At 71.4% G+C, this 57,671-nt stretch carries 45 protein-coding genes (1 of these 45 running past the window's edge); 12 read left to right on the forward strand and 33 right to left on the reverse strand.

The window, feature by feature from the left end:
• Positions 1-98: 98 nt before the first annotated feature.
• Together ACWFR1_RS24040 and fdxA are read right to left on the reverse strand one after the other, a co-directional pair.
• Entirely contained in the window at positions 99-1,193 is a 1,095-nt protein-coding gene (locus tag ACWFR1_RS24040; protein ID WP_453554364.1) for a bifunctional succinyldiaminopimelate transaminase/glutamate-prephenate aminotransferase, read from the reverse strand.
• Between the two features lie 85 nt (positions 1,194-1,278).
• Positions 1,279-1,599 (reverse strand): ferredoxin, encoded by a 321-nt coding sequence (gene fdxA, locus ACWFR1_RS24045; RefSeq protein WP_015035968.1) that lies wholly within the window; start codon positions 1,597-1,599, stop codon positions 1,279-1,281.
• Between the two features lie 112 nt (positions 1,600-1,711).
• On the opposite strand from fdxA, the gene ACWFR1_RS24050 reads away from it, so the two are divergent.
• Both ACWFR1_RS24050 and ACWFR1_RS24055 read left to right on the forward strand, forming a co-directional pair.
• Positions 1,712-2,713, forward strand: coding sequence for a GNAT family N-acetyltransferase (locus ACWFR1_RS24050; protein WP_453554366.1), 1,002 nt, complete (start codon positions 1,712-1,714; stop codon positions 2,711-2,713).
• Between the two features lie 316 nt (positions 2,714-3,029).
• The gene (locus tag ACWFR1_RS24055) at positions 3,030-3,872 is read left to right on the forward strand and encodes a transglutaminase-like domain-containing protein (protein WP_453554487.1); all 843 of its coding nucleotides are present in this window, start codon (positions 3,030-3,032) and stop codon (positions 3,870-3,872) included.
• A 269-nt stretch (positions 3,873-4,141) separates the two neighbouring features.
• Here the strand turns inward: ACWFR1_RS24055 and ACWFR1_RS24060 are convergent, their stop codons facing one another.
• The 5 genes from ACWFR1_RS24060 to ACWFR1_RS24080 all read right to left on the reverse strand — a co-directional run bounded on the left by ACWFR1_RS24060 (position 4,142) and on the right by ACWFR1_RS24080 (position 8,645).
• Complete coding sequence (locus ACWFR1_RS24060) at positions 4,142-4,387, reverse strand: hypothetical protein (RefSeq protein ID WP_453554368.1); 246 nt, start codon at positions 4,385-4,387, stop codon at positions 4,142-4,144.
• A gap of 245 nt (positions 4,388-4,632) precedes the next feature.
• Positions 4,633-6,855 (reverse strand): peptidoglycan binding domain-containing protein, encoded by a 2,223-nt coding sequence (locus tag ACWFR1_RS24065; protein WP_453554370.1) that lies wholly within the window; start codon positions 6,853-6,855, stop codon positions 4,633-4,635.
• Between the two features lie 175 nt (positions 6,856-7,030).
• Entirely contained in the window at positions 7,031-7,456 is a 426-nt protein-coding gene (locus ACWFR1_RS24070) for a DUF6113 family protein (RefSeq protein WP_453554372.1), read from the reverse strand.
• Positions 7,453-8,343 carry an N-acetyl-1-D-myo-inositol-2-amino-2-deoxy-alpha-D-glucopyranoside deacetylase gene (gene mshB / locus ACWFR1_RS24075; protein ID WP_453554374.1) on the reverse strand — a complete coding sequence of 297 codons (891 nt, stop codon included), beginning with the start codon at positions 8,341-8,343 and terminating at the stop codon, positions 7,453-7,455. The genes ACWFR1_RS24070 and mshB overlap by 4 nt, the downstream gene beginning before the upstream one ends.
• A gap of 107 nt (positions 8,344-8,450) precedes the next feature.
• The gene (locus ACWFR1_RS24080; RefSeq protein ID WP_453554376.1) at positions 8,451-8,645 is read right to left on the reverse strand and encodes a hypothetical protein; all 195 of its coding nucleotides are present in this window, start codon (positions 8,643-8,645) and stop codon (positions 8,451-8,453) included.
• 183 nt (positions 8,646-8,828) lie between these two features.
• Here ACWFR1_RS24080 and ACWFR1_RS24085 point away from each other — a divergent pair, with 183 nt between their 5' ends.
• Entirely contained in the window at positions 8,829-11,018 is a 2,190-nt protein-coding gene (locus tag ACWFR1_RS24085) for a prolyl oligopeptidase family serine peptidase (protein ID WP_453554378.1), read from the forward strand.
• A 62-nt stretch (positions 11,019-11,080) separates the two neighbouring features.
• Here the strand turns inward: ACWFR1_RS24085 and ACWFR1_RS24090 are convergent, their stop codons facing one another.
• From ACWFR1_RS24090 to ACWFR1_RS24115, 6 genes are all read right to left on the reverse strand, one after another.
• Positions 11,081-12,043, reverse strand: coding sequence for a hypothetical protein (locus ACWFR1_RS24090; RefSeq protein ID WP_453554380.1), 963 nt, complete (start codon positions 12,041-12,043; stop codon positions 11,081-11,083).
• 220 nt (positions 12,044-12,263) lie between these two features.
• The gene (locus ACWFR1_RS24095) at positions 12,264-13,622 is read right to left on the reverse strand and encodes a dipeptide ABC transporter ATP-binding protein (RefSeq protein WP_453554382.1); all 1,359 of its coding nucleotides are present in this window, start codon (positions 13,620-13,622) and stop codon (positions 12,264-12,266) included.
• Positions 13,615-14,598, reverse strand: a complete 984-nt coding sequence (locus tag ACWFR1_RS24100; protein ID WP_453554384.1) for an ABC transporter ATP-binding protein — start codon at positions 14,596-14,598, stop codon at positions 13,615-13,617. Before ACWFR1_RS24100 ends, ACWFR1_RS24095 begins: the two co-directional genes overlap by 8 nt.
• Before the next feature lie 6 nt (positions 14,599-14,604).
• On the reverse strand, positions 14,605-15,591 hold the full coding sequence (locus ACWFR1_RS24105) for an ABC transporter permease (RefSeq protein ID WP_453554386.1): 987 nt from the start codon (positions 15,589-15,591) through the stop codon (positions 14,605-14,607).
• Positions 15,584-16,507 carry an ABC transporter permease gene (locus ACWFR1_RS24110; RefSeq protein WP_453554388.1) on the reverse strand — a complete coding sequence of 308 codons (924 nt, stop codon included), beginning with the start codon at positions 16,505-16,507 and terminating at the stop codon, positions 15,584-15,586. Before ACWFR1_RS24110 ends, ACWFR1_RS24105 begins: the two co-directional genes overlap by 8 nt.
• Positions 16,508-16,647: 140 nt before the next feature.
• Positions 16,648-18,273 (reverse strand): peptide ABC transporter substrate-binding protein, encoded by a 1,626-nt coding sequence (locus tag ACWFR1_RS24115; RefSeq protein ID WP_453554390.1) that lies wholly within the window; start codon positions 18,271-18,273, stop codon positions 16,648-16,650.
• A gap of 315 nt (positions 18,274-18,588) precedes the next feature.
• Between ACWFR1_RS24115 and ACWFR1_RS24120 the strand changes: the two genes are divergently transcribed.
• Positions 18,589-18,975, forward strand: coding sequence for a peptidoglycan-binding domain-containing protein (locus ACWFR1_RS24120; protein ID WP_453554392.1), 387 nt, complete (start codon positions 18,589-18,591; stop codon positions 18,973-18,975).
• Between the two features lie 107 nt (positions 18,976-19,082).
• On the opposite strand, the gene ACWFR1_RS24125 is transcribed toward ACWFR1_RS24120, so the two are convergent.
• From ACWFR1_RS24125 to ACWFR1_RS24155, 7 genes are all read right to left on the reverse strand, one after another.
• Complete coding sequence (locus ACWFR1_RS24125) at positions 19,083-20,171, reverse strand: ABC transporter ATP-binding protein (RefSeq protein WP_453554394.1); 1,089 nt, start codon at positions 20,169-20,171, stop codon at positions 19,083-19,085.
• Positions 20,164-21,222 (reverse strand): ABC transporter ATP-binding protein, encoded by a 1,059-nt coding sequence (locus tag ACWFR1_RS24130; protein WP_453554396.1) that lies wholly within the window; start codon positions 21,220-21,222, stop codon positions 20,164-20,166. The genes ACWFR1_RS24125 and ACWFR1_RS24130 overlap by 8 nt, the downstream gene beginning before the upstream one ends.
• 14 nt (positions 21,223-21,236) lie before the next feature.
• Positions 21,237-22,190: an ABC transporter permease gene (locus ACWFR1_RS24135; protein WP_453554398.1), complete on the reverse strand. Its 954-nt coding sequence runs from the start codon at positions 22,188-22,190 to the stop codon at positions 21,237-21,239.
• The gene (locus ACWFR1_RS24140) at positions 22,183-23,115 is read right to left on the reverse strand and encodes an ABC transporter permease (RefSeq protein WP_453554489.1); all 933 of its coding nucleotides are present in this window, start codon (positions 23,113-23,115) and stop codon (positions 22,183-22,185) included. Before ACWFR1_RS24140 ends, ACWFR1_RS24135 begins: the two co-directional genes overlap by 8 nt.
• Positions 23,116-23,291: 176 nt before the next feature.
• Positions 23,292-24,932: a peptide ABC transporter substrate-binding protein gene (locus ACWFR1_RS24145; RefSeq protein WP_453554400.1), complete on the reverse strand. Its 1,641-nt coding sequence runs from the start codon at positions 24,930-24,932 to the stop codon at positions 23,292-23,294.
• A gap of 480 nt (positions 24,933-25,412) precedes the next feature.
• Positions 25,413-27,314: a translational GTPase TypA gene (typA, locus tag ACWFR1_RS24150; RefSeq protein WP_453554402.1), complete on the reverse strand. Its 1,902-nt coding sequence runs from the start codon at positions 27,312-27,314 to the stop codon at positions 25,413-25,415.
• A 377-nt stretch (positions 27,315-27,691) separates the two neighbouring features.
• A complete protein-coding gene (locus ACWFR1_RS24155) occupies positions 27,692-30,169 on the reverse strand; it encodes an ABC transporter family substrate-binding protein (RefSeq protein WP_453554404.1) in 2,478 nt (825 codons plus the stop codon).
• A gap of 248 nt (positions 30,170-30,417) precedes the next feature.
• Between ACWFR1_RS24155 and ACWFR1_RS24160 the strand changes: the two genes are divergently transcribed.
• Genes ACWFR1_RS24160 through ACWFR1_RS24175 form a run of 4 tightly spaced genes read left to right on the forward strand, consistent with a single transcriptional unit; the run spans position 30,418 to position 34,224 of the window.
• On the forward strand, positions 30,418-30,645 hold the full coding sequence (locus ACWFR1_RS24160; RefSeq protein WP_453554406.1) for a hypothetical protein: 228 nt from the start codon (positions 30,418-30,420) through the stop codon (positions 30,643-30,645).
• Between the two features lie 16 nt (positions 30,646-30,661).
• Positions 30,662-31,492: a hypothetical protein gene (locus ACWFR1_RS24165; RefSeq protein ID WP_453554408.1), complete on the forward strand. Its 831-nt coding sequence runs from the start codon at positions 30,662-30,664 to the stop codon at positions 31,490-31,492.
• Between the two features lie 57 nt (positions 31,493-31,549).
• On the forward strand, positions 31,550-33,457 hold the full coding sequence (locus tag ACWFR1_RS24170) for a fumarate reductase/succinate dehydrogenase flavoprotein subunit (RefSeq protein ID WP_453554410.1): 1,908 nt from the start codon (positions 31,550-31,552) through the stop codon (positions 33,455-33,457).
• Positions 33,454-34,224: a succinate dehydrogenase/fumarate reductase iron-sulfur subunit gene (locus ACWFR1_RS24175; protein ID WP_453554412.1), complete on the forward strand. Its 771-nt coding sequence runs from the start codon at positions 33,454-33,456 to the stop codon at positions 34,222-34,224. The genes ACWFR1_RS24170 and ACWFR1_RS24175 overlap by 4 nt, the downstream gene beginning before the upstream one ends.
• On the opposite strand, the gene ACWFR1_RS24180 is transcribed toward ACWFR1_RS24175, so the two are convergent.
• Complete coding sequence (locus ACWFR1_RS24180) at positions 34,205-35,188, reverse strand: transglutaminase domain-containing protein (protein WP_453554414.1); 984 nt, start codon at positions 35,186-35,188, stop codon at positions 34,205-34,207. The genes ACWFR1_RS24175 and ACWFR1_RS24180 overlap by 20 nt on opposite strands.
• Before the next feature lie 185 nt (positions 35,189-35,373).
• On the opposite strand from ACWFR1_RS24180, the gene ACWFR1_RS24185 reads away from it, so the two are divergent.
• Positions 35,374-36,423 carry a LacI family DNA-binding transcriptional regulator gene (locus ACWFR1_RS24185; RefSeq protein ID WP_453554416.1) on the forward strand — a complete coding sequence of 350 codons (1,050 nt, stop codon included), beginning with the start codon at positions 35,374-35,376 and terminating at the stop codon, positions 36,421-36,423.
• A 170-nt stretch (positions 36,424-36,593) separates the two neighbouring features.
• On the opposite strand, the gene ACWFR1_RS24190 is transcribed toward ACWFR1_RS24185, so the two are convergent.
• The gene (locus ACWFR1_RS24190) at positions 36,594-37,592 is read right to left on the reverse strand and encodes a hypothetical protein (protein ID WP_453554418.1); all 999 of its coding nucleotides are present in this window, start codon (positions 37,590-37,592) and stop codon (positions 36,594-36,596) included.
• Between the two features lie 160 nt (positions 37,593-37,752).
• Here ACWFR1_RS24190 and ACWFR1_RS24195 point away from each other — a divergent pair, with 160 nt between their 5' ends.
• Together ACWFR1_RS24195 and ACWFR1_RS24200 are read left to right on the forward strand one after the other, a co-directional pair.
• Positions 37,753-39,861, forward strand: a complete 2,109-nt coding sequence (locus tag ACWFR1_RS24195; protein WP_453554420.1) for a TPM domain-containing protein — start codon at positions 37,753-37,755, stop codon at positions 39,859-39,861.
• A 59-nt stretch (positions 39,862-39,920) separates the two neighbouring features.
• On the forward strand, positions 39,921-40,628 hold the full coding sequence (locus ACWFR1_RS24200; protein ID WP_453554422.1) for a PspA/IM30 family protein: 708 nt from the start codon (positions 39,921-39,923) through the stop codon (positions 40,626-40,628).
• A gap of 56 nt (positions 40,629-40,684) precedes the next feature.
• Here ACWFR1_RS24200 and ACWFR1_RS24205 read toward each other — a convergent pair whose 3' ends face one another.
• The 6 genes from ACWFR1_RS24205 to ACWFR1_RS24230 all read right to left on the reverse strand — a co-directional run bounded on the left by ACWFR1_RS24205 (position 40,685) and on the right by ACWFR1_RS24230 (position 47,613).
• Complete coding sequence (locus ACWFR1_RS24205; RefSeq protein ID WP_453554424.1) at positions 40,685-43,252, reverse strand: SpoIIE family protein phosphatase; 2,568 nt, start codon at positions 43,250-43,252, stop codon at positions 40,685-40,687.
• 144 nt (positions 43,253-43,396) lie between these two features.
• Complete coding sequence (locus ACWFR1_RS24210; RefSeq protein ID WP_453554426.1) at positions 43,397-43,819, reverse strand: ATP-binding protein; 423 nt, start codon at positions 43,817-43,819, stop codon at positions 43,397-43,399.
• A 143-nt stretch (positions 43,820-43,962) separates the two neighbouring features.
• Positions 43,963-44,436, reverse strand: a complete 474-nt coding sequence (locus tag ACWFR1_RS24215) for a (deoxy)nucleoside triphosphate pyrophosphohydrolase (RefSeq protein ID WP_453554428.1) — start codon at positions 44,434-44,436, stop codon at positions 43,963-43,965.
• Positions 44,437-44,476: 40 nt separating this feature from the next.
• On the reverse strand, positions 44,477-44,656 hold the full coding sequence (locus ACWFR1_RS24220) for an SPOR domain-containing protein (RefSeq protein ID WP_453554430.1): 180 nt from the start codon (positions 44,654-44,656) through the stop codon (positions 44,477-44,479).
• A gap of 155 nt (positions 44,657-44,811) precedes the next feature.
• Entirely contained in the window at positions 44,812-46,569 is a 1,758-nt protein-coding gene (locus ACWFR1_RS24225; RefSeq protein WP_453554432.1) for a purine-cytosine permease family protein, read from the reverse strand.
• Positions 46,570-46,860: 291 nt separating this feature from the next.
• Positions 46,861-47,613: a GntR family transcriptional regulator gene (locus ACWFR1_RS24230; RefSeq protein ID WP_453554434.1), complete on the reverse strand. Its 753-nt coding sequence runs from the start codon at positions 47,611-47,613 to the stop codon at positions 46,861-46,863.
• Between the two features lie 324 nt (positions 47,614-47,937).
• Between ACWFR1_RS24230 and ACWFR1_RS24235 the strand changes: the two genes are divergently transcribed.
• Positions 47,938-49,269 carry a glycoside hydrolase family 18 protein gene (locus ACWFR1_RS24235; RefSeq protein WP_453554436.1) on the forward strand — a complete coding sequence of 444 codons (1,332 nt, stop codon included), beginning with the start codon at positions 47,938-47,940 and terminating at the stop codon, positions 49,267-49,269.
• Between the two features lie 142 nt (positions 49,270-49,411).
• Here the strand turns inward: ACWFR1_RS24235 and ACWFR1_RS24240 are convergent, their stop codons facing one another.
• The 5 genes from ACWFR1_RS24240 to ACWFR1_RS24260 all read right to left on the reverse strand — a co-directional run.
• The gene (locus ACWFR1_RS24240; protein ID WP_453554437.1) at positions 49,412-50,611 is read right to left on the reverse strand and encodes a DUF4190 domain-containing protein; all 1,200 of its coding nucleotides are present in this window, start codon (positions 50,609-50,611) and stop codon (positions 49,412-49,414) included.
• Positions 50,612-50,852: 241 nt separating this feature from the next.
• Positions 50,853-52,430, reverse strand: a complete 1,578-nt coding sequence (locus ACWFR1_RS24245) for a S8 family peptidase (protein WP_453554439.1) — start codon at positions 52,428-52,430, stop codon at positions 50,853-50,855.
• A gap of 470 nt (positions 52,431-52,900) precedes the next feature.
• The gene (locus ACWFR1_RS24250) at positions 52,901-53,728 is read right to left on the reverse strand and encodes a DUF4232 domain-containing protein (protein WP_453554441.1); all 828 of its coding nucleotides are present in this window, start codon (positions 53,726-53,728) and stop codon (positions 52,901-52,903) included.
• A 104-nt stretch (positions 53,729-53,832) separates the two neighbouring features.
• Positions 53,833-56,493, reverse strand: a complete 2,661-nt coding sequence (locus ACWFR1_RS24255; protein ID WP_453554443.1) for a BTAD domain-containing putative transcriptional regulator — start codon at positions 56,491-56,493, stop codon at positions 53,833-53,835.
• A gap of 326 nt (positions 56,494-56,819) precedes the next feature.
• Positions 56,820-57,671: the 3' portion of a tyrosine-type recombinase/integrase gene (locus tag ACWFR1_RS24260; RefSeq protein WP_453554445.1), read on the reverse strand. It continues 27 nt past the right edge of the window; the window shows 852 of its 879 coding nt (coding positions 28-879); its start codon lies off the right edge, out of view; its stop codon occupies positions 56,820-56,822.

A 57,671-nucleotide genomic window follows, 5' to 3' on the forward strand; every position in this document is an offset into this window, starting at 1 on the left:
GAGCGTCACCCGCTCCCCGGGCCCTTCCGCGTGACGTCCGGCCGCCCGGCCGACTGCCCGGCCGACTGCCCGTCCGGCTAGGCCGACTGCCCGTCCGGCTAGCCGAGCCGCTTGACCGCCGCGGCGACGCGCTCGTCCGTCGCCGTGAACGCCACCCGCACGAACCGCTCCCCGGCCTCGCCGTAGAAGTCGCCGGGCGCCACCAGGACGCCCTTGTCCGCGAGGTACGCCACGGTCTCCCAGCACGGCTCGTCCCGGGTGGCCCACAGGTACAGGCTCGCCTCGCTGTGCTCGATCCGGAAGCCGTGCGCCTCCAGGGCCGCCCGCAGCGCCGCCCGGCGGGCCGCGTACCGCTCGCGCTGCTCGGCCACGTGCGTGTCGTCGCCGAGCGCGGCGACCGTCGCCGCCTGCACCGGGGCCGCGGTCATCATGCCGCCGTGCTTGCGGATCAGGAGCAGCTCGCCGAGCACGGCCGCGTCGCCCGCGACGAACGCGGCGCGGTAGCCGGCCAGGTTGGAGCGCTTGGAGAGCGAGTGGACGGCGACGATCCCCTCGTACGAACCGCCGCAGACGTCCGGGTGCAGGACGGAGACCGGGTCGGCCTCCCAGCCCAGCTCCAGGTAGCACTCGTCGGAGAAGACGAGGACGCCGTGCTCACGCGCCCAGGCCACGATCCGGGTCAGCTCGCCCTTGCCCAGGACCGCGCCGGTCGGGTTGGACGGGGAGTTGAGCCAGAGGAGCTTGAGCCCGGCCGGGTCCAGTTCCGTCGGGTCGTCGTAGACGACGGGCGTGGCCCCGCAGAGCCGCGCCCCGACCTCGTACGTCGGGTAGGCGAGGCGGGGGTACGCGACCCGGTCGCCGGCGCCGAGGCCCAGCTGCGTCGGGAGCCAGGCGACGAGCTCCTTGGAGCCGACCACCGGCAGTACGTTCTCGTGGGCGAAGTCCACGGCGCCGAGACGGCGTTCGCACCAGCCCGTGAGCGCGTCCCGCAGCTCTTTCGTCCCCCACACCGTGGGATAGCCCGGCGAGTCCGCCGCCGCGACCAGGGCCTCCTGGATCAGCGCGGGGACCGGGTCGACGGGCGTGCCGACCGAGAGGTCCACGATTCCGTCCGGGTGCGCCAGGGCCGTCTTCTTGTACGGCTCCAGCTTGTCCCAGGGGAAGACGGGCAGGCGCGAGGAGACTGCGCTCACGGGTTGGCTCTCACTTCCTGTACGTACGGGAAAACGCCTCGGCCCCGTACAGCGACCGACGCCGTACGGGACCGGATGCGGTCGATCAGCCGTTCTGCGGCGGCAGGGCGGCGATGAAGGGGTGGTCGCGCTCGATCTCGCCGAGCTTGGAGGCACCACCGGGCGAACCGAGCTCGTCGAAGAACTCGACGTTCGCCTTGTAGTAGTCCTTCCACTCCTCCGGGGTGTCGTCCTCGTAGAAGATCGCCTCAACCGGGCAGACCGGCTCACAGGCCCCACAGTCGACGCATTCGTCCGGGTGGATGTACAAGGACCGCTTGCCCTCGTAGATGCAGTCGACGGGGCACTCCTCGATGCACGCCTTGTCCTTGACGTCGACACAAGGCTGCGCGATGACGTAGGTCACGCTGTCGTTCCTCCTCGATAGGGCTGGTCTGCGCGGGAGCGCGGCGTCGTCGATGCCCGCACCTAGTATCTCCGTTCTTGGGGGCGATCCGAACAGGAGGGGCGGAGAAGCTGTGGAATTGACCGGCGGAGGACTCCTTGAGGTCCGTATTACTAGCGCTGACGTGGGAAAACGTGTCTCCGTTCGGTACGTGACGGAGCGGCCCGCAGCAGGGGGGAAGTTCACGGACTCGGTCGGAGTTCTCACATCGTGGGACTCTGGTGTGCTCCTGATCACACGAAAGAGCGGTGAAACCGTCCGGATCGCGGAAGCGTCCCTGGTCGCGGGCAAGGTCGTGCCGCCCGCGCCGGCCCGCCGCAAGGGCCCTTCGGCGACCTTCCCCGAGCTGGCCCGGGCCACCGCTCGCGCCTGGCGACCGGTCGAGAGCGAGCCGCTCGGCGAGTGGACCCTGCGGGCCGCCGACGGTTTCACCCGCCGCGCCAACTCCGCGCTGCCGCTCGGCGATCCGGGCCTCCCGGTCGCGGAGGCGCTGACGCTCGTACGGGAGTGGTACGCGGCCCGGAAGCTTCCCGCGTACGTCCAGACGGCGACCGGCGCCGAGGGCACCCAGGAGCTGCTCTGCGCGGCGCTCGACCGGCACGGCTGGCGACGCGAGGTCTCCGCCGAGGTCCGGATCGGGGCGCTCGCCCCGATCGGCGACCTGGACGCCGACGTCTCCGCCGTACGCCTCTCGCGCACGCTCGACGAGACGTGGCTGCGCCGCTACCAGCGCTTCGGGGAGCCCAGCCCGGCGGTGCGGCCGGTCCTCACCTCCGGTCCGAGTGTGTGGTTCGCGTCCGTGGCGGGCACGGGAGAGGTACCGGCGGCGATCGGGCGCCTCGTCGTCGACGGCCGCTGGGCGGGCTTCATGGCCGTCGAGGTCGACCCCGCCCTCCGGCGACGGGGTCTGGCGACGTCCGTCATGACGGCGCTCGCCCGGCAGGCGCTCGACGAGGGCGCGTCGGCGGCCTGGCTCCAGGTGGAGGCGGACAACGACGGCGCCCGGGCGTTGTACGAGGGGATGGGCTTCGCGGTCCACCACCACTACCACCACTACCGATGGGCGGAGGCGTGACGGAGGCGTGACCGAGCACGGAGCCGGGTCCGACGGACCGGACGAACGGGCGGGCGACGAACCGGCGGGAGTCCCGGCGGACGAGGGTCCGGCGGAGGACGAGGGGCCACCGGCGGAGGACGGACCGGCACCGGCGGGCGAGCGGCCGGCGGCGGAGGACGGACCCGGGCCGGAGGACGAGGGGCTGGCGGCGGCGGACGGACCGGCACCGGAGGACGGACCGGGGCCCGTGGAGGACGCACCGGCGGGGCCGGTCGACGGACCGGAGCCGGCACCGGCACCGGCACCGGCATCGGCGGAGGGCCGGCGAGCGCCCGTGGAGGACCGTCCCGTGGAGGACGCGCCCGACTGGCGGCGGGAGTTCGCGGAGGAGGCCCGGTCCGAGCGGCCCGACCTCGCCCGGCTCTGCCTGCTCGTCGGGGCGGTGGCCGACCCGACCGTCACCCGGCACGCCATCGACGAGGCCGAGATCGAACTCGACCGCCTCGCCGGGCTCGTCCCGTACGCGACCCGCACCACCGGTGACTGGGCCGGCGAGCTCGCCGCGCTCCTCGGCGACCGCGAGGGCTTCGAGGGCGTGCCCGCCGACTACCAGCGGCTGGAGTCCTCGCTCCTGCACGAGGTGCTGCGCCGCCGCCGTGGCCTGCCGATCCTGCTCTCCGTCGTGTGGATGGAGGTCGCCCGCCGGGCCGGTGCGCCCGTGTACGGGCTCGGCCTCCCCGGGCACTTCGTCGTCGGCTTCGGCGACCCCGCCGACCTGAACCTCGCCGACCCCTTCGCCGGCGGCCGGGCCATGACCGGCGCGGACGCCGAGCTGCTCGTGGCGAGCGCGACGGGCGAGGCCCTCGACCGTTCCATGCTCAGGCCGGCCGAGCCCGGCGCGATCGTGCTGCGCGTCCTCAACAACATCCGCGCCTGGGCGGCCCCCCGCCCCGAACGCTCCGACGTGGGCCTGTGGGCCGTGGAGCTCGCGCTGCTGCTCCCCTCCCACCCGGCGCGGCTGCGCTACGAGCGCGCGGAGCTGCTGGTCCAGCGCGGCGAGTTCCTGGCGGGCGCGGCCGAGATGGAGGCGTACGCGCGGGTGATGGACGCGGTGGACCCGGAGTCGGCGACCACCATCCGCCGCCGGGCCCAGGCGGCGAGGGCCCGGCTGAACTGACCCCGCCCGTCGATGACTTCGGGGTGCTTCCGAAGTGATCGGAGCCCACCCCTCCCCTCGCCGCAGGGCCTGCTCGCCCCGATCGGGCCGGTGGCGCGGCCGGGGCGGGAGGCCGTGCACCGGCGGATCGCGGAGCAGTCGGCGGAGGACTCCCGGCTGGGGCGCGCGGCGCCGCCACCCGTACGTGCTTCGCCTCGCCGCTCCCGGTACGGAGCCGGGGCCGCCGGCCACTGGACGGGGTCAGTCGGCCGGGGCTCCCGGAAGGGGCGTCAGCCGCCGCTCCCGTCCCCGACGACCCGAACCCGCGCGCTCCAGGACGTGCCGTCCTCACTCGGCTCCCAGACCACGTCGACCTCGGCCCCGTGAAGGTCGCGGGCCAGTTCCCGCACACAGAGCGCGGCGGCGGCCCGTGCGTCGCGGGGGTCGACGTCGGCGGGCACACCGCCGGGGCTGCCCCCGCAGATGACACCGTCCTCGACGGTCAGCACGCTGTAACGCCAACCGGTGGGCGTCATGCTCAGACAGATCCCCTTCGGCAGGCCGAAGGGAGGCCGCCACTTCTTCGGCCGCCGTCGCCTCGCGCGTCCGTCTCCTCCCCCGCCTGCGGCGGGACGGGACTGTGGGTCGGCAGGAGTCATGGCCCTGATGGAAGCGGAGGGCCGGCGGACGGGGGCGCTCGGGGTGGGCTCGGGAGGAAGGGTCCGGACGTGCGGCACCCCCGCTCGACGGGTGTCGGGCGGGGGTGCCGGGGTGGCGTGTGTCAGCCGTTGCCGGTCAGGTCGATGACCTTCGTGCGCTCGGCCTTCGTCTTGCCCTTCAGGGCGTCGCGCATCACGAAGGCCACGTCGTCGGCGGAGACCTGGTGCCTGGTGCCGTCGCCCTTGGTGATCATGATGCCGTCGAAGGCGCCGTCGAGGAGCCGCTCGATCGCCTTCTTGTCGTAGACCTCGACCAGGCGGCCGTCGATGGCCTTCATGGAGAGGATCTGCGGCAGCGACCGCGCGGGGCCGAACTGGATCTCCTTGCCGCCCGCGACGATCGTGATCCGGTCGGACATGGCGGGCCGGGCGAACTCCTTCATCGCCCGGTCCAGCTCCGCCTTCGTGACCGACGGGCGGAGCGTGGTGACCGGGAGTACGACGAGCTTGTTCTGGCCCGTCTCCACCTGGGCGCGGAAAGCGTCCCGGACGGAGATCATCGAGCGCTGGACGTCCAGGCCGTTGCCGGGCTTGCCCTCGATGGCGGTGACCTTGTTCGGCGAGAAGCGGATCGTGGCCTCGGTCGCGGCGGCGGAGGAGCCCGCCAGGTCCCGCAGGGCTACGGCGAGCTTCTCCTCGTCGACCGGGAAGACCGGCTTGGCGATCCGCTCGCCGCCGAAGAGGGAGCCGATGACGGAGACCGGGTTGTAGTCGCTGCCGGCGGCCGCGCGGACGGTCTCCTGGCTGTCGAGGGCCAGGCCCGCCTTCTCGGGCGGCATCTGGACCTTCTGGTCGCCGATGCCGAGCTGGAGCGGCGTGTGGGCGCGCTTGCCGAGGGCCGCCTCCAGCTTGTTGACGGCCTCCTCCTTCGTACCGCCGCCGATGTCCACGCCGAGCACCGTGGTGCCCTTGGGGACGTCGGAGTGGTTGAGGAGCAGTCCCGCGCCGTAGGCGACGCCCGCGAGGCCGACGACGCCGGCGGCGACGAGGACCAGCTTGGAGCGGCCCTTCTTCACCTGCGCGCGGCTCGGCGACGGGGCCGGTGCCGGGGCGGGGCGGGGAGCGGCGGGCGCGGGCGTCGCGGCCGTGGGCTCCTCGATGCGCGGCGCGAGGTTCGGGCGGGCCGCCGACGGCGGGACGACCGGGATGCCGCTCGTGAGGGTGTCGCCGGAGACGTGGCCGCCACCGCCGTCGGCCGCCATGCCCTGGCCGGGGGCGGGGGTGGGCGTGGGCGGGCGCATCGGGCCCGGGGTCTGACCCTGGCCCTGGCCCGGTCCGCGTCGGCGTCCCTGACCCGGCCCCTGTCCCGGGCCCTGGGCGGGCTTCGGGGCGGGCGGCTGCGGGGTCAGGATCGCCGTGTCGTCGGACATGCGCGGGGCGCCGCCGGGGAACGGCGCGGTCGGCGCCGGGCCGCCGAGGGAGGCGGTGCCGGTGACCGGGCCGGTGGTGGGGCCGGTCGGGCCCCCGACCGGGCCGCGGTACGCGGGCGTGCCGCCCGAGGGCGTGCCGTCGTACAGGGGCGTACCGGCGGCCGGAGTGCCGTCGTACGCGGGCGTGCCGTCGTACATCGGGGTTCCGCCGGACGGCGTGCCCTCGTACATCGGCGTGGCGTCGTAGCCCGGCGTTCCCTCGTACCGGGGCGTGCCCGCCGCCGGTGTGCCGCTCTCGTACAGCGGGTTGCCGGCGCCCGGGTTCGCCGCCACCGGTCGGCTCGACGGGGTCGTGCCGACCGTCGGGACGCCGGACGTCGCGGAGCCCGCGAAGCCGGTGCCGGGGGCGTCCGGCGCGGCGGCGAGCGGGCCGGGCGTCGCCGGGGCGGACGGCGGGGCCGGGGTCGGCGTCGTGGCGGGGGCCGGCGACGCCTTGCGCGGGGCGAACCAGTCGCTCGGCTCCTTCGTCTTCGGCGCCTCGGCGACGACGGGCTCCGGAGCCGCTATCGGCTCGGGCACCGGCGCCGGCTCGGCGACAGGCGCGGGCGGCGGCGTCGGCTCCGGTTCCTTCTCCGCCGCGGGCGCCTCGGCGACCGTCTGGCGGACCACGACCGGCGGGATCGGACGCGAACCCGGGATGTTGATCCGGATCCGGGTCGTCAGCGTCGTCTCGGTCTTGGGCTCCTCCGGCGGCGCGGGCGCGACGGGGGTCTCCTCCGGCGCGTCCTGCGAGGGGTGGAGCGACGGATACTGGCGGGATCCGTACGGCGGTGTACCCGAGGGGTACGCGGCTCCACCGCGCCCCTGGGCGCCGGAGGACGAACTGTCAGTCTCTCGACCAGTTTCACGACTCAAAGCAGGATCTCCCGGTTGGCTCCACCGCCCGCTCTTGCTGATGCTCGTGTAACCCGGGCGGTTCGGCGGCGCGCACCACCATACTGGGCAGCGCCGCCGCATACCCGACCCGTGGGTGACGGACGACGGGCAATCCGGCCGAAGTCAGGGCGTCCGGGGTCTCAAGTCGTCCTGTTCACGGGGTCGGACGCGGGAGCCGGGACAGCGTGGCGCAGATCACAGCGACCGCCATGCCGCCGAAGAGGAACAGCAGCTCTCCGCCGCCTCCGCCGAACACCCCGTCGCCCTCGGGGCGTCCGAAGCTGAGCAGGACGACGGCGAGGAGCCAGCCGCAGCCGGCGACGACGACGCCGGCCTGGGTGCCGGTGGCGCGGAGCCCTCCGTAGAAGACGGCGGCGGTGGCGAGGAGCGCGAGCAGCAAGCCGCCGGGGAACCAGGCGGCTTGGACGAGGGCTCCGGCGGTTCCGACGAGGGCGCCGAGGACGACCAGGGCGCCGTACCAGGCGTAACGGGCGGCGCGGGAGGTCGGGAGGGGGGCCGCGGCCGGAGCGGCGGCGGGGCGGGGCGAGGCTCCCGAGGAGGCCCGCGAGGCGGCGCTCACGCGGTCACCCCCGCGAAGAGGTCCGTCTCGCGGACGCCCGCGGGGGCGCCGGGGACGCCCTGGACCAACTCGTAGTACTCGGTGGTGAAGATCGGCTGGCCCAGGTCGTTGGAGAGGGCGAAGAAGGGGCCGTCGACGGCGACTTGGGTGACGTGCGCGGCCATCGCGGCGGTCTTGCGGGCCACGTGCTCCGGGCCGGCGTCGATCGCGGTGGTGATCCGGTCCTCGTCGACGACTCCGGGAACGTCGTCGATCGCGGCGACGGCGGGGAAGGCGGAGCCTTCGGCGCGCAGCCGGGCGAAGCCGGCCTCGGCGACCGGGCGGGGGACGCGGTTCCAGTAGATCTTGGCGATCGTGTGGGCGGGTCCGAGGTCGGGGCGGTAGGCCGGGTCGGCGGCGAGTTCGGCGGCGCGCATGGCGACCCGGTGGGCCTGGATGTGGTCGGGGTGACCGTAGCCGCCGTCGGGGTCGTAGGTGATCAGGACCTGCGGGCGGGTCTCGCGGACGACCTCGACGAGGTGGGGGGCGGCGGTGTCGACGTCCGTGTTCCAGAACGCGTTCTCGCGCTTGTTCTGCTCGGCGCCCATCATTCCGGAGTCGCGGAAGCGGCCGGGGCCGCCGAGGAAGCGGTGGTCGGTGACGCCCAGCTCGGTCATGGCGGCGGCGAGTTCGCCGACGCGGTGCGGGCCGAGCCGGTCCTCCCGGTCGGGGGCCAGGTGGGCGAGCCCGGGCGGGATGACCTCACCCTCCTCGCCGAGCGTGCAGGTGACCAGGGTGACAAGGGCGCCCTCGGCCGCGTACCTGGCCATGGTGGCGCCGTTGTTGATCGACTCGTCGTCCGGGTGCGCGTGCACGAGGAGCAGACGACGGGCGGGGAGATCGGTCATGTCCCCACCCTACGAGACCCCTCCTACGAGACCCCTCCCACGAGAGCTTTCCCGCGAGAGCTTTCCCGCGAGCACTTTGCCGCGAGAGCCTTCCCGCTACGGCGGGGTCAGAACTTGAGGCCGCCGATCATGCTCGCCACGTTCGTGGTGAGGGTGCTGATGGACGGGGCGATGGACGAGCTCGCCAGGTAGAAGCCCAGGAGCGCGCAGATCGCCGCGTGTCCTGCCCTCAGTCCGGATTTCCGGACCAGCAGGAAGACGACGATCGCCAGCAGCACCACCACCGAAATCGAGAGTGCCACGGCGGTCCACCTCCATACTTCTTCGGTCGGATATTCGAGCGGTTCGGGCAGGGAGCATGTGCCAGTCGCCCGCACACAACGGAGTGCATACCCACCCAGCGCTACGGATCATAACTATCCGTGCCATCGCATTGATCGGCGGACGGGGGCACGAGGGGGGCGCACGGCACTAGTTTCAGCCGCATGACCTCGTCTCGACAGCCGTCCACACCGGCGTCCCCACAGCCGTCGGCCGCACCGCGGGCCGCGCTCTCCTTCCCCCGTCAGTACGCCAGGACCCAGCGGTTCACGCTGGGAGTTCCGCGCGGTTTCTCGGTCTCCCCCGACGGGGAGCGCGTCGTGTTCGTCAGATCGGCCTCCGGGACGGACCGTTCGCACCTGCTGTGGGTCCTCGACCTGCCGGCCGGGGGCGCGCCGGTGGAGCGGGTGGCCGCCGATCCGGAGGTGCTGCTCGCGGGCGCGGCGGAGGAGCTGTCGCCGGAGGAGCGGGCGCGCCGGGAGCGGAGCCGGGAGGGCTCCGGCGGGATCGTGGCGTACGCGGTGGACTCGGCCGTGGAGCTGGCGGCGTTCGCCCTGTCGGGGCGGCTGTTCGCGGCGGAGCTGCGGGCGGGGACGGCGCGGGAGCTCGCGGTGCCGGGGCCGGTGATCGACCCACGTCCCTCGCCGGACGGGCGGCTCGTCGCGTATGTGGCGGAGGGGGCGCTGCGGGTGGTCGGAGCGGACGGTTCCGGAGATCGGGAGCTCGCCGTTCCCGAGGACGGGCACGTCTCCTACGGATTGGCCGAATTCATCGCCTCGGAGGAGATGGGCCGGGACCGCGGTTTCTGGTGGTCCCCCGACTCGGACCGGCTGCTCGTCGCCCGCGCGGACGACCGGGCCGTGCGCCGCTGGTGGATCGCCGATCCGGCGCGTCCGGGGCGGGCGCCGCAGGAGGTCGGCTACCCGGCGGCGGGGACGGACAACGCGGAGACGCGGCTCTTCCTCGTGGGCCTCGACGGGGCGCGTACGGAGGTGGTGTGGGACCGGGAGCGGTATCCGTACCTCGCGCGGGTGCACTGGTCGGCGGCCGGGGCGCCGCTGCTCCTCGTGCAGGCGCGGGACCAGCGGAGCCAGCTGAACCTGGCCGTGGACACGGGGACCGGGACGACCTCGACCGTGCGGGCGGAGGAGGATCCGGCGTGGCTGGAGCTGCTGCCGGGGGTGCCGGCGTGGGCCCCGGACGGGCGGCTCGTGCGCGTCACGGACGAGAGCGGGGCCCGGGCCCTCGCCGTCGGGGAGCGGCTCCTGACGGACGGGACGCTGCACGTCCGGGCGGTGCTCGGCCTCGGCGAGGACGAGATCCTCGTATCGGCTTCGGCGGGTGCGGCGGCGACGGAGCCGGAGACCGGTGAGATCCATGTGTACCGGGTGACCGACCGGGGCGCGGAGCGGCTCTCGGAGGGCGCCGGGGTGCACGGGGCCGTGCGCTCGGGGTCGGTGACGGTCCTGGTCTCGGCACGGCCCGGCGCGCCGGGGAGCGTGGCGCGGGTGCTGCGGGACGGCGAGCAGGTCGCGGTGGTCGGCTCGTACGCGCAGGAACCGGTGATCTCCGCCGCGGTGCGGCTCACGGAGGCGGGCGTCCGGCGCATCCCGTGCGCGGTGCTGCTGCCCTCGGGGTACGCGGAGGAGGACGGGCCGCTGCCGGTGCTGATGGATCCGTACGGCGGTCCGCACGGGCAGCGCGTGCTCGCCGCGCACAACCCGTATCTGACGGCCCAGTGGTTCGCGGACCAGGGCTTCGCGGTGGTCGTCGCGGACGGGCGCGGCATGCCGGGCCGCTCCCCCGCCTGGGAGAAGGCGATCCTGCGTGATCTGTCGCCGACGCTCGACGACCAGGTCGAGGCGCTGCGGGCGCTGGCCGGGAGCTTTCCGCTGGACCTGGGGCGGGTGGCGATCCGCGGCTGGTCCTACGGCGGCTACCTCGCCGCCCGGGCGGTGCTCCAGCGGCCTGACGTCTTCCACGCGGCCGTCGTCGGGGCGCCGGTGACGGACTGGCGGCTGTACGACACGCACTACACCGAGCGGTACCTCGGCACCCCGCAGGACGATCCGGAGGTGTACGCGGCGCAGTCGCTGCTCACCGACGACGGTCTGACGGCGCCGGAGGAGCCGGCGCGGCCGATGATGGTCGTGCACGGTCTCGCGGACGACAACGTGGTGTTCGCGCACGCGCTGCGGCTCTCCTCGGCCCTGCTCGCGGCGGGCCGGCCGCACGAGGTGCTGCCGCTCTCCGGGGTCACGCACATGACTCCGCAGGAGCAGGTGGCGGAGAACCTGCTCCTGCTCCAGGTGGACTTCCTGAGGAGGTCGCTCGGGATCACCGTGCCGGAGTAGGGCCTGTGCGGCGGATCAGGGTCGCCGCGGCCCCGGCCCTGATCCGCCGGACAGGCACCTGGTCACCAGTTGGGGGGCGGCGGGTAGGGCGGGGCCGGGGGCGGTCCGTACGCGCTGTACGCGCCGTACGCGCCGTACGGGCCGGGGGGTTCGGGCGCGGCGGGCGGGGCGCCGCGCCCGGCGAGGAGGACGAGGACCGTGATCCCGCCGAGCAGCCCGAAGGCGGAGCTGAGTACGTGCGCCTGCTCGGCGGTGGCGGCGTCCGCGAGATGCGGGAGCAGCTCGGACCGGATCACCCGGACGAACTCGGTGAGGCCGTCGGCCGCCAGGACCACCCCGGCGAGCAGCCCGAAGGCCCGGGTGTGGGGGGCGCGGGCGAAGGCCGAGACGGCGGCGGTCCCGTACAGCGCGACGAGGATCAGCGACAGCCAGCCGGGCGGGGGCGCGAGCGCCGCGGTGAGGACGGACCGGCCGCCGAGGAACCGGTCGACGGTGATCTCCAGGGGCAGTTCGACGGCCCAGTACGCCTCCCACAGGACGACGGTGAGGGCGGCGAGGGTGAGGAGGACCCCTGTGGTGACGGCGGGGCCGGTGCGGGGGCGGGTGGGGAGCTGTTCGTGCGGGACGTCGGCCCGGCGGCGGCCCGCGGCGGCGGTGGCGACGAGGCCGGTGGCGAGGGCCAGTTCGAGGAGGGCGGTGACGAGAGCGCCGCTCTCGGGCGCCCAGAGGCCGGGCAGGCGCAGGGCGAGGGTGACGGCTCCGGTGGCGACGAGCGCGGAGGCCGCGTGGCGGGAGCGCAGGGCGGCGACGGCGGTGGCCACGGAGACGGCGAGGAGCAGGGGGTCGAGGAACGACGTGGCGGTCCGCCCCCTCGCCAGGAAGAGGTGGTCCCCGGTCCAGGCCTGGGCGAGGTCGGCGGGTGAGCCGACCACGGCGAGGTCCTTGAGGATCCACACGGCGGCTATGAGGGCGAGCGCGGCGCAGAGCGCGGCGCCCATGAGACGTGCCGGGCGTGTCACAGTCACGGACCCGATACTCACGGTCGCGACCGAGCGAAACAAGCGGTTCCGCATGGGCGGGGGTGACGAAGGGGGTGTGAGGGGGCGTGGGAGGCATGGGGGGCGTGCAAAGCCGGCCGGGGCGACATGGCGCGCCTCCGGCCGGCTCACGGCACCCGCACGGCCGTACGTCGACGATCCTGACGTGTCCGTATATCGGAGCCGAGTCGGTCGAGTTGCCTGCGGGTTAAAGCGACTTGGGCCCGCTCCCGGGGGTCGGGCCGGTCGGGCCCGTCGAGCCGGTCGGGCCCGTCGAGCCGGTCGAGCCGGTCGCGCCGGTCGAGCCGGTCGCGCCCGTCGGACCGGTCATCCCGGTCGGGCCCGTCGAGCCGGTCGCGTCCGTCGGACCGGTCATCCCGGGCGAGCCCGTCGGGCCGGTCATCCCCGTCGGACCGGTCGAGCCCGTCGGACCCGCCGTCCCGGTCGGGCCGGTCGCCTGCTTGCCCATCCCGCCGTTCCCACCAGTGACGCCGTTCCCACCCGTCCCGCCGCTCCCACCGGTGACGCCGTTCTCGACGCTCTCCGGGGGGACCACCTGCTTCTCCTCCGCGAAGTGGCAGGCCGAGTCGTGCTTCGCCGGGCTGTCCGTGAGGCGGAAGACCGCCGGGACGGCCAGGAGGGGGACCTCCAGGGCGCAGCGCTCCTGCGCCTTCCAGCAGCGGGTGCGGAAGCGGCAACCGGACGGGATGTTGGCCGGGGAGGGGACGTCGCCGGTGAGGATGATGCGCTCGCGGTGGGCGCGCGCCTCCGGGTCCGGGACCGGGACCGCCGAGAGCAGCGCCTGGGTGTACGGGTGGGTCGGGTGGTCGTAGATCTGGGCGTCGCTGCCGATCTCGACGATCCGGCCGAGGTACATGACGCCGACCCGGTCGGAGATGTGCCGCACGATCGACAGGTCGTGGGCGATGAACACGTACGACAGGGAGAACTCGGACTGGAGGCTGTCGAGGAGGTTGATCACCTGCGCCTGGACGGAGACGTCGAGGGCGGAGACGGGTTCGTCGGCCACGATGATCTCGGGCTGGAGGGCGAGGCCGCGGGCGATGCCGATGCGCTGGCGCTGGCCGCCGGAGAACTGGTGCGGGTACCGGTTGATGTACTCGGGGTTGAGGCCGACGACGTCCAGGAGGTCCTGGACCTTCTGGCGGCGGGAGCCCTTCGGGGCGACCTCGGGGTGGATCTCGTACGGCTCGCCGATGATGTCGCCGACCGTCATCCGCGGGTTGAGCGAGGTGTACGGGTCCTGGAACACCATCTGGATGTTGCGGCGGACGGCCTTGAGGGCGCGGGGCGACAGCTTGGTGATGTCGTCGCCCTTGTAGCGGATCGAGCCGGACGTCGGCCGCTCCAGGTTGACCAGCATCTTCGCGACGGTCGACTTGCCGCAGCCGGACTCGCCGACGATGCCGAGGGTCTCGCCGGCGGCGAGGTCGAAGTCGACGCCGTCGACGGCCTTGACCGCGCCGACCTGCTTCTTGAAGAGGATGCCCTGGGTCAGCGGGTAGTGCTTGTGGAGGTCCCGGACTTCGAGAATCGCCTCAGCCATGGAGGCACTCCTTCCAGAAGTGGCAGGCGCTGGCGCGGGGCACCGGGGACTCGGTCACGTCGTACAGCGGGGGTACGTCGGTCCGGCAGACGTCCTGGGCCATGGGGCAGCGGGGGTTGAAGGCGCAGCCGGGCGGGATGTGCAGGAGGTTGGGCGGCAGGCCCTTGATCGCGTACAGCTCCTGGCCCTTCTGGTCCAGGCGCGGGATCGATTCGAGGAGGCCCTTGGTGTAGGGGTGGGCGGGGGCCTTGTAGATCTCGTGGACGGGGGCCTGTTCGACGATCCGGCCCGCGTACATGACCGCGATCTTGTCGGCGACGTCGGCGACGACGCCGAGGTCGTGGGTGATGAGGATGAGCCCCATGTTGAGCTCGCGCTGGAGCTCGGCGAGGAGGTCCATGACCTGGGCCTGGACGGTGACGTCGAGGGCGGTGGTCGGCTCGTCGGCGATGATCAGTTCGGGTTCGAGGGCGAGCGCCATCGCGATCATGATGCGCTGGCGCATGCCGCCGGAGAACTGGTGGGGGTACTGGCCGACGCGTTCCCTGGCGGCGGGGATGCGGACGCGGTCCATCAGTTCGATGGCCTTGGCCTTGGAGTCCTTCCGCGACATGCCCCTGTGGACCTGGAACATCTCGCCGAGCTGGTCGCCGACGCTGACGACGGGGTTGAGGGAGGACAGCGCGTCCTGGAAGACCATCGCCATCTTGGCGCCGCGGATCTTGCGCCGTTCGGACTCCGGAAGCTTCAGGAGGTCCTGACCCTGGAAGCGGATCTCGCCCTGGGTGATCTTTCCCGGGGGGATGTCGAGGATGCCCATGACGGCCTGGGCGGTGACGGACTTGCCGGAGCCGGACTCGCCGAGCACGGCGAGGGTCTCCCCCGCGTCGACGGAGTAGTCGACGCCGTTGACGGCCTTGGCCACCCCTTCGCGGGTGTGGAACTCCACGTGCAGGTCGCGCACTTCGAGCAGCATGGGTCCCTACCTCAGCTTCGGGTCGAGGGCGTCGCGGACGGCGTCGCCGAGCATGATGAACGCGAGCACCGTGACGGCGAGCGCGCCGGAGGGCCAGAGCAGCATGTGCGGGGCGTTGCGCACGTAGGCGGCGGCCGAGGAGATGTCGATGCCCCACGAGACGGTGGGGGGCTTGAGGCCGACTCCGAGGAAGGAGAGCGTCGCCTCCAGGGAGATGTACGTGCCGAGGGCGATGGTCGCGACGACGATGACGGGCGCGAGCGCGTTGGGCGCGATGTGCCGGAGCAGCATCCGGTTGTTGGAGGCGCCGAGCGCGCGGGCGGCCTGGACGTAGTCGTTCTGTTTGGCGGTGATCACGGAGCCGCGGGCGATACGGGAGAGCTGCGGCCAGCCGAGGAGCACCATGAAGCCGATGACGGGCCAGACGCTGTTGCTGCTGACGACGGAGAGCAGGACGAGGCCGCCGAGGACGACGGGGATCGCGAAGAAGACGTCGGTGACGCGGGAGAGGAAGCCGTCCCAGGCGCCGCCGTAGAAGCCGGCGAGGCCGCCGAGGACGGAGCCGAGGAGGGTCACGCCGAGGGTGGCGAAGAGGCCGACCTGGACGGAGGCCCTCGCTCCGTACACCGTACGGGTGTAGACGTCGCAGCCCTGGCCGTTGAAGCCGAAGGGGTGGCCGGGCTGGGAGCCCTCCTGCGCCTTGGAGAGGTCGCAGTCGAGGGGGTTGCCGCTGGCGATGAGCTGCGGCCAGATCGCGATGACGATCAGGAAGACGATGACCAGGCCGGAGATGATGAAGATCGGGTTCCGGCGGAGGTCGAGCCAGGCGTCGGACCAGAGGGAGCGGGGTTTCTTGTCGGGGCCGGTGCCTTCCGGGCCGCCCGGGGTCTTCTCCAGGCTCTCGCCCTCGTCCATCGCGAGGTCGGTCCCTCCCCCGGCACCGGTGTGGTTGATCGCGCGGCCGTCGTCGAACGGCTGAGGCTGCTCAGGCATAGCGAATCCTCGGGTCAAGGACGGCGTACAGGAGGTCGACGAGCAGGTTCGCCACCAGGAAGACCAGGACGAGGACGGTCACGAAGCCGACCACGGTCTGGGTGTTCTGGCGGAGGATGCCCTGGTAGAGCTGGTAGCCGACACCGTGGATGTTGAAGATCCGCTCGGTGACGATGGCTCCGCCCATGAGTGCGCCGACGTCGGTGCCGATGAAGGTCACCACGGGGATGAGGCTGTTGCGCAGCAGGTGGCGGGTGATGACCCGGTGGCGGGGCAGTCCCTTGGCGACGGCGGTGCGGACGTAGTCGGCGCGCTTGTTCTCGGCGATCGAGGTCCGGGTGAGCCGGGTGACGTACGCGAGGGAGACCGAGGCGAGGACGAGGCCCGGGACGATCAGCTCGTTCAGCGGGGCGTCGCTGGAGACGGCCGGCTTGATCCAGCCCCACTTCACGCCCAGGAGGAGCTGGAGGAGGAGGCCGGTGACGAAGGTCGGGATGGAGATGACGACCAGGGTCAGCAGCAGCACGGTGGTGTCGACGGGGCGGCCGCGCTTGAGGCCGGTGAGGACGCCGAGGCTGATGCCGATGACGATTTCGAAGAAGATGGCGACGAGGGTGAGGCGGATGGTGACCGGGAAGGCGGTGGCCATCAGCTCGGTGACTTCCTGGCCGTTGAACGCGGTGCCGAAGTCGCCGGTGAAGACGTTGCCCATGTAGGTCAGGTATTGCTGCCAGACGGGCTTGTCGAGTCCGAACTCCTTCTTGAGCTGCGCCGCGGTCGCCGGGTCGCACTGGCGGTCGCCGCACAGACCGGCGATGGGGTCGCCCATCACGTTCACCATCAGGAAGATCAGCAGCGTGGCGCCGAAGAAGACCGGGATCATCTGCAGCAGTCGCCGGATCACATAACGACCCATGGGGGGCTCCGGGGGTTGGCTCCGGGTAGGGGGTTGGCTCCGGGGAGGGGTCGGCTCCCGCGCCCGGGGGGCGGGGAAGGCGTACGGCCCGGCGCGGTGTCTCCGCGGGCCGGGCCGTACGCCGCCGACCTCCTACGACGTCAGTTGACCTTGATCTGGCCGTAGACCGGGACGCTGAACGGGTTCAGCGACACGTTGGACACCTTGTCCGAGTAGCCGGCGCTGCCGTTCTGGTACCAGAGCGGGACGGCGCCCATGTCGTCGCGGAGGACTTCCTCGGCCTGCTGGAAGAGTTCGACGGCCTTCTTGGTGTCGGTCTCGGCGTTGGCCTGGTTGACCAGCTTGTCGAACTCGGGGTCGGTGTACTTGCCGTCGTTGGACGAGGCGTTGGTGTAGTACAGCGGCTGGAGGAAGTTCTGGATGAGCGGGTAGTCCATCTGCCAGCCGGCGCGGAAGGGGCCGTCGAGCTTCTGGGTGGTGACCTGGTTGCGGTAGTCGGCGAAGGTGCCGACGGGGTTGCCGACGCAGGCCTTGTCGTTGCCGAGGGCCCGGTTGATGGAGTTGCAGACGGCGTCGACCCACTCCTTGTGGGAGCCGGTGTCGGCGTTGTACGAGATCTTCATCGTGCCGCCGGGGATTCCGCCGCCCTCGGCGACCAGCTTCTTCGCCTCGGTGGGGTTGTACTCGCAGGCGTCGCCGCACAGTTCCTTGTAGCCGCCGTCCTCGCCGAGCACCGGGGAGGTCCAGTCCTTGGCGGGGGTGCGGGTCTTCTGGAAGATCGTCTCGGTGATCTGGGCGCGGTCGATCGCCATCGAGATGCCCGTGCGGAGCTTCTCCTGGCCGGGCTTGTTCCAGGCGGCGTCGTAGAACGGGAACGACAGGGTCTGGATGATGCCGGCGGGGACGTTGATGTACCGGTCGCCGAGGTCGGCGGAGACGTTCTTGAGCTGGGCGGCGGGGACGTCGTCGACGAGGTCGAGGTTTCCGGCCGTCAGGTCGGTGTAGGCGGTGTTGTTGTCGGTGTAGACCTTGAGGGTCACGCCGCCGTTCTGGGCCTTGTCGGCGCCGGGGTAGCCGTCCCACCGCTTGAGGGCCATCTCGGAGCCCTTGGCGTAGGAGTCCACGGTGTACGGGCCGTTGCCGACGGGCTTCGAGAGCCAGCCGGCGTGGTCGTCGTAGAAGGCCTTGGGGAGCGGCGCGAAGGCCGCGTAGCCGAGGGTGACGGGCCAGGTGGAGAACTTCTGGGTGAGCTTGACCGTGAAGGTCCGGTCGCCGGTGACCTTGAGGCCGGACATGGTCTCGGCGGTGGGCTCGCCCTTCTCGGGGTGGACCTTGTCGTACCCCTCGATCTGGCCGAAGAAGTAGGCGTTCTTCTGGTTGTTCTTCAGGTGGGCGCCGTAGTTCCAGGCGTCGACGAAGGACTTGGCGGTGACCTTCTCGCCGTTGGAGAAGGTCCAGCCGTCCTTGACCGTGATGGCGAAGTTCGTCGAGTCGGTGGTCTCGATCTTCTCGGCGAGCATGTCCTTGGCCTCGCCGGTCTTCGGGTCGTACTCCTTGAGCCCCCGGAAGATCATGGAGAGGACCTTGCCGCCCTGCACCTCGTTGGTGTTGGCGGGCTCCAGTGGGTTCTGCGGGTCTCCCCACGAGGAGGTCACGATGCCGTCGGCCCCTCCGCCGCCGCCGCTGTCGTCGCCGCCACAGGCGGTCGCCGCGAGGGCGACTGCGGTGGCCATAGCGGCCCACTTGGCGTGCGTGGCTCCGCGCATGGAGTGCCTCCCATATGTCCCTAAGTGTGACTTAGGGCTCAATATGACCCGAAATCGAGAGGCATGCATGTTGTCGGCACCCATCGGGGCGTACGCCATCCGGGCCCAGGCGTACACGCTGCCGTTGGCCGTGCCCGAGCGCACCACGATCGTGAGGCCGCCGCCGTTGCCACCGTCCCACCACGCCCAGGCGTCCCAGGGACGCACGGGACGACCCGACGCGCCTCCTCGTCCCTAGAGTTCGGATCATCGAAGGGCAGGAGCACGTCACATCGACTGCCCACCGGAACTCCCCCATGGAAGGCGTGAACCGCCATGCTCCAGAAACTCGCCACCCGCGTCGGCGTCGTCGCCGCGACGACGGCCATGGCGGCGCTCGCCCTGTCCGGATCCGCCCAGGCGCAGCCGGGCGCCGGGTACATCGGCTACGGCTACGGCAACAGCCCGGCCGCCGTGAAGTGCGTGCAGCGCGGCCTGAACATGATCATCTCGGACCACTACGCCTCGGAGCACGACCTGATCAGCGTCGACAGCGCGTTCGGCCCCGAGACCGACGAGGCGATCCGCTTCGTGCAGTACCGCCAGCTGGGCGCCGCCGAGGCCGACGGCGTCGTCGGTCCGAAGACGGGCGACCTGCTCATGCGGTACCTGGCGGCCTGGTACTACGGCGAGTGCTACCCGGTCCTCCCCACCAGCCGCTGACGGCCCGGTCGCCGACTGCCCACCGGTACGCCGAAGGGCGCCCCCGTCCAGTACGGACCGGGGCGCCCTTCGGCGTGCTGTGCTCAGTGCGTCAGTACGTCACTGCGTCAGTGCACCGGGACGACCTGCTTCTCCTCGGCGAAGTGGCACGCCGAGGAGTGGGCCGCCGGGGTGTTCACACCCTGGAAGACCTCCGGGATCGCGAGGACCGGAGTCTCCTGGGAGCACTTCTCCTGCGCCTTCCAGCAACGGGTGCGGAAGCTGCAGCCCGACGGCGGGTTGGCCGGCGAGGGGACGTCACCGGTGAGGATGATCCGCTCGCGGTGCGCGCGGGCCTCCGGGTCCGGCACCGGCACCGCGGAGAGCAGCGCCTGCGTGTACGGGTGCGTCGGGTGCTCGTAGATCTGCTCGTCCGTACCGATCTCGGCCATCTTGCCGAGGTACATGACACCGACGCGGTCCGAGATGTGCCGGACGATCGACAGGTCGTGCGCGATGAAGAGGTAGGAGAGGTTGAACTCCTCCTGCAGCTTCCCCATCAGGTTGATGACCTGCGCCTGGACGGAGACGTCCAGGGCCGAGACCGGCTCGTCGCAGATGATGATCTCCGGGTTGAGCGCGAGGCCGCGGGCGATGCCGATGCGCTGGCGCTGGCCGCCGGAGAACTGGTGCGGGTACCGGTTGATGTACTCCGGGTTGAGACCGACGACGTCGAGGAGCTCCTGCACCTTGCGGCGCCGGTCGCCCTTCGGGGCCACCTCGGGGTGGATGTCGAAGGGCTCGCCGATGATGTCGCCGACCGTCATCCGCGGGTTGAGCGAGGTGTACGGGTCCTGGAACACCATCTGGATGTTGCGGCGGACGGCCTTCAGCGCGCGCCCGGACAGCTTGGTGATGTCCTGGCCCTTGAAGAAGACCTCGCCGGCGGTGGCCCGCTCCAGGTTCATCAGGAGCTTGGCGACCGTGGACTTGCCACAGCCGGACTCGCCCACGATGCCGAGGGTCTCGCCCTGGTAGAGGTCGAAGGAGACCCCGTCCACGGCCTTGACCGCACCGACCTGCTTCTTGAACAGGATGCCCTGCGTCAGCGGGAAGTGCTTCTTCAGGCCTCGCACCTGGAGGATCGGCTCGCCGCGGCCCACGGGAGCCTCGATGGCGGCGGCCACGGCCTCGTCGTTCTTGCTGAGGTCAGCCATGGATCGTCTCCTTCCAGAAGTGGCAGGCGCTCTTACGGCCCGGAAGATCCGCGCCGTTCTGCTCGGTGACCGGCGCCAGGGCCGGGATCTCCGTACGGCAGATGTCGTCGGCCTTGGGGCAGCGCGGGTTGAAGGCGCAGCCGGTGGGAACCTTGAGCAGGTTGGGCGGCAGGCCCTTGATCGCGTAGAGCTCCTGGCCCTTCTGGTCCAGGCGCGGGATCGAGTCCAGGAGGCCGCGGGTGTACGGGTGCGCGGGGCGCCCGTACAGCTCGTGCACCGGTGCCTGCTCGACGATCCGGCCCGCGTACATGACCGCGATCTTGTCCGCGACGTCGGCGACGACGCCGAGGTCGTGGGTGATCAGGATCAGACCCATGTTGTACTCGCTCTGGAGCTCCGAGAGGAGGTCCATGACCTGGGCCTGGACGGTCACGTCGAGAGCCGTGGTGGGCTCGTCGGCGATGATCAGGTCCGGCTCCAGGGCGAGCGCCATGGCGATCATGATGCGCTGGCGCATACCGCCGGAGAACTGGTGGGGGTAGTCGGAGACCCGCGCCTTGGCGGCGGGGATCTTGACCTTGTCCATCAGCTCGATGGCCTTGACCTTGGCGTCCTTCTTGGACATGCCGTGGTGCACGCGGAACATCTCGCCGAGCTGGTAGCCGACGGAGAGGACCGGGTTGAGGGAGGACAGCGCGTCCTGGAAGATCATGGCGATCTTCCGGCCGCGGACCTTGCGGCGCTCCTCCTCGGACATCTTCAGCATGTCCTCGCCGCGGAACAGGATCTCGCCCTGCGGGATCTTGCCCGGCGGCATGTCGAGGATGCCCATGATGGCCTGGGCGGTGACGGACTTGCCGGAGCCGGACTCGCCGAGGACGGCGAGGGTCTCGCCGGCGTTCACCGAGTAGTTGACACCGTTGACCGCCTTGGCCACACCGTCACGGGTGTGGAACTCGACGTGCAGGTCGCGGACTTCGAGCAGCGGGCCGTTGTTGTCGGCTCCCGCGCGCGGCGCGGGGACGGCCGCGGTCTTGTCGATGATGCTCATCTTTTACGCCCTCCTCAGCGCAGCTTGGGGTCGAGGGCGTTGCGGACGGCTTCGCCGAGCATGATGAACGCCAGAACGGTGAGGCTCAGCATGATCGAGGGCCAGAGCAGGACGTGCGGGGCCACTCGGATCTGGGCGACACCCGCGGAGATGTCGACACCCCACGAGACGGTCGGGGCCGCGAGGCCCAGGCCGAGGAAGGACAGGGTGGCCTCGGCCGAGATGTAGCCGCCGAGCGCGATGGTCGCGACGACGATCACGGGCGCCATGGCGTTCGGCAGGATGTGCCGGAAGAGGATCCGGCTCGTGCCGGCGCCGAGGGCCTTCGCCGCGTGGACGTAGTCGGCCTGCTTGACCGTGATCACGGCACCGCGCATGACGCGGGTGATCTGGGTCCAGCCGAGGAACGCGAGGGCGAAGACGACGACCCAGACGGTCCGCTCGACGAACGACTGCAGGACGACCATGGCGCCGAGCAGGAACGGGATGCCGAAGAAGACGTCGGTGATGCGGGACAGGATCGCGTCGACGATGCCGCCGAAGTAGCCCGAGATCATGCCCATGATGCCGCCGATGACGGTGACGATCGCGGTGACGCAGACGCCGACGATGATCGAGGCACGGGTGCCGTGGATCAGTCGGGCGTAGACGGAGCGGCCCTGCTGGTCGTAGCCCAGCCATTCCGGCGAGCCGACGCTGCCCAGCTCCGGCTTGCTCAGGAAGTGGTGGACCAGGTCACCGGCGGTCGGGGACGCGCTGGTGAAGAGGGTCGGCCACACCGAGACCAGCAGCAGCAGCGCGATCAGCGCCGACGAGATGATGAAGTACGGGTTGCGGCGCAGGTCGGTCCAGGCGTCGCCCCAGAGGCTGCGGGGCTTCTCCTGCTTCGCCACCGGAGCGGACACGTCCACCGAGGGGGTGGCGACGGTGTCCTTGGCTGCGGTAGCGGTCTTGGTCACGTCAGGCATACCGGATCCTCGGGTCCAGGACCGCGTACAGCAGGTCGATGAGCAGGCTGGTGACGAGGTAGACGAGCACCAGGACGGTGACGAGGCCCACCAGGGTCTCGCCTTCACGCCGGGAGATCGACTCGGCGATGACGCCGCCGATGCCCTTGATGTTGAAGATGAACTCGGTGATGACCGCACCGCCCATCAGGGCGCCGATGTCGGTGCCGAGGAAGGTGACCACGGGGATCATCGAGTTGCGCATCAGGTGGACGCCGATGACCCGGCGCCGCGGCAGGCCCTTGGCGACTGCCGTACGCATGTAGTCGGCGCGCAGGTTCTCCGCCATGGAGGTACGGGTGAGCCGCGCCACATAGGCAAGGGAGAGACCGCCGAGCACGACGGCCGGAGCGATCATTTCGCTCAGCTGGGGCTCGGTGCTGACGTTCGGGTCGATCCAGCCCAGGTTGAAGGCGAACACCATCTTGATGATGTAACCGAGGACGAAGACCGGGATCGAGATGATCAGCAGGGTGAAGATCAGGATCGCGTTGTCGGCCAGCCGGCCGGCGCGCAGACCGCCGATGATGCCCAGGCCGATGCCGAAGATCAGCTCGATGGCGAACGCCAGGGCGCCCAGCTGAAGGGTGATGGGGAACGCGTCGCCGAGCACCTCGGTGACCGGGCGTCCGTTACGGATCTGGGTACCGAAGTCCTGGTGCCAGATCATGTCCCACATATAAGTGACGTACTGCAGCCAAGCCGGCCGGTCGAGACCCAGCTCGTGGCGCTTCGCGGCGAGTGTCGCCGGGTCGGCGCCCTTGTCGCCGAACATCGCCAGCACGGGGTCACCGGGCAGGCTGCGCACCATGAGGAAGATCAGCAGGGTCGTCCCGAGGAAAACCGGGATCATCTGGAGCAGTCGTCGTGCGACATAACGCCCCATCATGCCTCCGTTGAGATGTGACAGCGGCAACCGACGGGCCCTCCCATGGCACAGCTATGCCCGGTTCCGGGCACGGCTATGTCGTGGAAGGGCCCCCCAGCCACTGCGTAAGGCACCGAGACGGGACTTGACGGTCCGTCAAGTCCCGTGACGGCGTGCGGACTACGCTTGGGTGATTACTTCTTGACCTCGACGCCGGTCAGGATCGGGTCGCCGTCCTGACCGTAGGCCACGCCCGAAACCTTCTCGGAGAAGCCCGCGTTGACCTTGTAGTACCAGAGCGGGATGGACGGCATGTAGTTCTTGAGGTCCTTCTCGATCGCCTGGTAGGCCTTGACGGACTCGTCAAGGGTGGCGGCCGAGTCGGCCTTCGCGATCTTGGCGTCCAGCTCCTTGTTGGAGAAGTCGCCCTGGTTGCCGCCCGCACCCGTGCGGAACAGGTCCGAGATGAAGTTGGCGTTCACCGGGTAGTCGAGCACCCAGCCGGAGCGGTAGATCGACTTGACCTGCTTGGTCTTGCGAGCGGTCAGGTCGGCCTGGAAGTCCGGCTTGCCGTCGCCGACACACTGGACGGTCGTGGCCTGGGTGATGGAGTTGCAGACAGCGTCCACCCACTCCTTGTGGCCACCGTCGGCGTTGTACTGGATGGAGATCTTGTTGTTCGGAACGCCACCGCCGGCCTTGATGAGGTCCTTGGCCGCGGCGGGGTCGAACTTGGTGACGCCGGCGCCGCCGTCCTCCTGGAAGCCCAGGACGCCCTTGGCCACCCAGCCGGTCGCGGGCTCACGCGTGCCGTTCAGCACCGTCTTGGTGATGGTGGCACGGTCGATCGCCATGGACAGACCCTGGATGACCCGGGGGTCGACCAGCTTCGGCTTCTTCCACTGGTCGGCGTAGAAGGCGATGGCGATGGTCTGGATCGCGGAGTACGGCTGGTCCACGGCACGGTCGCCGAGGTCCTGGCGGTAGACCGGGAGGTCCTTCGGCGCGATCTGACGCAGGACGTCGACGTTGCCGGACTTCAGGTCCTCGTACGCGGCCTCGAGGGTGGTGTAGTTCTTGAAGACCACACCGCCGTTCTTCGCCTTGTTCGGGCCCTTGTAGTCGTCGTACCGCGTGATCTCGATCTTCTTCTTGTGGTCCCAGCTCTTGAACTTGTAGGGACCGTTGCCGACCGGCTTCTGGCCGCCCGCGGCCGGGTCCTTGTAGAAGGACTCGGCCATCGGCGCGAAGACGATGTAGGCGAGCTTGTGACCGAAGTACGGGACGGCCTTCGTGAGCTCGATCTTGAAGGTGGTCTCGTCGACGACGGACAGGCCCTCGAGCTTGTCGGCGGTCTGCTTCGCACCCTCGGCGTCCGGGTGGACCTTGTCGTAGCCCTTGATGTCCGCGAACCAGGACGCGAGGCCCTGGGCGTTCTTCAGGCTGGCGTTCCAGTTCCACGCGTCCACGTAGGACTTGGAGGTCACCGGGGTGCCGTCGTGGAAGGTCCAGCCCGGCTTGAGCTTGACGGTCCAGGTCTTCGAGTCCGTCGTGGTGACCGACTCGGCGTTGATCATCTCCAGCGAGCCGTCGGCCTTGTAGTCGACCAGGGTCGAGAACAGGCCGGCCATCACGGCGGAGCCGTTGGACTCCATCGTGTCGCCGGTGAGCAGGGGCTTCTCAGGCTCGCCCAGCTCGATGGAGAAAATTCCGTTCGGGTCAACAGCGCCCTTGCCGTCGCCGGCGTCGTTGCCCTTACCCCCGCCACAGGCGGTCGCAGCCAGGGCGACGATGATCGCGCCCGTTACCCACTTGGCGCTCTTGGCACCGCGCATGGGTTCCTCCTCATGAGTCCACTTTTGTCACTACAAGAGGGGCACTTCGAGTTCGCCGACACCCCTGACGGCGTTGCACTCAAGTGCCCCGAGTGTGCTCGTGAGTCGGCACTCCCCACAGTGCGTGACCCATTGACCCGAGCTCAATGGAGCCAACTATTAAGTACGCCCGGGCTGTAAACCACACTTAAGTGGTCTCGTTTTGACAACATCACCAAGGGCCCAGATACCGAAATCCGGACAAACTGAGCACAGACAGACACCCCCGAAACGGACCGTTAACACACGTACCGGAGAGCGATGGCCGATATGCGGACACTCGGCCCTCGAAATGGGGTTGACGGAACTTGACGAAAAGCCCGGGCCCCCACAGGTATCTGTGGGGGCCCGGGCTCCGGCGCTGACGCTATGTCAGTCGAGAGCGGCGAAGATCACAGGTCGATGACCTACCCCGCCGCGCTCGGCCGTATGCGACCTTACTCAGGCGTTCTTGGCGCGGGAAGACGCACGACCACGCGCGTTCTGGTCCAGGATGACCTTGCGGATACGCACGGCCTCCGGGGTGACCTCGACGCACTCGTCGTCGCGGCAGAACTCCAGGGACTGCTCCAGGGAGAGCTTCCGCGGCGGGACGATCGCCTCGAAGGAGTCGGCGGAGGCGGAGCGCATGTTGGTGAGCTTCTTCTCCTTGGTGATGTTCACGTCCATGTCGTCGGAGCGGGAGTTCTCGCCGACGATCATGCCCTCGTACACCTCGGTGCCGGGGTCGGTGAACAGGACGCCGCGCTCCTGGAGGTTCGTCATCGCGAAGGCGGTGACGGCGCCGGCGCGGTCGGCGACCAGCGAACCGTTGTTACGGGTCGTCAGCGTGCCGAACCACGGCTCGTGGCCCTCGTGGATCGAGTGGGCGATGCCCGTACCGCGGGTGTTGGTGAGGAACTCCGTACGGAAGCCGATGAGGCCACGGGACGGAACGACGAACTCCATGCGGACCCAGCCGGAGCCGTGGTTCGACATGTTGTCCATGCGGCCCTTGCGGACACCCATGAGCTGCGTGACCGCGCCCATGTGCTCCTCGGGGACGTCGACCGTCAGACGCTCGACGGGCTCGTGCACCTTGCCGTCGACGAGCTTCGTGACGACCTGCGGCTTGCCGATGGTGAGCTCGAAGCCCTCGCGGCGCATCTGCTCGACCAGGATGGCGAGCGCGAGCTCACCACGGCCCTGGACCTCCCAGGCGTCGGGACGCTCGGTGTCGAGGACGCGGAGCGAGACGTTACCGATCAGCTCGCGGTCCAGACGGTCCTTGACCTGGCGGGCGGTGACCTTGCGCTGCTTGACCGCGGACTTGGCGTCCGCGCCCTTGCCGGTGCCACCGCGACCGACGAGCGGCGAGGTGTTCGTACCGATGGTCATGGAGATCGCCGGCTGGTCGACCGTGATCAGCGGCAGCGCGATCGGGTTCTCCGGGTCGGCCAGGGTCTCGCCGATCATGATGTCGGGGATACCGGCGACGGCGCAGATGTCACCGGGGCCGGCGACCTCCGCGGGCTTGCGGGTGAGCGCCTCGGTCATCATCAGCTCGGTGATGCGGACGTTGGCGATCGTGCCGTCACGCTTGATCCACGCGACCGTCTGGCCCTTGCGCAGCTCGCCCTGCTCGACGCGGAGGAGCGCGATACGGCCGAGGAAGTTGTCGGCGTCCAGGTTGGTGACGTGGGCCTGGAGGGGGGCCTCCTCGTCGTACACCGGGGCCGGGACGTGCTCCAGGATGGCGGCGAAGAACGGCTCCAGGCTGTCGCTGTCCGCGGGGACCGTGCCGTTCTCCGGCTTGGTCAGCGAGGCGATGCCGTCACGGCCGCAGGCGTAGACGATCGGGAACTCGATCTGGTCCTCGTCCGCGTCCAGGTCGAGGAAGAGGTCGTAGGTCTCGTTGACGACCTCGTCGATCCGGGAGTCCGGACGGTCCGTCTTGTTGATGCAGAGGATGACGGGCTTGCGCTGCTGGAGGGCCTTGCGCAGCACGAAGCGGGTCTGCGGGAGCGGACCCTCGGAGGCGTCCACGAGGAGGACGACCGCGTCCACCATCGAGAGACCGCGCTCGACCTCGCCACCGAAGTCGGCGTGGCCCGGGGTGTCGATGATGTTGATCGTGATCGGGGCCCCGCCGTCCTTGGGGTGATACTTCACCGCCGTGTTCTTGGCGAGGATCGTGATGCCCTTCTCACGTTCCAGGTCGTTCGAGTCCATCATGCGGTCGTCGAGCTGCTGGTGGGCGGCGAAGGCACCGGCCTGCTTGAGCATGGCGTCGACGATGGTCGTCTTGCCATGGTCGACGTGGGCGACGATGGCGACGTTACGGATGTCGTGGCGCGTGGGCATGGGTGCTTGCGCTTCTCTCGGATCGTGGGATGCGGCGTCAGTTCCTCGTACGCCCGCCGGGCGGACGCGCCACGGCTATGTCCTATGGTACGGGGCTGCCGCGCAAGGGGCTTCCCCGCCCGGATCCAAGAGGGTCTTCTGGGGGTTTCGGTGCGTGCTCGGGGGGTATCGGTGTGTGCTCAAGAGCTGCGGTGGGTGCCCGGTCGCGCTGGGGACGCTCCGGGCACTGCGTCTGGTGCGGTGGTGCGACTGCGGTGTGACAGCGGACAGGCCGGGTCAAGCGGCCGACGCGATCCTGCCCGCCGGGATCACCGGCGGGCAAGGAACTTGAGCTGCTTCTGAGGTTGTGGCCAGCGGTTTCGGAGAGTTTGGAGCTTTCAGCGGTTTCGCTCTGCTCCGTTGGAGGATTCGGGCTTCTTGAAGCCGATGTCCTGATAGCGCGGAACGGCGAGCCCCCAGGCCCCCGCGTTCACCACTTCGGCCTTCGCGGCGACGAGCTGCGGACGCTGGTACAGGGGGATGGAACCGGCCGCGGCCCAGATACGGGCGTCCGCCTGGCGGACGAGCTCACGGGCCTCCTCCTCGTCGAGCGTCCCGGCCGCCTGGTCGAAGAGCTGGTCGATGCGGTCGGTGCCGACCCGCGAGTAGTTCTGCTCGACCAGGAGCGAGCCGTCCGACGCGGGCTCGGGCTTGGCGAAGATCGGCCGGGCGTCGGTCGCCGGGAAGGCGGAGGCCGGCCAGGAGTAGAGGGCCAGGTCGTAGTCGCCGGCGGCTACGTGGTCCTTGAAGAAGCTGTCGTCGGAGACCTTGGTGACCTGCGTACGGATCCCCACCGCGTCGAGCATCCGGACGATCCGGTCGCCGACCGCGCGCAGCGACTCGGAGCCGGGTCCCGAGGGCAGGACGAAGCGGAGGCTGAGCGCCTTGCCGTCCTTGCCGAGGGCCCGCGCGGCGGCGGCCTCGGGAGCGGTCACGGGGGCCGCGGTGCCGAGCGGGGCGTAGGCGCCGGCCACTCCCCGGTCCGTCTTGGCGACCGGGTGGGCGGCCCGGGGGCCGGAGCCCGTACCGGTGTCGAGCGCCTCGGCCCGGGCGAGGAGCGCGGCGCTCTGGCGGGACGCGACGACGGCCGGGGCGAGGACGCCGGTGCCGTTCTCGGGGCCCGCGGCGCCGATGACGGGGACGGGGAGGGCCCTGCGGTCGCCCGGCTTGTCGTCGCCGACGATGTAGAGGCCCTCGTCGGACGCGGTGTCGTCCGCCTTCTTCTTGGCGTCGGTGGAGGAGGCGTCGGTGGCGGAGCCGTCGGCCTTGTCGCCGGACGTCGTCTCCTTCTTCTCCTGCTCCTTCTTCTCCTGCTCCTTCTTCTCCTGCTCCTTCTTGCCCTGCTCCGTCTTCTTCTTGGCTGCCTTCTCCGCCTCGCTGCCGGCCTCGGCGCCGTCCTTCGCGGCGGGCTTCCGCAGCGCGCCGCCCGGGACCCAGCCGGCGTCGGCGAGGAGCGCCCGCGCCTCCTTGGTGTCCTGGTCGCCGAGCGCGTCGCTGCTGTCCGCGTACGCGGCCTGCCCGGCGAGGGCCAGGTGGCTGCCGGGGGGCGTCGCCGGGAGGCCGAGCGGCTTGAGTACGGATTCGGCCAGTTCCTGGCGGTCGATGGCGCGGGCCACCGCCCGCCGTACCCGCTCGTCGGCGAGCGGGCCGGACTCGCCGTTCAGCGAGAGCTGGGTGTAGGCGGGCTCCAGGGACTTGCGGACCACGAAGCCGGCGAGGGCGTCCTGCTCGCTCGCGTACCGGGCGACGGCCTTCTGGTTCTTCTCGCGGGCGGCCTGGACCTCCTCCGCCAGCTCCTCGTCGGAGCCGTTGGCGAGGGCCCAGGACTTCAGGGCCCGCGCGGGGGTGATCGCCGAGCCGGGGCCGTGGGCGAGGGCCGCCTGCGCGCCGTTCCGGCCGGCGCGGGCGTCCCGGAGCGCGAGGGCGATCCGGTCGGCCGTCGAGCGGTCGATCTCGGCCAGGTCGAGCTTGCCGGCGGCGAGGGCGGCGGAGCGGTCGGCCCGGGGGACGGCCTTGAGAACGAGACTGTCGAGCTTGGCCGACTGCCCCCACCAGCGGGGGTTGCGGGCCAGGTTGACATCGCCGCTCCGGCGGTCGATCGACTTCAGCAGGAACGGTCCTGCAGTGGCCTTGAGGGTGGTGCGCGCCCCGTCGTTGAAGGAGTTCGGGGACCCCATGACCTGCTTCGGGTAGAGCGGGGTGAAGAGGGACTGCCAGTCGGCGTAGGGCTTGGAGAAGGTAACCCGGACCTCCAGGTCGTTCTTGCCCCGCTCGATCTTCTCGATCCGCTCGTAGCCGGAGTTGCGGGCGGTCCAGTACGCGGTGTCGCGGCCGCTCAGCGCGCGCCACTGGGCCACGAAGTCGGGGGCTCCGAGCTCGCGCCCGTCGCTCCACACCGCCTGCTGGTTGAGCTTGTAGAGGACGACCTGCTTGGGCTCGGTCTCGACGACCTTCGCGGACTCCAGGTAGTCCGGGTTCAGCTGCGGCCGGCCCCGCTCGTCGAGCGTGTAGAGGGAGGGGAGCACGGCCCCGGCGATGCGGGCGGTGGTGCCGTCGGCGTCGGCCTGGAAGCTGTTGAGGGTGGTGGGCAGCGCGTCGACGGCCCAGCGCAGCGTGCCGCCGTCGGCGACGTCGCCGCGGGCGGCGGGGGCGTTGTCCTGCGCGGCGGCCGGGGCCTCGCCGGCGTCGTCGGAGCTGCAGCCGGCGAGCACGGTGACGGCGAGGACCGCACTGGTGAGGGTGGCGACGGAGCGGAGCGTGCGGGAGCGGGGGCTCCTGGAGCATGTCCTCCCGCGAGGGGCGCCGAACTGGGACATGACTTGTACCCCTTCGTCCAGATTTATGCCATTTGGAGATGATCAGACCTATTGCTCATACACTGAAAGGGACGGAGCGGATCCGGCCACGGCGACACGGCGACACGTCCGGGAATCCCCACTCGTGCGGCCCAACGACCCCGCCCGGGGGCGCTCCGGACGAGTGGAAACCCGTGCACATGGCTTCCCAAGCGGGATGTGACGCGCGACACTCCTGCCGAAGCCGCTCGCGGAAGTGAGGGCAACCCATGTCGGTTCAGGACGATCTGGCGGCCGTCAGGCGTCGCCTGCAAGACCTGGAGCACACGGTCGAAGAGCTGGAACGGCGCGTCGGCACGGAGCGGGGCGCACCCCGGCCGTCGTCCGAGGGCCGCGCCGAGAGCATGGTGACCATCCCCGACGCCCCGTACGACTCCGGGCTGTGGACGGACACCGACGACGAGGGACTGGGAGCACGCGACCGCCACGCGCCGTAGAGCCGAGGAGGCCCTGTTGGCCAGAGGTACGGAAACCCCGACGAGCCACAGATCGGCGACGGGGGTGCGCTCCGCGGGGCGCGCCGCGATCGCCGCCCGCCATCTGCGCACCGACCGCTGGTGGCTCTCGCCCGCCGCCACCGCCGCCGGACTGCTCGCCTTCGTCGCGTACTCGACCTGGCGCGCCTTCGCCGCGGCCGACTACTACGCCGCCCCCTACGTCTCGCCGTTCTACTCGCCCTGTCTGGCGTCGAACTGCGTCCCCATGAAGGGCGGGCCGAACTGGGAGATCTTCGGCAGCTGGTGGGGGCTCTCCCCCGCCCTGCTGATCCTGATCTTCCCGCTCGGCTTCCGGCTGACCTGCTACTACTACCGCAAGGCGTACTACCGGGGCTTCTGGGCGTCACCCCCGGCCTGCGCGGTCGCCGAGCCCCACCGGACGTACACCGGCGAGACGCGCTTCCCGCTGCTCCTGCAGAACCTCCACCGGTACTTCTTCTACGTGGCGCTGCCGGTCGCCGGAGTCCTCACGTACGACACCGTGCTGACCTTCCGGGACGCCTCGTACGCCTGGGGGCACGCGGGGCTCGGGACGCTCGTCTTCCTCGTGAACATCGCCCTCATCTGGGCCTACACCCTGTCCTGCCACTCCTGCCGGCACATCGTCGGCGGGCGGCTGCGGCACTTCTCGAAGCACCCCGTCCGGTACCGGCTGTGGACCTGGACCGGACGGCTGAACGGACGGCACATGCAGCTCGCGTGGGCCTCGCTGATCAGCGTCGCCGTGTGCGACCTGTACGTGTACCTGCTCGCGACCGGCACCTTCGACGACCCGAGGTTCTTCTGACGTGAGCCGCTCGGGCCCTTCCGACGTGAGGTTCTTCTGACGTGAGGTTCTTCTGAGATGGCAGTGGTGGAGCGACAGCAGTGGGACGTGGTCGTGGTCGGCGCCGGCGGGGCCGGGCTGCGGGCCGCGATCGAGGCCCGCCGGGCGGGCGCGCGTACCGCCGTGATCTGCAAGTCCCTCTTCGGCAAGGCCCACACCGTCATGGCCGAGGGCGGCATCGCCGCTTCCATGGCCAACGTCCACGCGCAGGACAACTGGAAGGTGCACTTCCGCGACACCATGCGCGGTGGGAAGTTCCTCAACCAGTGGCGGATGGCCGAGCTGCACGCCCAGGAGGCCCCGGAGCGGGTCTGGGAGCTGGAGACCTGGGGCGCCCTCTTCGACCGCACCCCGGACGGCCGGATCTCGCAGCGCAACTTCGGCGGGCACGAGTACCCGCGGCTCGCGCACGTCGGCGACCGGACCGGCCTCGAACTCATCCGGACCCTCCAGCAGCGGATCGTCGGCCTCCAGCAGGAGGACCACCGCGAGACCGGCGACCACGAGGCCGGGCTGAAGGTCTTCCAGGAGTTCACCGTCACGCGGATCCTGAAGGACGCGGACGGGAAGGTCGCCGGGGTCTTCTGTTACGAGCGGGAGAGCGGCCGCTTCCACGTCCTGGAGGCGCCCTCGGTCGTCCTCGCGACCGGCGGCATCGGCAAGTCCTTCAAGGTCACCTCGAACTCGTGGGAGTACACCGGCGACGGTCACGCGCTGGCGCTGCTCGCGGGCGCGCCGCTCGTGAACATGGAGTTCGTGCAGTTCCATCCGACCGGGATGGTCTGGCCGCCCTCGGTGAAGGGGATCCTCGTCACCGAGTCCGTACGCGGCGACGGCGGGGTGCTGCGGAACTCCGAGGGCAAGCGGTTCATGTTCGACTACGTCCCCGACGTCTTCAAGGAGAAGTACGCGCAGTCGGAGGAGGAAGGGGACCGCTGGTACGAGGATCCCGACCACAACCGGCGCCCGCCCGAGCTGCTGCCGCGCGACGAGGTGGCACGGGCCATCAACGCCGAGGTGAAGGCGGGACGCGGCTCCCCGCACGGCGGGGTGTTCCTCGACGTGTCGACGCGGATGCCGGCGGAGGTGATCCGGCGGCGGCTCCCCTCGATGTACCACCAGTTCAAGGAGCTGGCCGACGTCGACATCACGGCGGAGGCCATGGAGGTCGGGCCCACCTGCCACTACGTGATGGGCGGCGTGGCCGTCGGCTCCGAGACGGCGGCGACGGTCGGCGTGCCCGGGCTCTTCGCGGCCGGCGAGGTGGCCGGCGGCATGCACGGCTCCAACCGGCTCGGCGGCAACTCCCTCTCCGACCTGCTCGTCTTCGGCCGGCGGGCCGGGCTCCACGCGGCGCGGTACGCGGTGTCCGGAGCGGGCGGCGGGGTCGTGGAGGCCGACGTCGAGGCCGCGGCGGCGGAGGCGCTGGCGCCGTTCACCGAGTTCTCGGGCGGCGCGCCGGAGAACCCGTACACCCTCCACCAGGAGCTCCAGCAGACGATGAACGACCTCGTCGGGATCATCCGGCGGGAGGGCGAGATGGCCGAGGCCCTGGAGCGGATCGCTGCCCTGCGGGAGCGGGCCGGCCGGGTCTCCGTCGAGGGGCACCGGCAGTTCAACCCGGGCTGGCACCTCGCCCTCGACCTGCGGAACATGCTCCTGGTCGGCGAGTGCGTGGCCCGGGCCGCCCTGGAGCGCACCGAGTCCCGGGGCGGGCACACCCGGGAGGACCACCCCGCGATGGTGCGGGAATGGCGCCCGGTGAACCTCCTGTGCCATGCCGACGGCGACGGCATCGGGCTCGAACGCGTCCGTACCGAGCCGATCCGGCCGGACCTGCTCGCCCTCTTCGAGCAGGAGGAGCTGGCCAAGTACCTCGCCGACGGTGAGCTGGAAGGGCAGCGGGAAGGGGAGCTGGGGTCATGAGTACGTACGACGCACGGTTCCGGGTGTGGCGCGGCGACGCCGACGGCGGCGAACTGACCGACTACACGGTCGAGGTGCACGACGGCGAGGTCGTCCTCGACGTCGTCCACCGGCTCCAGGCCACCCAGGCGCCGGACCTGGCGGTGCGCTGGAACTGCAAGGCGGGCAAGTGCGGTTCGTGCTCGGCCGAGATCAACGGACGGCCCCGGCTGCTCTGCATGACCCGGATGTCGGTCTTCGGGCGGGACGAGGTGATCACCGTGACCCCGATGCGCGCCTTCCCGGTCGTCCGCGACCTGGTCACGGACGTCTCCTTCAACTACGCGAAGGCCCGGGAGATCCCGGCGTTCGTGCCGCCGCCCGGGGTCGGCCCCGGCGAGTACCGGATGCGGCAGGAGGACGTGGACCGCTCGCAGGAGTTCAGGAAGTGCATCGAGTGCTTCCTCTGCCAGGACACCTGCCATGTGGTGCGCGACCACGAGGAGAACAAGGCGGCCTTCGCCGGGCCCCGCTTCCTCATGCGGGTCGCGGAGCTCGACATGCACCCGCTGGACGCGGCGGAGGAGGCCGGCGTCGACCGGCGGCGGAGCGCGCAGGAGGAGCACGGGCTCGGCTACTGCAACATCACCAAGTGCTGTACGGAGGTGTGCCCGGAGTCCATCCGGATCACCGACAACGCGCTGATCCCGCTGAAGGAGCGGGTCGTGGACCGGAAGTACGACCCGCTGGTCTGGCTCGGCAACACGATCAGACGGCGGAAGGCGTAGCGGACTCCGGCCGCGCGGCGGATGCCGCGCCCACGCCGGCTCCCGCGCCCGCTCCGGCGCCGGCTGCCACGCCGGCTCCCACGCCCGCTCCCACGCCCGCTCCCACGCCCGCTCCGGCGCTCGCTCCGGCACTCGCTCCCGCGCTCCAGCGGCCGAGGACGGGCTCGGCGAGCGTCCGGGCGGGGCGGCACAGCGTCTGACCGTGCCGCGCGAACAGCTCGTCGCGCGAGTCGAAGCGGCCGAGGTCCGCGCGGAGGTGGGCGGAGAGGTCGCAGGGCGCGGTGGAGCCCGCGCACGCGGCGGGCGCGTCCCAGTCCACCGAGGTGCGGGCCACGGCCTCGAAGAGCGTCTCAGGGCCGGAGTTGGTGAAACCGGCGTCCGCCGTACGCGCTTCCCCGGCCTCGGCCCCGGCCCCGGCCCCGGCCCCGGCCTCGGTCTCGGTCTCGGTCTCGGTCTCGAAGAGCTCCGCGACCGGCACCCAGACGCCGTCGAGCAGGAACTCCGGCCAGGCCAGCAGGACTTCCTCGGGCACGAAGGGGCGCAGCTTCGGGAAGCGCGGGTACCAGAAGGTGCCGTCGACCAGCAGGCCCCGCACACGGGTCGGCACGCCGAGCGACCTGGCCACCGCCTCCAGGACCGCCATGCGCTGGCTGCACGAGCCACGGCCGAGCCGCAGCGTCCGGGACACCCGGCGCCGGTCCTCCACCGAGTACACCGGGCGGACGGTCGGGACGACGATCCCGTGGGCCGTCCTGAGCCGGTCGCGCGCCGTCACCGCGCCCCGCTCGTCCGCCTCCCGCAGGACCCTCGCCACGAACGCCACGACCAGCGGGTGCTCCAGGTCGAGGATCGGCGTGGGTCGGGTGGACCCGGCGGCTTCCTCGGACCTTTCTGCGGTCCGGCCGGTGGGTCGGGGTGTGGTCCGGCCTGTGGTCCTGACGGGCATCAGAAGGCGACTGGTCATGGCGTACTCCCCCTCGGTGCGGCGGCACGTCGGGCCGTCGCACGTCATCCTCCACCTCGCCGGCCGGGCCCGCGCACGCGGGGCACAGTTGCCGCCGGGGCGCGCGCCACCCTAGTGTGAATGCGCTTTCACAGTGCACGGAGACAGTGCGCTGTCCCCTGATCCGAAGGACGGATGGTCGGCCGGTGAGTGCCCCCACGGTGTACGACGTCGCCGAACGCGCGGGCGTCTCCATTGCCACGGTCTCGCGGGTGTACCGCAACCCCGACTCGGTACGCGAACAGACCCGCGACCGGGTCCTGGAGGCCGCCCGCGGGCTGGGCTACGTACCGAGCGGCAGCGCGCGCGGCCTGGCCAGCCGGACCACCGGCGTGCTCGGGCTCTGCTTCCCCGACTACTCCGACCCGCACACGATCGGGATCGAGGACGGCGTCGAGGACGACGACGCCGCCATGCTCTACGCCGACCAGATCATCCGGGGCATGGAGCGGGCCGCCCGCCGGCACGGGTACGCGCTGCTGATCGCCGCCTCCCTGGAGGGCGGGCCCCAGTCGCTCGTCAACCAGGTCGCGGGCCGGGTCGACGGCTTCGCCGTCCTCGCGCGGACCGTGCCGACCGAGGAGCTGGAGGTCATCTCGCGCCGCCTGCCGGTCGTGATGCTGGCCGGCCCCCGCGAGATCGACCACCTCGACCACCTGGAGGTCGCCAACGCCGAAGGACAGCGCACCCTCACCCGGCACCTGATCGAGGACCACGGGCTGCGGCGCCTGGTCTTCGTCGGCGCGGCCGAGGAGTCGCCGGACGTCGAGGCGCGGTTCGCGGGGTACGCCGCCGCCTGCCGCGACGCCGGGCTCCCGGTGCCGGACGCCCCTGACGTACGGGCTCCGCTGATGACCCAGGCCGAGGGTGCCCGCGCGGCCGAGGACCTGCTCGACCGGAGCGGCGAGCCGCCGCAGGCGATGGTCTTCGCCGACGACCAGATGGCGGTGGGCGCGCTCCAGGCCCTGGAGCGGCGGGGCCTGCGGGTCCCCGCCGACATCGCCGTGACCGGCTTCGACGGGATCCCGCTGAGCCGGCTGGTCCGGCCCACGCTCACCACGGTCCGCCAGCCGATGCGCCGCCTGGGCGAGGAGGCCGTCGAGCTCCTCGTCCAGCGCCTGGGCGACCGCGACCGCGCCCCGGAGTCCGTGGTGCTCCCGGTGACACTCGCGAAGCGCGAAAGCTGCGGCTGCTGAACCGCCGGGGGGTACGGAGGCGGGGACTACTGCTGAGCCCGGCCGGCTCGCGGGCCCTCGCGCACGCCGCAGGACCCGCGCACCTTGCCCCGCCGGGTACGAGAACCTCCCCGCCGGACCCGCGGAGGCCATGGCCAACCTGCGGGCTCTAGCGGGCGGCGGATCCGGGCTCAGTGCCAGCCCTCGCGGTAGGCCGCCCAGTCCCCTTCCTCCGCGGCGAAGTCGACGTACAGCGCGACACCGAACCGCTCGCGGTCGTGGTCCGTGCGCCCGAGGCCGAGCCGCGTGCCGCGGATCGCGGCGGCGACGGTCTCCGCGTTCTCGTGGTGGCCGAGGTCGTCCTCGTGGAAGAAGGGGAGTCCCATCAGCAGGTCGGTGGACTCGGGCGTCACTTCGAGGGCAAGGGTCGTCTGCTGGGCGACGTAACCGCCGTACATGCCCTCCAGCGGCATCCAGGTGTCGTACGACATGACGGCGATCTGGTCGACGCGCCGGGCGACCTGCCCGAAGAACTCCTGCGACCACCACTTCTCGCTGCCGCTGAGCGCGCCGTTCACCGTGTGCGCGGCCGGCACCGGGTCGATCTGGTGGGCGGCGACCGAGAGCGGCACCTTCCGGGCGCGGGTCAGCTCCCCCAGGTCGTCGAGGAGCGACAGGTAGTTCCCGTCGTCGGAGAGCAGCGGCTCCAGGTCGAAGTGGACACCGTCGAAGCCGGCGTCCAGGATCTGCCGGGCCGAGGTGACCACGGCCGCCCGGGACCCGGCCTTGTCCAGGCGCAGCCCGTCGGGTCCTTCGGTGGCGAGGACATCGCCCAGCCACGCCTGGACCCGTATGCCGGGCATCGTGCGGTGGACCGCGTCGATCAGCCACTTCGCCCTGGGGTACTTGGCCGCCGGGAGGGTGCCGTCGTGTCGCAGCGGTCCGGCGTGGACGTAGAGGTCGCGGATTCCGGTGCCCTTGATCCGCTCGGCGAAGGCCGCGAGGTCGGCGTCCTTCTTCCGCCCGTCGACCCAGGCGTGTCCGAGCCAGATGGCGTCCTTGCCCCTGGTCCGCGCGTCCTCCCTGACGTCGCCCGTGTAGTTGAGGCGCAGCGCGACCGCTCCGGCGAGGGGCGGCACGACAAGCACCAGGACCAGTCCGAGAACGAACCAGCGCCCCCGCCGCCACATGCCTCTCAACCGTCCGTTCACCTGAGCCCCCCAAGAGCCGTCGTGCCACTGGTACCACCGTAGAGGCGGCCACAGACAGTGACGTCGGGCGGCCTCGAACGGTTTCCGGATGGCATCGGTCCGGTCGCGGGGCCGCATACCCGGACATAACCTCCACTTTGTGACGCGAATAGCCACCCGAGCCCTTCTCGCAGCGCTGGTGGCGGCGTGGTGGCTCCTCGTGCCCGCCGTTCACGGTGCCCACGCCGACGACCCCGTCGTCCTGTCCCGCAAGGGGCAGATCACCGACCGGGTGGGAGCCCTCGGCGACCGCCGCGCTTCCGTGGCCCAGGCCCTCGACCGGCTCTACGACGACCGGCGGGTGCAGCTCTTCGTCGTATACGTACGGGACTTCTCCGGACGCTCGGCGCAGAGCTGGGCCGACGCCACCGCGGAGCGCAACGGCCTCGGAGTCGAGGACCTGCTGCTCGCCGTCGCCACCCACGACCGGCAGTACGGATACTCGGCCGACCCGGCCTCTCGTTTCACCCAGGCCCAGCTGGACGACGTCGCCCGGACCGCGATCGAACCGGCCCTGCGGCAGAACGACTGGGCGGGCGCCGCCATCGGCGCGGCGAACGGCTACGACGCCGTCCTCGCCGGCCTGCCCGTCCCCGCTCCGGCGATCACCCCCGGGCCCGCCGACCCCGGCGCCCCGGCCGACGACGGCACCTCGCCGACCGACCTGGTCCTGCCGGTGGTGCTGGTCGGCGGCGCGGGGGCCGTCGCGGCCTATGCGTACACCAAGCGGCGCCGAAGGACCGAGACCCGCACGACCCCGCAGGGCGGTCAGGGCTGGGGCGCGCCGAAGGAGCCCGCGCCGCCGTCTTTGGACGAGATCGACAGCCAGGCCCGTCTGACGCTGGTCGCCACCGACGACGCCGTCCGCACCAGCCAGGAGGAGCTCGGCTTCGCGTCCGCCCAGTTCGGCGAGGAGACGGTACGGCCCTTCACCGAGGCGCTCGCCTTCGCCAAGGAGCAGCTGACGGCCTCGTTCCGGCTGCGGCAGAAGCTCGACGACTCCTTCCCCGAGGACGACTCGACCCGCCGGAGCATGCTCGACGAGATCCTCCGCCGCTGTGCCGAGGCAGACGCCCGGCTCGACGCCGAGAGCGAGGACTTCGACCGGCTCCGGGCCCTGGAGCGGACCGCGCCCGAGGCGCTGGCCTCGGTCGAGGCCGCCTTCCGTGAGCAGACCGGGCGCATGGGTCTGGCCGAGGCGGCGCTGACCGCGATGCGCGAGCGGTACGCGGACTCGGCCGCCGCTCCCGTCGCGGGCGACATCGAGCAGGCGAAGGACCGGCTGGTGTTCGCGACGACCCACATCAACCAGGCCCGGCAGCAGATCGACGCCGGGGAGAACGGCGCGGCCGCCGTGCACATCCGGGCGGCCGAGGGCGCGGTGGACCAGGCGGCCCGGCTCGTCGAGGCCGTGGACCGGCGGGCGCAGGAGCTGGCCGAGGCGGTGGGCAAGCTGCCGGGCGCGCTCTCCGAGGCGGACGCCGATCTCGCGGACGCCCGCGGCCTGTTGCGGGGGACGGCCGAGGGGGTCTCCACCGCAGATCTCCAGGGCCGGATCGCCCGGGCCGAGTCGGTCGTCGCCGAGGTGCGGCGCGGGGTGGAGGCCGGGCGGTACGACCCGATCGACGCGCTGCGCCGGATCGAGGAGGCCGACGCGGCGCTCGACGAGGCACTGGAGGGCGCACGGGAGCGCGAGTCGGGTACGCGGCGCGCCCGTGCGCTCCTCGATCAGGCGATGCTGACGGCCCGCTCGGCGATCGGCGCGGCCTCGGACTACGTCACCACCCATCGGGGCGCCGTGGGCAGCGAGGCCCGTACGCGCCTGGCCGAGGCGCAGCGCCGCTGGGAGAAGGCGCGTTCGCTCGCCGACGCGGAGGACCCGCAGGCCGCCCTCGCGGAGGCCCAGCAGGCGGACGCGCTGGCCCGGCGTGCGCAGGACCTCGCCGAGCAGGACGTGCGGACGTATGGGAACCCGAACGGCTTGGGCGGTGTAACAGGGGTGGGAGGAAGCGGTGGCGGCGGGCTCGGCGGGGCCGTGCTCGGCGGCATCATCCTCGGCGGACTGTTCGGCGGGGGAAGGGGAGGCGGACATGGGGGGTTCGGTGGAGGTTCGGGCGGGGGCTTCGGGGGCGGAGGTTTCGGCGGCGGGCCCGGCAGCTTCGGCGGCAGCGGCACACGCGGCCGGCGGGGCGGCGGCGGCCGGTTCTGAGGATCGCGCGTTCCGCGTCCCCTCTTCCTATTTCCTGTCCCTCTCCAAGGAGAAGAGCCATGAGCAAGCAGACCATTCTCGGCCGGGTCACCCAGCTGGCGAAGGCGAACATCAACGCGCTGCTGGACCAGGCGGAGGATCCGCAGAAGATGCTGGACCAGCTGATCCGCGACTACTCGAGCAACATCTCGGAGGCGGAGGAGGCGGTGGCGGCGACGATCGGCAACCTCCGGTTGATGGAGCAGGACCACCAGGAGGACATGGAGGCGGCGAAGGAGTGGGGCGGCAAGGCGCTGGCCGCCAGCCGGAAGGCGGACGAGCTGCGGGCCGGCGGGCAGGCGGCGGAGGCGGACCGCTTCGACAACCTGGCGAAGGTGGCGCTGGGCCGCCAGCTCCAGTCGGAGAAGGAGGCGCGGACGGCGGAGCCGACGATCGCCTCGCAGACCGAGGTCGTGAACAAGTTGAGGACCGGCCTCGATCAGATGAAGGGCAAGCTCGGCGAGCTCCGGGCGAAGCGCGACGAGCTGGTCGCCCGCGCCAAGTCGGCGCAGGCGCAGAACAGCATGATGGACGCGGTGAAGAGCATCGACGTCCTCGACCCGACCAGCGAGCTGAACCGCTTCGAGGACAAGGTGCGCCGCGAGGAGGCGAAGGCGATGGGCAAGCAGGAGCTCGCCGCCTCCTCGCTGGACGCCCAGTTCGAGCAGTTGGACGCGCTCGGCGACAGCGCGGAGATCGAGGCCCGGCTGGCCGCGCTCAAGGGCTGATCCGGTCCTGGCCCGGGCGGTCGGTGCGGTGCGCCGCCCGCCGCCGGCGGCGCACGTCAGAACATGCTGAGGAGCTGTTCCACCGTGGGCTCCGCCGTCCCTTCGGCGTCCGGCAGGGCCAGTTCGAACCAGACGGTCTTGCCGCGCGGGGTGCGCCGGGACCCCCACGAGGAGCTGAGCAGCCCCACGAGCTGGAGGCCGCGACCGCCCTCGTCGGTGTCCCGGGCCCGCCGGCGGCGGGGCTGGACCAGGCCCGCGTCCCAGACCTCGCAGACGAGGGTGCGGTCGCGCAGCAGACGCAGCCGGATCTCCCCCTCGCCGTAGCGCAGCGCGTTGGTGACGAGTTCGCTGACGAGGAGTTCGACGGTGTCGACGAGCGGTTCGAGGTCCCAGGCCTTCAACTGGGTGCGGGCCAGTTCGCGGGCCCGGCCGACGGAGCGGGGCTCCCTGGGCAGGCGCCAGTCGCCGACGGCCTCGCTGGGCAGGCCCTGGATCCTGGCCATGAGGAGGGCGATGTCGTCCTCGCCGTGCCCGGTGTCCAGGCTCGTCAGGACCCGGTCGCAGACGTCTTCGAGTGGGCGGGCCGGGTCGGTGAGGGCGCGCCGGAAGGCACTGAGCCCCTCGTCCAGGGGATGGTCGCGGGACTCGACGAGCCCGTCGGTGTAGAGGGCGAGGAGGGCTCCCTCGGGCAGTTCGACCTCGACCTCCTCGAAGGGTTCGCCGCCGACCCCGAGCGGCATCCCGGGGGGTACGTCGAGCAGCAGGGCCTCCTCGCCCGGTTCGACGAGCACGGGCGGGAGGTGGCCGGCGTTGGCGAAGGTGCAGCGGCGGGTGACCGGGTCGTACACCGCGTAGACGCAGGTGGCGAGGTAGACCTCGGAGAGTTCGGGGCCGCGGGACTTGTGCGTGCGGGACTGCTGGGTGCCGATGGGGGCGCCCAGGCCGCGCGCGATCTCGTCGAGGTGGGAGAGGACCTCGGCGGGCTCCAGGTCGAGCTGGGCGAGGGTGCGGACGGCGGTGCGCAGTTCGCCCATGGCGACGGCGGCGCGCAGGCCGCGGCCCATGACGTCCCCGATGACGAGGGCGGTGCGGTGTCCGGGCAGTTCGATGACGTCGAACCAGTCGCCGCCGACCTCGGTGGCGGTGGTGCCGGGGAGGTAGCGGCAGGCGATGTCGAGGCCCGCGGCCTCGGGGTCGCCGGGCGGGAGCAGGCTGCGCTGGAGGATGAGGGCCCGCTCGTGTTCACGGCGGTAGAGGCGGGCGTTGTCGATGCAGACGGCGGCGCGGGCCGCGAGTTCGACGGCGAGGGCCCGGTCGCGCTCCCCGAAGGACTCGCTGCCCTTGGTCCGGGAGAACTGGACGAGGCCGACGACGGTGTCGTGGGCGACCATCGGGACGACCAGTGTGGACTGGACGAGTTCGCCGTCGGTGCCCGGCACCGTCCGGGTCCGTCCGGTCCGCAGCGCTCCTGCGCACGGCGAGTTGAACGGGTAGCGGTGGACGGCCCCGACCTCGATCGGTACGGGTCCGCAACAGCCGCTGCCCGGCCCGTGCCCCTCGTCGGTTCTGAGGGGGGTGTCGGCGACAGCGCTGGCGAAGGCGACCCTGCGGAGCTCGGCGCTGCCCGCCCCGTAGCCGACGTCGTGGGAGCTCCCCCACCGGCCCGGCGGTGCTTCGTCCCCGGTCAGGAGGCCTTGGTAGAGGTCGACGGAGGCGAGGTCGCAGAAGCCGGGGACGGCCACGTCGAGAAGTTCGCGGGCGGTGGACTCCAGGTCGAGGGAATTGCCGATGCGGGCGCCGGCCTCGTTGAGGAGGGCGAGGTTGCGGCGGGCGCTCGCGGCTTCACGGGCGGCGTTGTGGCGGCGGGTGACGTCGATGCCGAGTCCGGCGACGCCGATCGGCCGGCCGGATCCGCTGTGCACGCGGTAGAGGTTGATGGACCAGTGCCTGCGGTCCCGGGCGCCGGGGGCGGCGCCGACGATCTGGAGGTCGGTGACGGACTCGCCGGTCTCCAGGACCCGTCGGAGGGCGTCCGTCATGCGGTCGGCCTCGGACCGGGCGAGGTAGTCGTGGACGGTCCGGCCGCGGTGGTCGTCGACCGAGCCGCCGAAGACGGTGGCGAAGCGCTGGTTGGCCCGTTTCACGGTGAGGTCGGTGCCGAAGAGGAGAAAGCCGAAGGGAGATTGTCCGAAAATCGCCTGGGAGGAGGCGAGGTCGGTCTCGATACGGCGGAGGGCGCGCACATCGACGACGATGCACAGCGCGGCCCGCTCCCCGGACTCGGTCTCGCTCGGCATGACGTACATCTCGGCGATGCCGTGGGGCTGTTCCTCGCCGGGCATACGGAAGGGGACGAGGCCCGTCCATTCCTTGCCGTCGAGGATCTCCTTGACCCGCCGGTGACCGCGCTCGCGCAGGTCGGCGGGCATGAAGGCCTCGACCGGGTCCTTGCCCCTGGCCTCCTCGGCGGTGACGCCGAAGAGGTCCACGGCCCGCCTGCTCCACTGCTCGACGAGCCCGTCGGGCCCGATCGAGAAGGACGCGACCCGGATGTAGTCATAGATGGAGCCGGGCGGGCTGCTCTGCCACACGAAGCCGCTCGCCGTCTCGGATATCTCGCTCACGCGACCGTCCCCTCCAGCTCACCGCACCGGACCGGCCATGCCCGCAGTATTCAATACGGCAGGCCCCGACGGCACGACGTTCACGATCACAGGGTGGTCTCGTTCGCTTCGGACCGAGTGCCGGTGATCGTTGTCCCACCCTGTTTACTCACCAGGGAGAGCCAGCTCGAACCATACGGTCTTGCCCGTACTTCCTTTACGGGTCCCCCAGCGCCGTGCGGAACAGGCCACCAGGCCGAGTCCTCGGCCCCCCTCGTCCTCCGGTCCGGCGGGCCTCTCCGTCGGGGGATCCGGAAGTGGATCCGAAACCTCCACGAGCAGCGCGGGGTACGGGACGGATGCGGCTCCGTCGAGTCGGGGGCGGACCAGGCGGACGCCGATCGGCCCGGAGGCGTACCTCAGGGAGTTGGTCACCAGCTCGCTGACCAGCAGGACGGTCACATCACCGAGGGCCGCGTCGAGGTCCCAGGCCCGCAGCGTCTCGCGCACCGCGTGGCGGGCGGTGCGCACGGCATTGGCCTCTGCCGGGAAGTTCCACTCGGCACAGTCGCCGTCGGTGTCGATCACACCCGATCACTTCCCCAGCCGCGTGTCAGCAGGAAGGCCCACGTCCCCTTCCAGGGGAACAATCAGGACATACCCGATATTCGGTGCGGGATATCGCGTCAGACGCAGCCGTGGGCGCACGGTGGCACGAACGGCGTAGAGACTCAGCCGCGCGCTCCGTCGGCGGGAGCCGCCGGGAGCCGCAGCGCGGCCTCGGCGACGGCCGGGCGGTCCTGGTCGAGCCAGTCGACCGAGTCCAGCTCGTGCCGGGAGAGCCAGCGCAGTTCGTCGTGGTCCTCCAGCGGGCGGGGTTCGCCGGAGAGGAGCCGCACGGTCCACACCCGCAGGACGTATCCGGGCTTCAGCGGCCACTCGCCGGGGATGCGCTCGCCCGGTTCGGTCTCGACGCCGAGCTCCTCGCGCAACTCCCTGACCAGTGCCTCTTCGGGGGTCTCGCCCGGTTCGAGCTTGCCGCCGGGGAGTTCCCAGCGGCCGGCGAGCTCGGCGGGGGCGCTGCGGCGCGCGGCCAGCAGGCGCCCCCGGTCGTACACGGCGCCCGCGACGACGACCACGACACCGGGGTCGGTGCCGCGGTGGCGCTCGTGGGGTGCGATGGGGTCGGTGGTGCGTTCCGTCATGGGCGCGAGCGTAGCCCGGGCCGGACGGCGGCCGCCGGGCTCAGAGGGCCGGGGTGCCGATGCGCTCGACCGAGTAGAGCTGCTGGTGGCCGCGGTCGTCGAGACTGTCCGCGATCTTCTGCGCCTCGTCCTTGGTCGCGTACCGCCCCACGCGATAGCGGTTGCCGTTGTCGTCCTGCCGTATGACAAGCCAGGAAAGAACGGCACTGCTGTCGCTCATCAGGCTTCTCCCTCTGCCGGTCCGGGCATCTCCAACGATCTCCAGGAAACCGCAATCCGCATATGCCGGAGCTTACGCCTGACCTTCACACAGCGGATACGAGTTTGCACAAAGAGATACGGATCGGCCGGTAACCGACGGAGGGAGGCCGAAGCTCACGCCCTGGGGGCCTCCTGGGGAACGGTCGGCAGCGGCAGCAGGACGGGGGCGCCGGCACCCATGGGGTCCTTGCGGCAGACGTCACCGCACGTGGCGTCGAGCGAGCAGCAGAGGGAGCAGACGGGTCCGGACCGCACCGGGCAGTCCGCGATGTCGGGCAGCTCGTACGCCGTCTCGCACTCCGCGCAGGTGTGGGTCGCCCGCTCGTCGGCCACGGCCGCACCCGGTCCGTTCACCGGGTTCGGGCGGGCCAGGTAGTAGCGGCCCTTGGTCGCCCAGGCGATCAGCGGACAGAGGACGAGGGCGAGACCGGCCGCGATGAACGTGGAGAACGCCTCCGCGTACGTACCGAAGAGACCGAAGAAGGCGAGGATCGAGACGACCGAGGCGATGACCATGGATCCGAAGCCGGCCGGGTTCACGGCGTACAGGTAGGCGCGCTTGAACTCGATGTACGGGGGGCTCCAGCCGGCCCGCTTGTTGATGACGAGGTCGGCGGCGACGGCGACGATCCAGGCGATGCCGACGTTGGAGTAGAACCCGAGCAGCTTGTTGAGGGCCGCGAACATGTTCATCTCCATCAGCGTCAGCGCGATGGCGAGATTGAGGAAGATGTACCAGACGCGGCCGGGGTGGCGGTGGGTCACGCGGGAGAAGAAGTTCGACCAGGACAGCGAGCCGCTGTAGGCGTTGGTGACGTTGATCTTGACCTGGGAGACGATCACGAAGAGCGCGGCGGCGGGCAGCGCGAACGTGCCGAGCCAGGGCTTGAGTGCCTCGATCTGCGGGGCGATCGGCTCCAGGGCATGGGTCTTGCCGACGGCCTCCAGGGCGACGAAGGCGAGGAAGGCACCGCCGAGCTGTTTGGCCGCGCCGATGACGACCCAGCCGGGTCCGGCGGCGAGCACGGCGAGGTTCCACCGGCGCTTGTTGGTCTCGGTCTTCGCGGGCATGAAACGCAGATAGTCGGCCTGCTCGCCGATCTGCGCGATCAGGGAGAGCGCGACGCCCGTGCCGAGGCCGAAGCCGATCCACGAGAAGCCTGCGCCGGCTCCCTCCGTACCGCCGAAGGAGCCGAAGGCGCCCCAGGCGTCGGGGGCCTCGATGGCCAGGACGACGAAGGGCAGCACCATGCCGATGATCCAGATCGGCTGGGTCCAGGCCTGCACCTTGGCCAGCGCGCCCATCCCGCGGAAGACGATCGGGATGACGATCAGCGTGGTGAGCAGGTAGCCGATCTCGACCGGGAGGCCGACGGCCTGGTGCATGGCCTGGGCCATGATCGAGCCTTCGAGGGCGAAGAAGATGAAGGTGAAGGAGGCGTAGATCAGGGAGGTCAGCGTGGAGCCGAAGTAGCCGAAGCCGGCGCCCCGGGTGATCAGGTCCATGTCCAGGCCGTACTTCGCACAGGCGCGGGCGATGGGTATGCCGGTGAGGAAGATGATCGCGGCGGCGGTGAGGATCGAGGCGAGGCCGCTGCCGAAGCCGTAGGTGAAGACGATCGAGGCGCCGATCGCGAAGTCGGCGAGGTAGGCGATGCCGCCGAGGGCCGTACCGGCCACGGTGGCCGGCGACCAGCGGCGGAAGGAGTGCGGTGCGTAGCGCAGCGAGTAGTCCTCGCGGCTCTCGTCCGCGGCCAGCTTGGCGTAGCTGCGGCGGGGCGGGGGCGGCGGCGCACCCTCCCCCACCGGCTGAAGGGCCTCGGCGGTGCCCCCACCCGGCTCCGGGGTGGGTGTGGTGACTGTGTCCGTCATGGGGGTTCCTGTCGTCCGACCGGATCGCGGGTACGGAGCAGGAAGGTAGGAGCGGGGCGTGACGACTCGGCGCGGTCCACGATTGCCGGGCTGTTACGCGGCCTGACGTGCCGTTAACTCCCGGTCAAGCGGACCGGACAGCCGGATCCGCTCACCGGTCGGCAGGACGCCCCTCGCGACTCCTGGGCGAGCGTGGAGGACGCCCGCGCGAGTTCGTCCCGACGTGGAGCACACCCCCGAACCCCGCCCGGGCCGGGCAGGGCACCCCCGCGGGCCCTGCGTGCGCCGGATCTACCGGACCGGGAGGTGGTAGGAGATGCGGTAGCGGTCGGCCGGGACCACGACGTCCGCCGTCTCGACGGCCCGTCCCGACGCGTAGTACGTCCGCTCGACGACCATCACCACATGGCCCGGCACCCCGCCGAGCGTGAGGAGCTCCTCGGCGAGACCCGGGCGGGCGCCGACCTCCTCCACCACGTTGTCCACGACCACGTCGATGGCCGCCATCCGCTCGACGACACCGCAGCCGCCCAGTGGGCCCTCCTCGGGCAGCATCACGGGGGTCCGGCCGGTGACCGCGAGCGGCTCCCAGGAGGTGGAGACCATCATGGGCTCGCCCCCGTCCCGGTACACGTACCGCGTGCGCATCACCCGCTCCCCCGGCTCGATGTCGAGCCGGGCGGCCACCTCGGCACTCGCCGCCTCCTGCTCGCTGCTCGACTCCCACGTCCCCCTGGCCCCTTCGGCCGCCTGCTCCTGCCGGAACGGCGTGGCGCCGGACGCCGGGCGGTAGCCGGAGCGGGCGATCCGGCGCGGCACCGGACGCTCCCGCACATACGTCCCCGAGCCGGACCGGCCCTCCACGAGCCCCTCGGCCATGAGCACCTTGCGGGCCTCCAGCGCGACGGTGTCCGACACCCCGTACTCCTCGCGGATGCGCGCCTGCGACGGGAGACGGGTATGCGGCGGAAGCGAGCCGTTGGCGATCTTCTCCCGCAGATCGCTCGCCACGCGCAAGTAGGCGGGCTGCTCACCGAATGTCACTGGACCATCCCCTCAGGTTGACTGTCAGCTACAGACTGACAACCGAGGGTCGCGATCCGCAAGCATGGGCCAAAGTTTCACTCGAAGTGATGACGCGCCGGTCGCAGGTCCTGCTACCCGCGGTCACCGCAAGTGGGCGACGCCTGGGCGGTGTTCGGGTCGCGTTCGAGCGGCGCCGCACCCTTGACCCCTATTGGTCCAGACCAATACGTTTCCTCCCTGCACGCTCCACCACACAGCGCTCCATCACGCACGACGCTCCATCACGCACGCACGCACGCTCCACCTCGCACGCGCCATCCCGCCTCGCACAGGAACGAGCCCATGCGCCCCAGAGCCCTGACCAAGCTGACCTTCGGCGCCGCCGCCGCGGCCACCCTCGGCCTCCTCGCCACTCTGACGCCCACGGCCGACGCGCACCAGCCCTCCTCCCCCACCCACTCGCTGAAGCGCATCGGGTACTTCACCCAATGGGGCATCTACGGCCGGGACTTCCAGGTCAAGGACCTGGAGACCAGCGGTACGGCCGCACGGCTCAGCCACATCAACTACGCCTTCGGCATCGTCGGTTCGAACGGCACGTGCCTCATGGGCAACGTCCCAGGATCCGACCCCTGGGCCGACTACGTACGCCCCGTCGACTCGGCCGATTCGGTGGACGGCGTCGCCGACACCGCCGAGCAGCCCCTCGCCGGCAACTTCAACCAGCTGCGCGAGCTGAAGGCGAAGAACCCGGGCCTCAAAGTCATGATCTCGCTGGGTGGTTGGAGCGGATCGGCGCACTTCTCCGACGCCGTACGCACCGACGCCGGCCGCAAGACGCTGGTGGCCTCCTGCATCGACACGTACATCAAGGGCAACCTCCCCGCGGACGGCGCCCGCGGCGGGGCCGGAGCCGCCGCCGGCCTCTTCGACGGCATCGACCTGGACTGGGAGTGGCCCGGCTCGGACGGCGCCCCCGGGAACGTGATCCGCCCTGAGGACAAGCCCAACTTCACCAAGCTCGTACGGGAGTTCCGCACGCAGCTCGACGCCTACGGGCGCTCGCTGCCCCAACACCGGCACTACGACCTCAGCGCGTACGTGCCCACCGCCCCGGCCAAGATCGACGCGGGCTTCGAAGTCGCGAAGATCATGCGGGACTTCGACTTCGTGAACCTCCAGGGCTACGACTTCCACGTCTCCGGCGAGACGACGACGGCCCAGCAGTCCGCGCTCTTCGCCAAGGGCGACTTCAGCGTCGACCAGACCGTCAAGGCCTGGCTGCGGCGCGGCGCGCCCGCCCACAAGCTCGTCGTCGGCATGCCCTTCTACGGCCAGGGCTGGACCGGCGTCACCGGCGGCGGCGACGGCCTGAACCAGCCGGCGGCCGGGCCCGCCCCGGCCACCTGGGTCGCCGGCTCCGAGGACTACAAGCACCTCAGGAAGCTCGCGGAGTCCGGGACGTACACGCTCTACCGCGGCCACAGGAACGGCCACGCCTGGCTCTTCGACGGCACCACCCTGTGGACCTACGACGACCCGACCGTGCTGCGCACCAAGGCGGAGTACGTCCGCCGGCAGGGTCTCGGCGGCGCCATGGTCTGGTCCCTCGACGGCGACACCCCCGACGGTGAGCTGATCGCCGCGATCGACCGGGGCCTGACCCGGCGCTAGGCGACGCCGTCCGGACCGCGCACGACGACGGGGCCGAGCCTCCCCCAAGGGAGACCCGGCCCCGCAATCCGTACCAAGCCGGTAGCCCGCACCCAGCCCGTAACCCGTACCCCTACGCCCTCAGCCCCCAGGCCTCCGCCCGTCAGGCCGAGCTGCCCGGCGTGTCCTCCACCGGCGGCGTGTCCGTCAGGCCGAGCCCGGTCCGCGCCTTCGCGCCCAGGTCAACGGGCAGGGTGTCCCAGGCGGCCTCGTACGCCTCCCAGTAGGCGTCCGCGTCGGCCGCCCCGGCCAGCTTCCGCCACTCCTTCGAGGCCGCGTCGAGCTCCTTACCGAGCGACGCGACGGGGGCCGTGGAGGCGCCGGGCCAGTAGTGCTTCCCCAGGCCGGCGCGGGCCGCGTCGACCGCCGCCAACATCTTCCCGGCCCACTTCCTGTTGGCGGCGAAGTCCTCGTCCGGGTCCTTGAGCGGCTCCTCGTAGCCGACCGTCTCGATCGGGTTGACGGCCTTCAGGAAGTGCTCCTGGTCGGCGGTCAGGGTGCTCGCGTCGGACCGGAGAGAACCGCTGATGGGCCCGTCCTCGCTCGCCAACGTGCAGGTCACGGTCCGGTCGCCGAAGCGCCAGCTCTGGCCGCTCGGCATGTAGTAGTACACCAACACGTCCAAGGGGACAGCCCAGGTGTCCAGCGCGTAGGCGGAGTTGACCGCCTCGCAGCGCTTCTCCGCCACCTTCTCGATCGCGGACTCGCCGGGCCACTTGTCGTAACCGGTGAGCTTGAAACTGCCGGTGACCTCGCCGTCGTGCGGCTTCGCGCAATCGACGATCTCGACGTCCGTCGCGTAGTCCTCCAGCTTGCCGTCGTCACCGAAGCACTGCCCGGCGCGCAGGGCGAACGGCGACTTGGTGCGCGAGGCCTCGTCGACGCCCTCCTTGAAGCCGTCGAGGGCCGAGCCGATGCCACCGGTCACGAGACCGACGACGAGCAGCAGGCAGCTGACGACGGAGAGGATGATGCCCGCGACCGCGAGCCCCTTGCCCGACTGGTCCCTCTTCTTGATCTGCGGGAGCGCGATCAGGCCGAGGACGAGTCCGAGGGGCGGGAGGCAGCAGACGACACCGGCGACGAGGGAGCCGATCGCGAGGCCGTTGGTGGAGCGCTGGGGCTGCCCGTAGGGACCGGACACGCCGGGCACGCCGGGCTGGCCGGGGTGACCTGGCTGGCCGTAAGGGCCGGCCGCGTACGGCCCCCCTGGGGAGGTGTACGGGCCGGGGGCGGCCCAGCCCTGCTGCTGCGGGGCTCCCTGGGGCGAAGGGGGCTGCTGGGGCGGCTGGGTCGGCTCCACGACTGACGTGCTCCTGTAGGGGCGGTTCGGTACGGCTGAGGGCGGCTCGTGCGGCGGGTACCACTGGCGCGACTGACACGGCTGGTACGAACAGACGAACGAGCGCGCATCGTACGTGGTGGCCCGCCCCACCTTCCGAGCCGGGGTACGCCGAAGGGGCGGCCGCCCGCAGGCGACCGCCCCTCACCGCTCGATACCGTTACCGACGCTCAGAGGCTCAGAGGCTCAGAGGCTCAGAGGCTCAGAACTGCAGGGCCCAGGAGTCGATCTTGCCGATGTCGGCGTTCGCGTTGTCCGTGACCCGCAGCTTCCACGTGCCGTTGGCGACCTCCGAGGAGGCGTTCACGGTGTACGTGGTGTTGATGTTGTCCGCGCTGCCGCCGGTGCCGAAGGCCTTCAGCGTGTACGCCGAGCCGTCGGGGGCGATCAGCTGGACCTGGAGGTCACCGATGTAGGTGTGGACGATGTTCACCGGCACCTGGAGGCCCGAGGGGGCGTTGCCCGTGACGCCGCTCACGGTGACCGGGGACTCGACGGTCGCGTTGTCGGCGATGGCGAAGTCCGCGGTGTTCTCGAACTTCGGGCCGGTGGGCGGCGGGGTGGTGCCACCGCCACCGACGAAGAGGAGCTTGTTCGGGGAGCCGGTACCGGGGCTGGTGACGACGTTCGGCGTGGCGGCGGTCGTCAGGGCCGTGGAGACCTGGGACGGGGTCGCCGTCGGGTTGCCGGCCAGGTAGACGGCGGCGGCGCCCGCGACGTGCGGGGTCGCCATCGACGTACCGGAGATGGTGTTGGTGGCGGTGTCGCTGGTGTTCCAGGACGACTTGATGGAGGAGCCCGGGGCGAAGATGTCCAGGACCGTGCCGTAGTTGGAGAAGCTGGAGCGGGCGTCGGTGCTGGTCGTCGAGCCGACCGTGATGGCCTCCGCGACGCGCGCCGGCGAGTAGTTGGAGGCGTTGGAGCTGTCGTTGCCCGCGGCGACGGCGTACGTGACGCCGGAGGCTATCGAGTTGCGGACGGCGGCGTCGAGGACGGTGTCGACGCCTCCGCCGAGGCTCATGTTGGCGACGGCCGGCTTGACGGCGTTCTGCGTCACCCAGTCGATGCCCGCGACGACCTGCTCGGTCGTGCCGGAGCCGGAGTTGTCGAGCACGCGGACGCCGACGATCTTCGCCTTCTTCGCGACGCCGTACGACGTGCCCGCGACCGTACCGGCGACGTGGGTGCCGTGACCGTGGCCGTCCTGGGCGGTGTTGTCGTTGTCGATGGCGTCGTAGCCGTTGAAGGCGCGGCCGCCGAAGTCGCTGTGGCTGATGCGGACACCGGTGTCGATGATGTACGCGGTGACACCCTGGCCCGCGGTGTCCGGGTAGCTGTAGCTCTGGTTCAGCGGGAGGGCCCGCTGGTCGAGCCGGTCGAGGCCCCAGGACGGCGGGGAGGGCTGCGTGGCGTCGATCGTGAAGACGCGGTTCTGCACGACGGACTTCACGGCGGGGTCGGCCGCGAGCTTGCGCGCCTGCGCCTCGGAGAGCTCGACGGAGTAGCCGTTGATCGCCGAGGTGTACGTCCGCTTGATCTTCGCGCCGAACTTGGCGGCGACCGCCCGGCCCTCGGCGGTCTCCGCCTGCGCGGACTCGTCGAGGGTGACGATGTAGCTGCCCGCGATGGTGCCTTCGGCTCCGGCGTTCTCGATGACGCCCTGCGCGGCGGCCGGGGCGGCGGCGGCCGGGAGGGTGGCGGCGGAACCGAGGGCGAGGGCTGCGACGGCGATGGCCGCGGCCGTGGCTGTTCGGCGACGTGAATCACGCATCACTGACATGTGAGGGGTCCTCCTCATTGGTGGTGCGTTGCTGTGGGGGAAGGCATGGGCATGACAAGGCGACACGAGATCCGGGCCGCTTCGCATGTCCGGCTGCCGAGCGAAAGATTGGCGGATCCATAGGAATCACACAAGAGTCACGGCGGAGCCGACACACCCGTGTCACACGGCTGACATCCCGCCCCCCGCGACCGCCCCCGCCGCCCCGTCCGCTCTCCCACGGACGCGCTCACCTGGTGTTGTCGGCAGTGCCGCGACCCCTGGGGCCTGGAGCTCGGGCCCGCACCGTCACCCCTCCCGCCACTCGCGCCCCTCGCGCCACGTGTGAATTCCTTGTGGCGGCACGAGGAGGCGCTGCCTCCGATGCCGTACGGGCGGGCCCGAGACGCCCCGCGCCCGCCCCGCGCCCGCCCGATCCTCCGGGCGGTACGCGAGACGGGCGGGACGTTCCTGACGTTGATGACAGGGGATCAGAACTCGTCGGCGCCGTTGCGGAGTTCAGGCGTCCAGTAGCCCGTCTTGGCGACGGCCTCGTCGACGGCGAGGCCGCCCGCCGGGGCGTTGACGACGATGCTGCCCTCGGCCGGACCGTCGGCGGCGAAGAGGTTCACGTTGAAGCTCTTCACGACCTTGTTGTCCTCGTCGACACCGCCGAACGCCACCCGCACGTTGGCGTACGCGGGGCTGCCGGGCTTCAGGACGACCGGGGCGGCCGGCTTGCTCTTGGCGACGGCCGGGACGTCCTTGGCCGTCTGGATGTCGCCGAAGGCGATCAGCGGGTACTGGAGGAGGGTGCAGGAGCTGCCGGAGGTGTTGGTGGCGGTGAGGACGATGTGCTCGGTCGGGACCTCGTCCGCCTTCGCCGCGGTGATCTTGATGTCGCCGTAGGCGCAGGCCGGGGCCGCGGCGGAGGTCGTACCGCCGGTGGTGCCGGCCTTGCTCGTGCCCCCGGAAGCGGAGCCGGAAGTCGACCCGCCGGTCGTGGAGCCACTGACCGTGGAGCCGCCGGACGTGGAGCCGCCGGACGTGGAGCCACTGGCCGTGGACCCGCCCGACGACCCGCCGGCCGTGGAACCGCCCGTGGTCGCGCCCTTCGCCGAGGCCTGGCCCGCCGTGCCGGCGGTGCCGGCTTCGCCCCCGGTCGAGCCCGTCCCGGCGGCCGCGCTGCTCGCGCTTCCCCCGTCCTTGGCGCCGGTGCCGGTGTCGCCGCCGCAAGCGGTCAGGCCCAGCGAGAGGGCGGTGAGGGCGGCGGCGGCCAGGACGGTGGTCTTGTGCTGGGTGCGCATGGTCTTACGCATGGTGGTTCTCCCCCGTGTAGCTGTTCGGTCGACGCGGTACGCACATCCGTACCGCGTGCTGTATTCAGCTTCCGGCCTGCCGCTGCCGTCCCGCTTGCGTACCGCTAACGATCCGCTGACAGCCGCGAAAGTCGCTCCGTCGCCCGCGCCGATCCCTCGGTGAAACCGGCCGCGTCGGCTGCGGCGATCGCCCGTTTCAGCTGGTCAGCGGCCTCCTCAAGGCGGCCTATACCGGCCAGCGCCTCACCCCGGACGATCTGCAGCTGGGCCCGGACGACCGCCGCGTCGGGTGCGACCAGTTCCCCCGCGCGAACGGTGTGCGCGAGCGCCTCGTCGTACTCCTCGGCCTTCAGACAGTGCGACGCCAGGTGCTGGAGGGTCAGCACCTGGGTGGACGGATGACCGGTGCGGTCGGCCAGCGAGACCGCGTGGACCATGAGCAGCCCGGCCCGCTCGTGCTCCCCGGTCGCGTCCAGGACGGCGGCGTAGTTGACGTACGCGATCGCCTCGCTGACCGCGTCCCCGGCCCGGGCGGCGAGGATCGGCGCCTTCTCCAGGTGGACGAGCGCCTCGGCGTCCCGCCCCTCCTCGTGCAGCACCCAGCCGAGGAGCGCCCGCGTCCGCGACTGCGCGTCGAGGTCGCCCACGTGTTCGGCCGAGGCGAGCCCGGCCTCCAGGAGCGGGGTCCAGCCGTCCCCGATCCGCATGAGCATCAGCGGCCACTGGACGAGGGCGAGCCGCCAGGCCCGGTCGTGGAGGCCTGCGGCAGCGGCGGCGGCCACCGCGCCCTCCAGGGCGGGGCGTTCGGCGACGTACCAGTCGATGGCCGCCGTACGGTCCTCGAACTCCTTTGTGGCGGCGGGCCGTCGGGCGTCGGCGGGCAGCGAGTAGCAGGGCTGGGAGCCCGGTTCGGCGGCGGCGTCGGCGGCGAGGCCCGTGAAGAGGTAGTGGTCCAGGAGGCGGGGCAGGCCCTCGGGGTCGGCCTGCGGGGCGAGATGGCGGGCGTAGAGGCGCACCAGGTCGTGCGGGGTCCAGCGGCCGGGGACGGCCTCGGCGAGGAGGTGGGCGGCGGCGAGGCGGTCCAGGTCGACGGAGGCGTGCGCGGGGGACGTACCGGCGAGCGCACCCGCCGCGAAGGGGTCCAGGTCGGAGCCGGTGTGCAGGCCGATCGCGCGGAACAGCCGGGCGGCGGACTCGGGAAGCTGCTGCACGGTGAGGCGGAGCGCGGCGGATACCCCGACGTCCTCGACGTCGAGGAGGGTCAACCGCACCTGCTCGTCGGCGAGTTCGCCGACCATCGCGTCGAGCGTCCACTGCGGCCGCTCGGCGAGCCGGGCCGCCGTGACCCGCAGGGCGAGCGGCAGACCGTCGCAGAGTCCGGCGAGCCGCTCGGCGGCGGCGGGTTCGGCCGCGACCCGCGCCTCGCCGAGCACGGTGGCGAGCAGGGCGGCGGAGTCGGCGGACGGCAGCTGCCCCAGCGGCACCGGCCAGGCGGCGTCGGAGGCGATGAGGCCGCTGAGCCGGTCGCGGCTGGTGACGACGGTCGCGCAGAGGTCGCCGCCGGGCAGCAGCGGCCTGACCTGCTCGGAGGAGCGCGCGTTGTCGAGGACGACGAGCAGCCGGCGGCCCGCCGTGAGGGAGCGGAAGAGGGCGCCCCGCGCGTCGGCGGCCTCCGGGATCCGGAGCGCAGGGACGCCGAGCGCGAGCAGGAACTCGCGGAGGACGGCGGCGGTCTCGGGCGCGGGGGTGTCGCTGAAGCCGCGCAGATCGGCGAAAAGTCGCCCGTCGGGGAAGCCCGCGCGCCGCTCGTAGGCCCAGTGGACGGCAAAGGCGGACTTGCCGACACCGGCGGGCCCGGTGACCAGGCACAGCGGCGCGACCACACCACCTACGGCCCGGTCGAGCGCGGTCATCTCGGGGCCCCGACCGGTGAATCCGCGTGGTGCGCGCGGCAGTTGCTCGGGCACCGCGAACGCGACGGCCGCCTCGACCGGGAGGGCGGGGCGGGGGACGCGGGCGACCGGCTCGGCGGAGCGGAGGAGCGTCGCGTACGCCTCGGCGAGAGCCTCGCCGGGGTCCACTCCGAGCTCCTCCGCGAGCAGCCGGCGGGTGCGGTGGTACCAGTCGATGGCGTCCGACTGGCGCCCCGCGCGGCCGAGCGCCAGCATCAGCGCGGCGGCCAGGGACTCGCGCAGGGGGTGGGCGACGGCCTCGGTACGGAGCACGGCGGCGGCCCGGCCGTGCTCGCCGAGCGCCCCGTACGCCTCGGCCAGCGCCTCCACCGAGGACAGCCGCATCTCCTCGAGCCCCCCGGCGGCCGCCTCCAGCGGCCGGCTGTGGACCGTCCCGGTGAGCGCGGGCCCCTGCCAGTACGAGAGCGCCTCGCGCAGCATCCGCACGGCGTCACCGGGATGCCGCTGCACCCCGGCGAGCCCGACGAGCTCCTCGAAGCGGTGGGCGTCGACGAGCGACTCCGGCATGCGCAGCACGTACGCCGAACCCTGGGTGGCGAGCTCGACGCCGTACGCCTCCGCCCCGTGCTCGGCAAGCAGCGCCCGCAGCCGCGAGACATGCCCCTGGAGAACGGTCTTGGCGTGCGTCGGCGGCTCGTCCTCCCACAGGGCATCGATCAACTGCCCCACGTTCACGGCGCCGTTGGGCCGCAACAGAAGCATGGCGAGCAGACTGGACCGCTTGGCGGGCCCCAGGGCTACGTCGCCGTCCTCCGTCACCAGCGCAACGGAGCCGAGCAGCCGGAACTCCACCTGATACCTCCGCGATCCCTTGTCCCCCGTCCCCCGATCCCCAGCACTCGAGGATACGTGGGGTAAGAGGGACGACCGCGCCGCGGAGTTCCCCCACAGCCCCCTCCCCGGCCGAATCCCCACCCGCCCACAACCACCCCAAGGCGCAGCCGGGCACGAACACGCGAAAGGGACCGGACTCCTCGGAGCCCGGTCCCTTCCCGCTGCGATCAGACGTTGCAGCGGAATCTGTAGTACAGAGCTCCCGCCTGCGAAAACGTTTCTTCACATGATCGCAGCCAGCACCGATCCAGCACGGTAGGCGTTCACCCAGCGCATCCAGCACGTCAAGCGGCGGAGCGCGGCCCCTCCACGCCCTCGATCGCAGGGCGCATGGCGTTCTGCATGATGTCTCGACAGCGATCCCACGCATTGGGAACGAGGTGACCGTAGATGTCCACAGTGGTCTTGATCGACTTGTGGCCGAGCCAGCGGGAGACCTCGCGGATCGGTACGCCGTTCGCCAACGCGATCGAGGCGAAGAAGTGCCGGAGACTGCCGGGCGTGTACTTGGCCTGCCGTCCGCATCGGCCAGGCCCGCCGACACGCATGCCTTCCTGAAGTGGTAGCCGTAGGTGGAGGCGGTGGGCATCTCGCCCTTGCCGCGCAGGCGCGGGGCGAAGAAGACCTCCAGCCGGCGTCGCTTGCCCCCCGCCGGTCGGGGAGGGCCACAGGAACCGACTCCCACCGCGACAGGTGGGCGTCGATCTCCTGCTCGACGAACGAGGCGGCCGGGACGTCCCGGTACTCACCCTCCGTCCGGTGCTTGAGCGGCACGAAGACCGCGTGGCAGTCGCTGCGGTGTGAGCCTTGGCACTGACTTGCCAGCGGATCCTGACGAAGCCGGACCGCAGGCACCCGGCGGAGATGGCGAGGACCTCGCTGGTGCGCTGGCCTGTTCCCGATTGAAGGTAGACCGCGAGCCGGTACCGCGGGGCGATGTGCGCCGCGATCAGATCGACTTCGCCCAGCGTGGGAATCTCGTCCTCGTCCACCGCGCACAATCCCGCCCGGGATATCCGGACGCCGCGGGCGGGATTGTCCGGGATGCGCTTGTCAGCGACGGCCGCCTCCAGCATCGCGGCCACCACCACCATCCGGTCATTGACCGTGGAGACCGACAACCCGGCACCAGAGAC

This window comes from Streptomyces sp. NPDC055103 (assembly GCF_053607625.1).

What these genes read in the sequence shown, in the direction of transcription:
- ACWFR1_RS24060 (WP_453554368.1), bottom strand. Translation starts at nt 4,387, where the DNA reads ATGACGCCCACCGGTTGGCGTTACAGCGTGCTGACCGTCGAGGACGGT.
- mshB (WP_453554374.1), bottom strand. Translation starts at nt 8,343, where the DNA reads ATGACCGATCTCCCCGCCCGTCGTCTGCTCCTCGTGCACGCGCACCCG.
- ACWFR1_RS24085 (WP_453554378.1), top strand. Translation starts at nt 8,829, where the DNA reads ATGACCTCGTCTCGACAGCCGTCCACACCGGCGTCCCCACAGCCGTCG.
- ACWFR1_RS24095 (WP_453554382.1), bottom strand. Translation starts at nt 13,622, where the DNA reads ATGGCTGAGGCGATTCTCGAAGTCCGGGACCTCCACAAGCACTACCCG.
- ACWFR1_RS24100 (WP_453554384.1), bottom strand. Translation starts at nt 14,598, where the DNA reads ATGCTGCTCGAAGTGCGCGACCTGCACGTGGAGTTCCACACCCGCGAA.
- ACWFR1_RS24105 (WP_453554386.1), bottom strand. Translation starts at nt 15,591, where the DNA reads ATGCCTGAGCAGCCTCAGCCGTTCGACGACGGCCGCGCGATCAACCAC.
- ACWFR1_RS24110 (WP_453554388.1), bottom strand. Translation starts at nt 16,507, where the DNA reads ATGGGTCGTTATGTGATCCGGCGACTGCTGCAGATGATCCCGGTCTTC.
- ACWFR1_RS24115 (WP_453554390.1), bottom strand. Translation starts at nt 18,273, where the DNA reads ATGCGCGGAGCCACGCACGCCAAGTGGGCCGCTATGGCCACCGCAGTC.
- ACWFR1_RS24120 (WP_453554392.1), top strand. Translation starts at nt 18,589, where the DNA reads ATGCTCCAGAAACTCGCCACCCGCGTCGGCGTCGTCGCCGCGACGACG.
- ACWFR1_RS24125 (WP_453554394.1), bottom strand. Translation starts at nt 20,171, where the DNA reads ATGGCTGACCTCAGCAAGAACGACGAGGCCGTGGCCGCCGCCATCGAG.
- ACWFR1_RS24130 (WP_453554396.1), bottom strand. Translation starts at nt 21,222, where the DNA reads ATGAGCATCATCGACAAGACCGCGGCCGTCCCCGCGCCGCGCGCGGGA.
- ACWFR1_RS24135 (WP_453554398.1), bottom strand. Translation starts at nt 22,190, where the DNA reads ATGCCTGACGTGACCAAGACCGCTACCGCAGCCAAGGACACCGTCGCC.
- ACWFR1_RS24140 (WP_453554489.1), bottom strand. Translation starts at nt 23,115, where the DNA reads ATGGGGCGTTATGTCGCACGACGACTGCTCCAGATGATCCCGGTTTTC.
- ACWFR1_RS24145 (WP_453554400.1), bottom strand. Translation starts at nt 24,932, where the DNA reads ATGCGCGGTGCCAAGAGCGCCAAGTGGGTAACGGGCGCGATCATCGTC.
- typA (WP_453554402.1), bottom strand. Translation starts at nt 27,314, where the DNA reads ATGCCCACGCGCCACGACATCCGTAACGTCGCCATCGTCGCCCACGTC.
- ACWFR1_RS24155 (WP_453554404.1), bottom strand. Translation starts at nt 30,169, where the DNA reads ATGTCCCAGTTCGGCGCCCCTCGCGGGAGGACATGCTCCAGGAGCCCC.
- ACWFR1_RS24160 (WP_453554406.1), top strand. Translation starts at nt 30,418, where the DNA reads ATGTCGGTTCAGGACGATCTGGCGGCCGTCAGGCGTCGCCTGCAAGAC.
- ACWFR1_RS24170 (WP_453554410.1), top strand. Translation starts at nt 31,550, where the DNA reads ATGGCAGTGGTGGAGCGACAGCAGTGGGACGTGGTCGTGGTCGGCGCC.
- ACWFR1_RS24175 (WP_453554412.1), top strand. Translation starts at nt 33,454, where the DNA reads ATGAGTACGTACGACGCACGGTTCCGGGTGTGGCGCGGCGACGCCGAC.
- ACWFR1_RS24180 (WP_453554414.1), bottom strand. Translation starts at nt 35,188, where the DNA reads ATGACCAGTCGCCTTCTGATGCCCGTCAGGACCACAGGCCGGACCACA.
- ACWFR1_RS24190 (WP_453554418.1), bottom strand. Translation starts at nt 37,592, where the DNA reads ATGTGGCGGCGGGGGCGCTGGTTCGTTCTCGGACTGGTCCTGGTGCTT.
- ACWFR1_RS24200 (WP_453554422.1), top strand. Translation starts at nt 39,921, where the DNA reads ATGAGCAAGCAGACCATTCTCGGCCGGGTCACCCAGCTGGCGAAGGCG.
- ACWFR1_RS24215 (WP_453554428.1), bottom strand. Translation starts at nt 44,436, where the DNA reads ATGACGGAACGCACCACCGACCCCATCGCACCCCACGAGCGCCACCGC.
- ACWFR1_RS24220 (WP_453554430.1), bottom strand. Translation starts at nt 44,656, where the DNA reads ATGAGCGACAGCAGTGCCGTTCTTTCCTGGCTTGTCATACGGCAGGAC.
- ACWFR1_RS24225 (WP_453554432.1), bottom strand. Translation starts at nt 46,569, where the DNA reads ATGACGGACACAGTCACCACACCCACCCCGGAGCCGGGTGGGGGCACC.
- ACWFR1_RS24235 (WP_453554436.1), top strand. Translation starts at nt 47,938, where the DNA reads ATGCGCCCCAGAGCCCTGACCAAGCTGACCTTCGGCGCCGCCGCCGCG.
- ACWFR1_RS24245 (WP_453554439.1), bottom strand. Translation starts at nt 52,430, where the DNA reads ATGTCAGTGATGCGTGATTCACGTCGCCGAACAGCCACGGCCGCGGCC.
- ACWFR1_RS24250 (WP_453554441.1), bottom strand. Translation starts at nt 53,728, where the DNA reads ATGCGTAAGACCATGCGCACCCAGCACAAGACCACCGTCCTGGCCGCC.